A 57671-nucleotide genomic window follows, 5' to 3' on the forward strand; every position below is an offset into this window, starting at 1 on the left:
CTTACGTGATCCCAACAAACCGTTGTTTTCAGCCTTAACAACCAATTCCTTGTTTGCTTCGTCCTTTTCAGTGACAGTAGTAGCTAACAAACCATCATCAAAGAGCACTTGTCCGCCAACCTTAACGTCGTCAAACAATCCAGGATAAGTAACTGCAATCTTTTCCTTTGTTCCTTCGATGCTGTCGTCCATTGAGATACGGAATACATCGCCAGTTGAGAATTGAATCTTACCGTCAGCTTGCTTAGTAGTACGGATTTCCGCACCCTTTGTATCAAGCAAACGACCAACAGTCTTACCAGTAATCTTTTCGGCTTCTGCAACTGCTTGCATACGGCCCAAATGTTCTTCGTGATCACCGTGTGAGAAGTTGAAACGGAATACGTTAGCACCTGCTTCAATTAACTTCACAATTGTGTCTACATCAGTTGATGATGGACCAAGTGTTGAGACGATCTTCGTCTTTTTCATGGGTAAATAGCTCCTTTGATATCTTGGTGAGTTGCCTACAAACAACTTCCTTTTCATATTGTAATACACTCTATAACCAATTCACAAGACACAATTTAGTCTTTTTGTCGGAAAACAACATTTTTACTAGATAAAACCTGTTCTAATGCCCGTTTTAACTGGTCTGGTCCGGCTAAATTGTAAGATTGTGGTAACATTCGCCTGATTTTTGTCTTCGGCCAATACAAAATCACCGGGTATTCACCTGGATTTTGCTGCATCACTCGCCAAAGCTGATTTTTAATTGGCTCCTGATCATGGTCTTCATCTAAACGTAAAAACCAAGTGCCTGACTGAGTAGCCTTTAATGTTGATGCCGCCTCTTGATGAACCGGATGCTTTTTATCCAAATCAGCTTGGCAGCTTTGGCTTTGACTCGCAGCCACAGCGTCGACAAAGTTTCCAATAACAGACAGCCCCTGACGAACTTCCGTTTTGCCACCTACCCGCACTAAGCGTCCAACCTTTAAGGTCGATTTTACTTTGTCATAGACTTTAGGGAAGATGGTGACGTCCACACTGCCAGTCATGTCAGTTAAATTAACAAAAGCCATATCGTCACCCCGCTTCGTCTGGATGACTTTGACATTTTTAACGAGGCCTAAAACTTTGACGTTCTGCCCAGCAACTAAATTAACCATGGCCGTCACAGATCCCCGGTCGTAATCGGCCTGAAAAGCCTCAGTTGGATGACCCGATAAATTAAAGCCAAGGGCCTCTTTTTCCGTTTGTAGCCGTTCCACTAATGGTAAATCAGCTAGTTTCTTGATTTTCGTCTCGGATAAGACCAAGTCACCGAAGCTAGCCGCATTAATCAAATCCGGCAAGTTCGCTAAAAGTTCTGCCCGGTTATAGCCAAAATGATCAAGTGACCCAGCATAAGTAAGCTGATTTAAAAACTTTTCGTCTTGAAATTTTTCGGGTAAGGCCTTGACGAGGTCCTGCAGACTGGCAAAGCGTCCCATCTGATGGCGGCTCTCGAGCAGTGCCGTCACAAAGGCCGTCTGTAGACCATTAATATTGCCCAGACCCATAACTAAATTGCCATCTTGAATGGACCAATCCCTGGCGGAGGTATTGACATCTGGTGGCAATACCTTCAAACCAAGTTTCTTGACCTCTGCCAAATAGGCTTGTGCCTTTTCAACACCGCCTTGGTGAGCGTTCAAAATCGCTGTATAAAAGGCCAATGGGTAATGGGCCTTCATGTAGGCTAACTGAAACGATAGCTGACTATAGGCGACCGCATGCGACTTATTAAAACCATAATTGGCAAACTGATCGATATAGGCGAACAGTTTTTCTGCTTCGTCAAGCCGGTGGCCCTTTTTCTTTGCTCCCGTCATAAAAGCAGTCTTGGCCGATGCCATCTGATCAAGCTTTTTCTTGGACATTGCCGACCGCAGAAAATCGGCCTGCGCCAATGAAAAGCCGGCATAAACCGCCGCCACCTGCATCACTTGCTCCTGGTAAACCAGGATGCCATAGGTCGGTGCCAAAATTTGATCAACAACAGGGTCAACGGTCGGTACAGGTTCTTGCTTCAAACGCCGCTTAATAAAGGGATCGATGTGTTGACTAGGGCCCGGTCGATAAAGGGCCGTGGCCGCTACAATCAAATGAAAGTCATCAACCTTCAGCCGCCTTAAAACATTTTTCATACCAGCCGATTCAAACTGGAAAATGCCCGTCGTATTCCCATCGGCAAAGAGCTGCAACGTTTCTTTGTCCTGAAAGTCAATTTTTTTAATATCAAAATCAGCTGGCAAACCATCTTGAGCCAAGGCAATCGTTTGCGCCAAAATTTTCAAGTTTGTCAGGCCCAAAATATCAATCTTTAATAGGCCAAGTTCTTCAACTGGCCCCTTTTCAACCTGGGTCAGCAAGTAGCCATCGTTACCAACTTGAACTGGTAACGTATCGACTAACGGTTGGTCTGAAAGAACCACACCGGCAGCATGGGTTGAATAATTGCGGGGTAAGTTTTCAATGGCCAAAGCCGTTTTCATCAACAATTGGCCAAAGTCCAAGTCATAAATCGCTTGCTTAAGCTTTTGGTCAGGCGCCTCCCAGGCTTCTTTCAACGGTACCTTACGGCCGTTCTTACCGGCTGGCACTCCTTCTGAAAGTCGTTTTTGCGCCTTGGCATCGAGGCCGAAGACACGGGCGGTATCACGCAAGGCCTGTTTAGCAGCCAGAGTACCAAAGGTAATAATCTGCGCAAAGGATTCCTGACCGTACTTATCATGGAGATAGGCCAGAATTTCATCACGACGGTCATCCGGCCAATCGATATCAATATCGGGCATCGACGCTCGCTCAGGATTTAAGAACCGCTCGAATAGCAATCCTTCGGCTAGAGGATCAACATTTGTAATTCCTAATGTATAGGCCACCAACGAACCCGCAGCCGAACCACGGCCGGACCCCGTTTGGACATGATGGTCTCTGGCGTACTTAACAATGTCCCAAACGATCAAGAAATAATCAGCAAAACCCAGCCGCGCGATAACATCCAACTCATGGTTCAGCCGGTCCTGATAATTTTGAAAGTGGTCCTCATGACCCGTTAACCGCCTCTTCAAGCCTGCATTGGCCAACTGGGTCAGGTAAGTTTTGGAATCCAAACCAGAATCTTGCTGAAAAACAGGCAAGGCCGGCGACTTAAACGCCAAATCAACGTTAGCCTCTTCAATCAGGGCCTCATTATTTTGATAAGCGCCACGCAAGGCCGCATTCTTTTGATACGATTCAGCGATATCTACCTGTGGCCGTAAGTAGTAGGCCCCTTTTTCGCGCGCTAACAGCTCTAAGTCTTCTAGCTGGGTCCCCTGATCGATTGCCCGCAAAACCTGGGCAAAGAAGGCATCATCCTCGTTTAAGTAGTCGACCTGGTCCCAAGCCATTAAACGGATTTGATGGGCTGTGGCATAGGCAACTAAGAGATCTTGGTGGTGGCTCGACATTAAGGGATTAATGCCCAAGTAAAAATCAGCACCATCAACCTTTTCGGCTAATTGGTCTAGATAATTTTTAGCCCCTGAATCTTCGGCAACAATCAACTGCCCCAATTCTGATTTTGGTGACAAAGTCAAAGAAAGCCCATCAAGGTGACCAGCCAAGTCAGCAAATTGAAGCGCCTGGTCTGGGTCTGCCATCTTTTTGGAAGACAAATAAACCAAGTTTTGATAGCCAACCTGATTTTTAGCAGTCAGCAAAACCGGAAAGGCTGTGGCCACATTCACCAAGCCATTTACCTGCAAAACAAGCGAAAAAACCGGTTTGATGCCAGCCTTTTTTGCTGCCTTGTAAAAGGCAACCACGCTGTAAAGCACGTTTTCTTCCGCCAAAGAGACCGCTTGATAACCCCGGTCTTTGGCGACTTGAATGATTTCTTCTACTGAGTTAGGACTTTGCAAAAGCGAATAAGCGCTTTTTTGTTGTAATGGTGCGTACATAAAGTCCTCCTCAATGGTGTCAATAGTCTAAAAACATTATACCGAAAATTTGTTTGCCTAGCTGAAAAATTCCAAGGATAGCCCCCTTCCCCTTTTGATTACTTTGCTTTTTTAACCAACACTTATCCGAAATTGTCGCCCTTAAATTAGACAAATTCTCTTGCGAATTTATAAGAGGGGCGTATCATAGTGGGTAAATAATAAAGGAAGTGGAAACATGCGCTATATTACTGCCGCCTTCTGGTGTGCACTGTTTGGTGAAGTTCTTGGTTACTTGGTCGGACAAATGACCGGCGTAACTTTCAACCCAGGTGTGACAGCTCTCGTAACGATTATCGTTGGTGAAGCTGCCCTCATCTTGGTCCCTGCCTTGTCAGATTCTGCAGAAGCAGAAAAGGCAGACAGCCAAGCCTAAAACACCAACAGCTTGCTTTAAAAAAAGACTAGGAAAATTCCTAGTCTTTTTTGTTGTCATTAATTTTGATATTAGCAGGCTAAATTAAGTATCTTACTTTGACCCTGCTGCCTTTGTCAGGATACCCAACAAAACGTCAGTTGCCTGTTCCATCACCTGCTTGGACACGAATTCGTAGCGACCGTGCATGTTTTCACCACCGGCAAAAAGATTTGGCGTTGGCAAACCTAAGAAGGTAATCTTTGAGCCATCCGTTCCGCCTCGAGCTGGTTGTGTATCCGGCTCGATACCCAAATCCGTCATAGCTTCATTGGCATATTCAACAACTTCTTGGTGATCCTTCAAAACATCACCCATGTTGTAATATTGGTCTTTCAGGGTCAAGGCCACACGGTCTTTTTGCAAGTCTTGATTGAGTTGGTCAGCGATTTGGACCATCGTTTTCTTACGATTTTCAAACTTTTCCCGATCGTGATCACGGATAATGTAAGTTAACGTAGCTTCTTCTGGTGTTCCTGCCATATCAATCAAATGATAGAAACCTTCACGCCCCTCTGTCTTTTCAGGCCGGTCATGCTCAGGCAATGCGTTATGAAAATCAATCCCAACTTGGATGGCATTAACCATCGCACCCTTGGCGGTACCAGGGTGAACGTTTTGGCCGGTAATCACAATCTCAGCCTGGGCAGCGTTGAAGGTTTCCCACTCCAGTTCGCCCAATGGACCACCATCAACCGTGTAGGCAAAATCAGCATCAAAGGCAGCGACATCAAAATGATTAGCGCCAATACCGATTTCCTCATCCGGACCAAAGGCAAAACGAACGGGACCGTGCTTTACTTCTGGGTGGGCCAACAAATACTCGGCCAATGCGATGATTTCAGCCACGCCTGATTTGTCATCAGAACCAAGCAAGGTGGTTCCATCCGTTGTAATTAAATCATGGCCTTGATAGTTCTTAAGATGTGGGAAAACTGCTGGGTCCAACTTATAGCCAGACGTTCCCAATTCCAAAACAGAGTGCCCGTCGTAGTTATCAACCTCTTGTGGGTTCACATGCTCGCTTTCAAAATCAGCCGTATCGACGTGAGAAATAAAGCCAATTTTGGTTCCCTGACCATCTGGCAAATTTGAAGGCAATTCAGCAAAGAGATAACCATCCTTCATCGTGCGGACATTTTCCAAGCCGATTTCCTTTAACTCAACGGCCAAATCCTTTAAAAACTGAACTTCTTTCGGTGATGACGGAATCGTCTGACTCTCTTCATCAGACCGAGTATCAACTTTGACATAACGTAAGAAACGAGACACTAACTGTGGGTACTTCTCAGACATGCAAAACCTCCTGCTTGCAAACAGACCTAAAAATAGGTGTAGGGATCAGTATTCTTCTGGCTAGCCGTCACCGGCAGTTGCCCAGCAAACCATTCTTGAACTTTTTTGGCCATTGGTTCTTTGGCCAAGGCTTCCATATGGTGGTCCGGGTCTAACACGGCAAAATCAGCAGCCAGTATATCATGACCAACATGGTAGTACAAATCAGCGGTCAAGTAAAGGTCAGCGCCAGCTTCTTGCGCCTTTTTCCAAAACTTACCACCATCGCCACCTAGAACTGCCACCCGTTTGACGACTTTATTCGCATCGTTAGCGATTAAACGCACAGCATCGACCTGGCAAACGGCTTTGACCTGTTTAGCAAAATCAGCCATGGTCATAGCAATCTTTAACTCACCAATCCGCCCCATCCCGGGTTGGTCCCCTTCACCCGGTAGTAGCGGTATCTGATTTTCAATACCAAATGCCTGGCACAACCAATCATTCAGACCGCCAGCAACGGCATCCAAGTTGGTATGAGAGGCATAAATCACAATATTATTTTTAATCGCAAGTGCGTACATCGCATTTTGCGGGTCCGACAAGTCAAGGTTCTTTGCAGGCCGAAACATGGCTTCATGATGAGCCCAGATAAAATCAGCCCCTAAATCGATAGCCTCTTGGACGACTTCTGGTCGCACATCCAACGTGGTCAGAACGCGATGGATTTCTTGCTCCGGTTGGCCAATTTGTAACCCGGTTGGGTCGCCCGGTTCGGCTAGCGACTTTGGGGCAAAGGCCTCAATTTGTTCAATCAATTCACTTGCTTTGACCATCAAAAACCTCCTGATTAATAAAGTTCAGCTTTTCTTGTAAGTTCACGTACTTTTCGCTGCCCTTTTGTTGGGCACTTTCCAATCGTGACAAGACTTCAGCTGCTCGATTACGTTCCTGTTCCCACTTGGCCAAGAAAACTGGGTCTTTTGCCTGAAGGAGCTTTGGACCAAAGGTCCACTCAGCCCGGGTCAGCTCCTGTTGACCAGGAACGGCCACAATGATTTCATAGCGGTGGTGCCCTTCTTGCACAATTTTTTCTTGATCAATTCGGTACCCATTTTGACTTAGCCAAAGTCGAACCGCCGCTTGATCGGTGTTTGGCTGCAAAATTAACTGGTTAAACGGCCCTTTATTTTGACCAGCAGTCAAAATTTTCTCAATCAACAAACCACCCATTCCGGCAATGACAACCGTTTCAATTTGGTCATCTGGTTCAATCGCTGCTAGACCATCCGCTAACCGACAAGTCACCCGGTCGGACAAACCATAAGTCGCCACCGTATGGATGGCGTTCTCGAGTGGCCCCTGGGCAACCTCGCCCACCAAGGCAAACGCACTCTTTTTTTCCAATAGCAGGGCTGCTGCTAAATAAGCATGGTCTGACCCAATATCAGCCACGCGCGCCTGATCATTCACCAAATCTTTTACTGCGGCTAACCGCGGGCTCAGTTTAATTGCTGTCATAAGCAATTCCTTTCTCAATTAAACAATTATTTCTTGTGTCAGCACAAGCTAACTAGCAAAAAGGAGCCACAAAATTTTTGCGCTCCATAAAAAATCATGATAAAAGCTTTTTCACCGGCTCAAAAGTCCGCCGATGAATCGGCGTTGGACCTAATTTGGCTAGACCCGAAAGGTGCTTAGCCGTCCCATAACCAGCATTATGAGCAAAGTCATAGCCAGGATATTCTCGGTCATAGTCAGCCATCATTTGGTCACGGGTAACCTTAGCCAAAATACTGGCAGCACCAATCGAGTTTGAACGAGCATCCCCCTTAATCAGCGACTGCTGTGGCAGATTTGTATCAATCGTCATGGCATCCACCAGTAAATAGTCAGCTTTTGGCTGCAGCTGCTCCACTGCTTCCTTCATTGCTAACCGACTGGCTTGATAGATGTTAACCTCATCAATCACCTGCGCACTGACCACGCCAATGCCATAAGCAATGGCCTCGTCCTTAATCGCCTGAACATATTCCAATCGGTGTTTTTCACTCACCTGTTTTGAATCAATCACACCGTACTGATCAAAGTCCTTCGGTAAGATGACTGCCGCCGCCACAACCGGACCCGCTAATGGGCCCCGGCCGACCTCATCAACACCGGCAATATTTTGGTAACCTGCTGCCCAAAGTGGTTCTTCTAAGGCAAAGCGCGACAAAAAAGCCGCCTTTTGCTCGGCTAATTTTTCCTGCCGTCGGTCAAAAGCCAAAATGGCTGCCTGAACCCCTTTTCGGTCATCCAACCGCCAAGTTGCCAAGCGTGAATCATCTGATGCGGCTTCTTTTAAAGCCGCTTTAATGCTCGCAATCGTTTCACTCATGAATTAAATCTAGGGTATACGTACCCAACTTTCCTTGACGTAGATCATTTAAAACACGGACCGCCGCCTTATCGTAATCGTCCTTGAAGCCCAACTTGGCCGTAATAGCTAAGAGAATATCGACATCAGACATTGTTGTAAAGGCATCATCAGCCAAGTGATAGCGGTCAATGATGGCTTGTGGCCGGTAGTCCCGGAAGAAAGCAATCAAAGACAGCACAGCGTCATCTTTGGCGAAAAGCGTATCCTTCACCGCACCACTCAAAGCCAAGCGGAGACCGATTTGTTGATCTTCAAACTTAGGCCACAAGACCCCTGGGGAATCCAAAATTTCCAAACCTGCTGGCGTCTTGAGCCAAGCAATCTTCTTCGTGACGCCCGGCTTATTAGCCGTTGGTGCCACATTCTTTTGAACCAGGTGGTTGAGTAAAGTTGACTTACCAACGTTTGGAATCCCTGCGAGCATTGCTCGAATGGGACGGTTCTCAATTCCACGCTTTTCCTGAGCCTTGATTTTATCAGCCAAAACAGACTTAGCCGCCTTCGTCATCGTCTGGGGGGTCTTCGGACTCCGTGTATCCAAGACGACCACACTCAGGCCTTCTTTTTCAAAGTGTTCCTTCCAAGCCTTGGTCTGTTTTGGATCGGCTAAATCAGCCTTGGTTAAAACTAACAGTCTTGGCTTATCACCAATCAATTTATCCACTTCTGGATTACGTGATGACGCCGGTAAGCGGGCATCGACCAGTTCAAAAACGATGTCTACCAAGTTTAAGTTTTCGCGCATCAAGCGAAAGGCCTTGGCCATGTGGCCAGGGTACCATTGTATTAATTGTCCCATGGACTTTCCTTCCTATCTTTCTCTTAGCGCGAAGCTTGGTATTCGGACCAAGCCTCATCAAAAATGGTCATCGACATTAAATAGCTCGCTGAACCTTCCAAGTAATTTGAAAGCTCGTCAAAGTCCGTCGACTGTTTTGGAAAACTTTGGTCTAAAAAGGCGTTGTTAGCAAATTGTTGAATCTCGGTTGCTGCAACCGGGTTGCGGTTGGTCATTAACCAACCATAAAAAGTTCGTGACTTACTGGGCACTAGTATCTACCTCTGCAAATTTAAAAATTCCATTCTGGACATCAATCTGCTTAGCTTGATAAGCTGTTTGACCGTCCTGAGTTAATTGTGACAAATCCAAAGTAATTTGACCCTGACTTGGTTGAATGGCCACGCCAGCTGGTGCCACATTTTGCTTCAGTAGGTAACCAAGAGCTGCCTTCGCTGGGACATCCAGTGAATTAACCTTGGCCTTCTTAACGGTCAAGACAACGTTCCCATCACTGGTAACCTTCGGTGTCATCGTCAGTTGTCCCTTTAAACTCGAACTCGTGCTGGTTGCAACAATGTTTTGACCATCCAGGCTAACCTGATATTGACTATTTTGTAGTTTAGATTGAATCATATCGTTGACTTCGTCTTTTGTAAACGACTTAGTTGCTAATACTTTTTTTGAACTAGTCGACTGGTCACTGTCTGATTTTTTAGTGCTAACCGTTGGACCCGTTTGGTTGGCCAGGTTGCTGTAAGCAACGCCTGCCCCTGCTCCCAAAACAACCACAATCCCGGCAATTGTTAAAATAACTATCTTACCCTTTTTCACTTAGTATCAACTCTTTCTTTATTCTGCTTCATAGAGAATGGCCAAAGCGCCCATCCCCGTATGGGTCGAGATAATTGGTGTTGCCACTGACAAAAGAATGTCAATGTCTGGCCAAATGGCATTTAAGCGTTGGACCATTTCTTCGGCCTCATCCTTGATGCCGGTATAAGTTACCCCAATCGCCTTCATCTGCTTATAGCCCTTCATTTGCTCGATCACGTTCTCGTTGAAGGCTTTAATAGTCTTTAATCCGCGGCCCTTCACCACGACATCCACTTTGCCTTCCTCATCAACCTTAGCACCGACCTTAATATTCAAGAGATTACCAATCAAGCCCTGTGTCTTTGATAGGCGACCACCAGCAACCATATTGTCAAGTGAGCGGAATGACAAGAAGATGTATGTTTGGTCTCGCGCAGTTTCCGCCACCTTCAAAACCTCTTCCAGGCTCTGACCAGCTTGTGCTGCTTTGGCTGCTGCCAAGACAACAAACGCTTCAGAGCGGTCAGCACTCAACGTATCGAACGCATGGACATCAGCTTTTGTTAAGGCGTTTGCCTGAGCGGCCGCATTTACCGTACCGGATAAGCCAGATGACAGGTGCAAAGATAAGACGGCTGCATCGGGATCTTCTTGATAGCATTGATCGTAAACTTCTTTAAAGGCCCCAATTGAAGGCTGTGAAGTCTGTGGCAATTGGTCGCTTTCTTGCATCTTTTCCAAGAATTCTTCAGCTGAAATGGTCACCCCATCTTGATAAATTGTGCCATCAATCTGCACGGTCAATGGGACAACTTTAATTTGGTACTGGTCAATTTCTGCTTGGGTTAACTTAGCGGCTGAATCCGTTACAATCTGTACTTTAGCCATGGAATCGTCTCCTACTTACTTCCGTTTATATGTTAAAAAGGTTAATTGATAGTCGCCATCAACGGCCTCTTGTTGCGCTGTTAACGTGAACTGAGTCAAATCAACTGGGTCGACAAAGGTATCGCCATCAAAGTCACCGGCAACCTTTGTGACAATTAAGTCTGTCGCCATTGGCATTAATGCTGTAAAGACTTGAGCACCACCGGCAACCGTCACGACGTGTCCCTGGCTGATTTCATCATCAATCAAGGCTTGTAAATCTGCTAGAGAATGAACCACGGCAACCTCTTCAAAGCCGGGATCAAAATCAACTTGCCGAGTTAAAACAACCGTTTTCCGTTTTGGTAATGGACGACCAATGGCTGCCCATGTCGCACGGCCCATTACCATGGTCGAACCGACTGTTTCTTTTTTAAAGTGTTTTAAGTCCGATGGAATCGACCATGGTAAATCGCCATCTTTACCAATTGCATGGCGATCATCTTCCGCCCAAACCATTTTAACTGTTGCCATGTGTCTGCTCCTCTACAAGGGTGGTCAAGGCCTCTTTGGTATTGTCTACCTGACCTAAGACGACTGCCTGTTCCATCTTCTTTAATGCCACACCCAAATCAGGACCCGGCTGCGCCAAGCCGGCTGTAATCAAGTCCCCACCGCTTAAGGCAAGGTCCTTCATTGAATAAATTGGCAGGCTATCATATGTCTTTTGAATGCGCTCCGTCACACTTTGGTCAACTCCCATGATTGTCAGCGTTTCCAGCAACGTTTTCACGTGGGCATTGTGCTCATAAATGGCCCACCGGTCAATTTGGTTGACATTGGCTAACAGTGGTCCAACCGCCAGCACGGCCTGCATCACTTCTTTTGATAACTTCCATTGCCGCAGTTGTGCTTGCAGAGTGGGACCATCAAATCCTTGCTGACCTAAGTACAAAGCCCAGACAACTTGTTCACTTTGCGGTTGTTTTCTTTCCAGCTGATTCGCAACCCTTAAAACATCGGCTTCCGTCATCAAGCCGGTTTCCCCTGGTAAGTAAGGTAAGAGTCCAGCTTCAACTAAGATTTTCAAAGCTGACCCAGCGGCCAACCCTTGCAACATTTTCTCAAATTCAACTCGAATGCGCTCAACGGCGATTTTAGCTAAATTCGGTCCTAATTCCACCAAGGCAGCTAAAGTTTGATCTTCAATTTGAAAATCCAATTGCGCAGCAAAACGCAGGGCACGCATCATTCGCAAAGCGTCCTCTGTAAAACGTTCTTTTGCTAAACCGACCGCCCTGATTTGTCGGTTGGCCAAATCAGTCAGACCGTCAAAATAATCAATCACTTGACCGTCTTCATCAAGGGCAAACGCATTAATGGTAAAGTCTCGGCGCTTCAAGTCCTCACTCAATGACCGCACAAACGTAACTTGATCAGGTCGACGAAAATCTGTATAAGTGGATTCCGTGCGGAAGGTCGTAATTTCATACCCTTCACCGTGATCTAAGACCATAACGGTACCGTGTTGAATACCGGTATCGACCGTCTTTTTAAAAATCTTTTTAATTTCTTCTGGGTAGGCAGAAGAAGCAATATCCACGTCGTGAATTGGTTTTTCTAAAATAATGTCGCGAACACAACCGCCAACAAAATAAGCCTGAAAGCCGGCTTGATTAATCTGCTTTAGAATCGGCTTGGCAGCCGTCAATTCACTTGGTAACAGTTCAAGCTTCATCGCCACCTCCTTCTAATCATTTACTATTCATCTAATCTTAGCAAGATTTTACCCTGAATGCACGAAACAAAGGGATTTCCATTCATTTTTTTAATCAAGCGATAAGTCAGCTAAGCGGTCGGCTAATTCAAAGTTGTCTGGATCGAGATCAACAGCCTTTTCTAAGGCAGTCAGTTCCTCTTTTCGTCGACCAACTTCGTGATACCAATCAGCGAGGTCGTGCCAAAAATCAGGATCCGCCGGGTAATCAACCTGCGCGGCCTGCCATTGTTCCTCTGCCTTGTCTTCTTCTTCCTTGGCATGGTAAGCCCGCGCCAAGTCCCAGCTAAAGCGTGGGTCAACTAAGTCTAATTCTTGGGCTGCACCAATGGTTTCGATGACGGCATCGTAGTCGTGACGAGTCAAATAGAGGTCAGCTAAAGCACTATAAGTTGCTAAGTCTTGGTCATCTAGGGCAAGCGCTTGATTGAAATCTTCTTTCGCCTGGTCGTACTGACCCAATTTAAAGGCTAAGAGCCCGGCTTGGCGATACAAAACCGGGTTAGTTTGATCATACGACAGCCCCAAACGATAAGTCTTTTCCGCTTGGTCAAGGTCATTAATCCGTTCATAGAGTTGTCCAAGAAGTGGGTAAACAGAAGTGTACTGTGGGTCTGCAGCCAAAATATCTTCAAAGAGTGGTAAGGCATCCTCGTCAGCCTTCTTCTCGACATACAAGAAAGCCAGTTGGAACTTGGTGTCAATCGTCAAGTCAATCGGCTTAATCTGTTCGAGGTAGGCAATGGCGTTATCCACGTTTCCAATTGCTGCATAGGCCGTTCCAATTCGAGCAGCCATATCAACCTTGGCAATCCGGCGCTGACCGGCTAACAAGAGTTGGCGATAACCGCGAATAGCCTGGTGGTACTGACCGGTCGTAAAGTAAAATTCAGCCAAGGCAAAGGTTACCACCGGCTCATCGGGTGCCAGCTGTGACGCCTTTTCTAAGGCATGTTCTGCCGACTCACTTAAACCTTCTGATTGGTACAAGTCCGCTTTAACCAGCAAGGCTTGCAAATAGGCCGGCGAATCCTCTGAAATTTGGGCTAAGTAGTCCTGCGCCAAATCCAAGTCGTTTTCTTCAATCGCTAATTCCGCCAAAGCTGTCTTCAAGTCACCCTCATCAGGGTATTTGGCCAGAAGGTGTAAATAAGCTTTCTTGGACTCTTCGACAAAACCAATGGCATAGAGATCTTCAGCCAGTGAATAAACCAAATCATCTTCATCTTCGGCTAGTGATTTTTGAAAGGCTTTCTGTGCTTGGTCCATTTGTCCCAAGCGAATAGCAGCCATCATTTCTTCTGCATAATTAGTCAATTTTTTAATCGCCTTTCCAAACGCTTTTTGCGTGAATGTTTTCTTCTATTTTACTAAATCAGCCTTTGAAACACAAAAAGCCTTCTTTGTAAAATAATAGTAATACTCAAATAGACCAATTTGTGTTATTATTGTCTGGAGCTTTTTCATAAGCAATTTCTGGGAACTAGATAAATTCTAAAAGGAGGTCTTCAGGATGTACTCATTAACAAAAAAACGTTGGCAAGCAATTCACAATCGAGATGCAGACTATAACGGTAGCTTTATCTACGGTGTCACAACCGATAAGCGGGTTTGTTGTCCCTCATGCGTCCATGGTAGTGACACCCACCCTGAAGATATTCAAATTTTCAAAACAAATGACGAGGCATTGTTCGAGGGTTTCCGTCCCTGCTCTGATTGTCAGCCATTTGGCGAACTATCCGATAAGGCTGATTTAGTCTTCCGAGTGAAAGAATACCTGTCAGCCAACTATAAGAATCGAATTACACTCGAGTCCTTGAGCGAAGACTTTTCTGTCTCATCCGGTATCCTACACCGAGCCTTTATGACCGTAGCAGAAGAAAGCCCACAAAGCTATCTGTTACGAGTACGGATGTTCCATGCTAAGAAGCTACTCAAAGATGGCAAAGACTCCGTCGCACTCGTTGGCCTCAAAGTTGGCATCCCCAACCTCTCATACTTCAACACCGTCTTCAAGCAAGAAGCCGGTGTGACGGCCGTTCAGTACCGCAAGCAAAACAAATAAACTTGCCAATCCAAGCTCATTAAGATAAAGTAGACAGCGAAACCAACTTTCGCTGTTTTTTTGTACAAGGAGGAACTAGATGTTTAACGATTTGAACAAAAAGGTTGCCGTGATTACCGGTGGCTCAAAGGGTATTGGTAACGCAATCGCGTTGCGCTTTGCTCAAGAAAAGATGAACGTTGTGATTAACTACCATTCTGACGAAGCCGGGGCGCAAGCCGCCGTCGACGAGATTCGAGAAAATGGTGGCGATGCTGTTGCCGTCAAGGCCGACGTTTCAACTGAAACCGGCGTCAAGGCCCTTTTACAGGCTGCGATTGATAACTTTGGCGGTTTGGATGTTTGGGTCAACAATGCCGGAATGGAAATTCAAACACCAACCCACAAAATCACACTTGAGGAATGGAATAAAGTCATTGGCATTAACATGACCGGTGTCTTCCTTGGGGCAAAAGAAGCCCTCAACTACTGGTTGGACAATGACCGGACTGGTAACATCATCAATATGTCTTCCGTCCACCAACAAATTCCTTGGCCAACCTTTGCTTCCTATGCAACTGCTAAGGGTGGCGTCAAGCTCTTTACCGAAACGATTGCCATGGAGTATGCGCCAAAGGGTATTCGCGTCAACAATATCGCTCCCGGTGCCATTAACACACCAATTAATGCGGAAAAGTTTGCTGATAAGGCCCAATATGAAGAAACGCAATCGATGATTCCAATGCAAAAAATTGGTGATCCTGAAGACGTGGCCGATGCTGCCGTTTGGCTAGCATCCGATCAAGCCAAGTACGTGACTGGTACGACCCTCTTTGTTGATGGGGGGATGACCCTTTACGCCGCCTTCCAAGATGGCAAGGGCTAATTTTTAAAAAGCATGCTAAAAGGAGTTCTTCTACTAGGAGAACTCCTTTTTTATTTATCAAAAAATAGGTAGTCGTTTTACTCGATCACTTTATTTCGACCACTTGGCACCAATCTGAAAAACGTTGCCATCCGTTCGACTGGTATTCAGGCGATACCCCTGCTGAATGCTTTGATGAACAAAAAACTGACTTTGCTCAACCGCTTGTTGCAAGTTCTCGCCCAAGGCTAATTTGGCCGTAATTGCTGCCGCTAAGGTACAACCGGCGCCATTAACAAAGGCATCCTCGCCTAAGGCTGGTTGTGCCAAATAACTAATTTGGCCTGACACTGCCAGCACATCCAGGGCTTTTTCATCCACAAATCCCTGACCACCCTTTAGGAATACGGCAGTTTGAGCTCGCTCACTGATTTCTTGTGCTAATTTTGCCAAATCACTCGACGTTTTCGCCAAGGCGCTAGCCCGCTCTGCCAAAGCTAACCCCTCATTTAAATTCGGTGTCGTGACCGTTGCCAGCGGCAATAGGCGGTCCAAGTATTCTTGGACCAACGCTTTGTTTTCGGCCAGGTGGCCTTCCTTTAAGGCCAAAACTGGATCAACCACGATTGGACCGGCATAGTCTTGTAAAAAGGCAACCACCCGGTCCAATTGCTTGACCGACGTTAACATCCCCACCTTAATGGCGGCAAAGTCTTCGACCTGGAATAAAGAATTCAGTTGCTGGTCAAAGACCTCATCTGGCACAGGAAAAACCGCCACATTACTAGGCTGAATACTGACAATACTCGTAATCGCCGAAAAGCCAGCCAAACCAGCCTCGGCAAAGGTGGCCAAATCAGCCTGCAGACCTCCACCGGCTAGCGAGTCCGATCCCGCAATGGTTAAAACTTTCTTACTTGCAGCCATACAGCCACCTTTCCTACTTATTTCTCAAAAAAAGCCGTCCTTAGTGATATGAACCCCAACATTCGGACATATCATTAGTAGCGGCTTTTCAAAAATTCTTTTACTTCGCTTCACTCGTTTTTTTCTTCGCGGGTGCTTTTTTCTTAGTCTTAATAGCGACTGTGCCATTGGCCTCCTGATCTTCACCAGTTGCGCTAGCAGCCTGTTCGTCTACTTGATTTGGATCCTTTGGCTTGTCCCATGAGACAAAGTCACAGTCAGGATAGCGAGAGCAGCCATAAAACTTCCGACCACGCTTGGTTTTGCGTTCCACAACCTGTCCCTTACCACACTTTGGACAAGTGATACCGATTTCTTGCACAATTGCCTTTGTATTACGACAATCTGGGAAACGAGAGCAGGCATAAAACTTACCATAGCGGCCCATCTTAATCACCATTGGTGCGCCACAGACTTCACAGTCCATACCAGCCAATTCATCGTGCATCGTAATTTTTTCCAAGGTCTCCTCAGCGGACTGAACTTCCTTAGAGAATGGCTTGTAAAATTCATCGACGACCGGTACCCACTTCTTATCACCGACTTCAATCTCATCTAGTGAATGCTCAACCTGGGCCGTAAACTTGGTATCGGTAATATCGGGGAACTTATCCTCAACAATTGTCTGGACAATTTCACCTAATTCAGTGGGCACGAATTTCCGTGCATCCACCCGCACATAGTTCCGTCGCTGAATCGTATCCAATGTTGGCGCATAAGTTGAAGGACGACCAACACCGTTTTCTTCCAAGGCCTTAATCAAAGCCGCTTCAGTATAGCGGGCTGGTGGCATCGTAAAGTGCTGTTCTGGATTTGTCTTCGACAAGTCGACTTCATCCCCCTCTGCCAAATCAGGCAAAAGATTATCTTTTTCTTTAGCAGCCGGATAAGCCTTGGTAAATCCAGCAAACTTGGTCTTTGATCCATTGGCATGGAACAGGACACCATTTTGCTCAACCGTTACGGCTAAGGTATCCAAAATTTCGGGCGTCATCAAAGATGCGACAAAGCGCGACCAAATCAAGGAATACAACTTGAATTGGTCAGGGGTCAACTTATCTTTAATTGATGCTGGTGTCTTCGTGACGTCCGTTGGACGAATTGCTTCGTGGGCATCTTGAGCCCCTTCTTGCGGTGTCCCGGCAACAGGCTTATGGCTTGAATATTCCTCGCCCCACTCGTCATGAATATACTGAGCAGCGGCATTCTTCGCCACAGCTGAAAGTCGGGTCGAATCCGTACGCATATAGGTAATTAACCCAACTTGACCGAGGCCACGCCCTAAGTTAATTCCTTCATACAGTTGCTGAGCCGTCATCATCGTCTTCCGTGTTCTAAACTTCAACTGGGTGTTGGCTGCTTGTTGCATCGTTGACGTTGTAAACGGTGGCTGTGGTTGCCGCTTTCTTTCCTTGGCCTTGACTTCTGATACCTGGAAGGGCTTTTTCAAGTCCAAATCAGCCATGACTGATTGGATGGCTGCATTATCAGGCAGTGGCTGCTTCTTACCAGCAAAGCCATAGAAGTTCGCCTTAAACTTCGACTTTCCCTTCTTGAATTCGGAATCCAGCGTCCAGTATTCTTCTGGTTGGAAAGCCTGAATTTGGCGCTCTCTGGCAATAATCAAACCGAGGGCAACGGATTGTACTCGGCCGGCTGACAAGCCACGCTTGACAGTCTTCCACAATACTGGTGAAATCGAATAACCCACCAACCGGTCAATAATTCGTCGAGCCTGCTGAGCATCAACCAAATCCTGGTTAATGGTCCGTGGTTCCTTGAAGGCATTTTTAATCGTATCCTTCGTGATTTCGTTAAAGACCACTCGGTTTTTTTGTTCTGGATCAAGGTCCAAAATATGCTGTAAATGCCAGGCAATCGCCTCTCCTTCGCGATCCGGATCGGATGCGAGATAGACTTGCTTGGCAGCCTTAGCAGCTTTTTTCAGGTCCTTAATCACCGGACCCTTACCGCGAATATTAATGTACTTTGGTTCGTAATCCTGGTCAACATCAACACCCAATGTTGACTTAGGGAGGTCGCGGACATGGCCAATCGAGGCAACAACTTGATAAGTCGAGCCAAGATATTTTTCAATTGTCTTGGCCTTTGACGGACTCTCGACAATCACTAATTTTTTACTTGTTTTCTTCTTACTCTTTTTCTTTGGAGCAGTTGTTTTCTTGGTCTTTGCTTCTACCAACGTGTGATTCCCCATTTTTCTAAAGCTACTTGATTAGCGACAAAGGTGATTGTTTTGAATCAATAATCACGTTTATCAACCAAAAGCAAGCTTTCCTTTTGGTTTAACTCTCCCATCATACCAGTCAAAGCTACGCTTTGGCAAGACGGGTGGAATCATTTTCCTACTATATAAGGCAAATTTTTAAGTCAAACATGAAACCGCTTTAATGATATCACTGCTCGTTAAGACTGGCAACGCACCTGCCTGAATTAATTCATTTGGGCCGACCGACAGGGGCGCATTAATCGGACCAGGAACCGCTAAAACCTGTCGATTTTCTTGTAACGCTAAATTAGCAGTAATCAGCGACCCGGAATGGTGCTTGGCCTCAATCACTAACGTGGCACTCGAAAGGCCCGCAATAATTCGATTGCGGTCTGGAAAGTGGCTTCTCAATGGCAAGGACCCTACTGGGTATTCCGACAACAATAACCCCTGCTGACCAACCTGGTCTTGCAGTAAACGGTGATTTGCTGGATATGCCCGGTCCAACCCTGTGCCAATGACCGCCACCGGAACACCCCCATGATGAAAGGTCATCTGATGAGCCATCACATCAATCCCCTTCGCCAACCCCGAAACAACGCTAATCCCTGTCTTGACCACATCCGGCAACAATTGCCGTAGGGCCGCTAGCCCATAAGGACTGGCAGCCCTCGCCCCAACTACTGCCAGTGACGGCAGAGTCAGCGCCCGAAAATCCCCCTGGTAAAAGAGGACTAATGGCGGCTGATAAATCTCTTTCAATCTCTTCGGATAGTCAGCATCAAAGTAGGTCAACCAGCCTCCTTGGTATGCTAAAGCTTTGTCCAATGACCATTCATAGCTCGCCTGAATCTGCCGATATGGTTGTGATCCAGGTTCCAATCCTAGAACAAGGGCCAACGTTAAAAAGGGCCAGGGATAGGGCCCCTGCTCTGGGTTGCCCTGCTGATTCAAAGCGGCAATGACCTTTGCTTCTTTAGCCTTACCTAATCCAGGCGTCAGGTGAAGAGCTAGCAAAAATTGATTCAAATTCATCGGTTTCTCCTTTTTTCAGCATCATTAGACGGAAACAAGGAGGACAATGGTCATTCAAAGCCCCAAAATAATCTTAGCCACCTCAATAAAAAAACAGGGTTTTAGCCCTGTCCTTCAACAATTTCACTTAATTCAGCCCAGCGTTCCATTTTCGCATCAAGGGCATCAGAGACCTCTTGCAATTGGCTTTGAATTTCAGCGACCTTTTGGTAATCGGCACCATTGGCGGCCATTTGGTCATTAAAATCCTCTACTTGCGCTTCCAAATCAGCAATCTCATCCTCAATCGTTTCCCATTCACGCTTTTCCATGTAGGTTAACTTACGCTCTTTAGGCTTTTGTGCTGGTACTGATGGCTTTTCAGTTGCTGATTTTTCTTTTTTATCCAGACGACCTGTCCCAGCACTCTTTTCACCGGGTAAGACAACCTCATCCAAGTAAATTGAAAACTCGCCATTATATCGGTCAACTTGACCATTACCAGACAAGTAGTAACTATAGTCGGCCACCTTGTCCAAAAAGTAACGATCGTGGGAAACCGTCACGACAGTTCCTGCAAAGCGGGCCAGGAAATTTTCCAAAACAGTTAAGGTGCCGATATCCAAATCGTTAGTTGGCTCATCCAGTAACAAAACGTTTGGTTCCTGCAAAAGAATCTTTAGTAGGTACAACCGGCGCTTTTCACCACCAGATAACTTACGCACCAAAGTTCCATGCATAAAGCTTGGGAAGAGAAACTGCTCTAGCAGGTCCTTGGCGGAAATAACGTTTCCATCGCGGTCCTTCACACTCGAAGCAACATCCGTTAGGTATTCGATCATCCGCTTATCGGCCGGGATTTCCTCCGTTACCTGCGTGTAATAGCCGATTCGCACCGTTTCCCCGATTTCTAATACCCCATCAGTCAATGGCAACCGACCGGCCAAAACATTCAAAAGAGAAGATTTTCCAACCCCATTCGGTCCGGTAATACCAATTCGGTCGCGCTGACCAAAACGCAATGACAGGTCCTTAAAAATCACCTGATTGCCAAAAGCCAAAGAGGCATGATCTAAGGCAATTACTTTCTTACCCAGACGCTGCTGGCCCAATGACACCTCAACGTCTTGGTCCGTACGCACATTCCCTAGCGAGTCCTCTAACTCCGCGAAGGCCTTTTCTCGGCCCTTTTGCTTCGTTGTCCGGGCTCGGGCTGATTTTTTCATCCAAACCAGTTCTTTTTCATAAAGCTTTTCGCGCTTATGTTCAGCAGCCGCCTCGTTTTCCTGGCGAATAGCCTTGCCCTCGACGTAATCTTGGTAGTTTCCTGGGTATTCATAGAGTTTCCCAAAGGAAAGCTCAAAAATTCGATTCGTTACTCGATCCAAGAAATAACGGTCGTGCGTAACCGTCAATAAGGCACCCTTATACTTGGCCAAATACTGCTCTAACCAGGCAATGGAATCAAAATCCAAGTGGTTGGTCGGCTCATCTAAAATCAGGAGATCCGGCTCTTGAATCAAAACCTGCGCTAAACCAACACGCTTTTTTTGACCACCCGACAGGCTAGCCACTTCTTGATTTAAATTCGTTAAATGTAACTGCGTTAAAATAGTCTTAATCTGGGCCTCGATGGTCCAGGCATCATCCCGATCCATGGCAGCCTGGGCCTTTTCAAAGCGGCTGGCTGCCTTTGGATTTTCAGGATCTTGCGCCAGAAAATCTAAGGACTCCTGGTAAGCCCGAATTGTTTGAAAAACAGGCTGGTCCCCAGCATAAATCGCATCTAGGACCTGCATGTGTCCAGCCAAATCAGGATCTTGTTCCAAGTGTCCAACGCGATAATCATTTTGGGTCGAAATTGTTCCATGATCAGCCGGTTGTTTACCGGAAAGGGCATTTAACAGGGTCGTTTTCCCAGAACCATTGACCCCTACTAGACCAACACGATCACCCTGGGTAATCAAAAAGGAAAGGTCATCAAAGAGGACCTTTTCGCCGTATACAGACGTTAAGTTTTCTACTCTAAATTGTTTCATGTCTTCTATTATACTCGAATCAAGAACCCTTTTTCTGGAATATTCGTGATAAAATAAACAGAAGTATATGAAGAATAGGCCGGATTGATGTTTCATTTAATAAATTGGATTAAACAAAATAAAATCGGAGCCATCATCGTTGGCGTCTTCACCTTCGCGACCATGATTCTCATCATCTCGCTGGCGCAACAAAACCAACTGACGACTCGTCCAGACCAAGTTCCCTTACGAACGGGTCCGGGACTGAACTACAAACAAATCACCAAGTTGAAGGCCGGCACCAAACTGACTGTCGTTGCTAAAAACAATGGTTGGTGGCAGGTTAAGCGTGATAATAATCAAAAAGTGGGTTGGGTTGCTTCTTGGGTTGCTAATAACACTAAATTGAAAACTGCTACCCAGTTGTCTGAAGCAACCATCGTCTTAGACCCCGGTCACGGTGGTTCCGATACCGGTGCGATTTCAACGGATGGCAAGCATTATGAAAAGACCTACACCCTGAAAACAGCGTTGGCGACCGAAAAAGTTCTGACCGATGCCGGTGCGCGGGTCATCATGGTCCGCACCAAGGATGTCGTTGTTCCCTTACTTTACATCCCCCGCAAGGCCGAAAAGTATAACGCCGATGCCCAGATTTCCTTCCACTTCGACTCCTCAGAGTCGAACAACAGTGCTTCTGGCGTTTCCCAGTATTATTATAATGACAATTCACAATCACTCGCCCAAGCTTTAAACGGCTCACTGAATAACCTCCCACTTGAAAATCGCGGTTACGAAACGATGCCTTACCTCGTGATTAAAGACGTCACCAGACCCGCCGTCTTACTCGAGAATGGTTTCATTAATTCAGACCATGACTTCTCTTACATTCGTCAAAGTTCCTATCAGCAAAAGATTGCTCGCGATGTCAAATCAGGTTTCGTTGCCTATCTAAACAACCTATACCCAAACAATAATGGACAATAAAGCAAAGACTCCGCTCTCCCTATCAACCGATAAGGAAAACGGAGTCTTTTTTCTGCCGATAATACTGTCGAACGGCTAGTCAGTAAAGCTAAGTTTTGAGCATAAAAAAAACAGCACTCCGAAGAGTGCCGGGTAGGTAGATAGATAAACTACCTCAGTTGGTTAACAATAGTATAACATCACTAACTTTGTTAGGCAAGCTCCTATCTCTTAAACGAGTTTTTCTAATCCATGCAGATTTATTTTATATCATAGGCAATCGAGCACTTCTGCATTCAACGTTTGCTGTTCAATGCATTCTGATTCCCAAAATTATCGACAAGTAGCATCGCACAATTCGCACAAATTGTTGAAAAAATCTAAACAAACATCAGTTCATAGATACAGTAACAATTACGCCCAACCTAATTCACTAATCGTACTTTTAATCAACGGTGTCTGCCAATTTTCCCCTAAGGCTAAGGTGACGAGGGCAGATTGAAAAACAAGCCAAGATTCAATTTGATCCTTCGAAAGGATACCGGTAACCGTTAACACAAGAGCAGTTTCGCCGGCTCGATCAGCCAAACCGGCTAAAATTAATTCAAAATCAGCTAAGTCAATTTCAGCTAGTCGATCAGCTGCAACCTGCAAATTCACCACATCCGGATTCTTGGTCAACAAAGCAGAGAAAGCCGCTCGAATTGTTTCTGGCGTCAAATCATCAATTATTCCCGTTCGAATAACCGGAACAGCCACTTTCTCGGCGACGGCTATGACCTTTTCCTGCAAATTTTCATCCAGTTCCTCTGGCAAGTAGACTCCGGCAAAACGGTCTGCTCCGGCTTGCAATGCCGTGGCTAAGAAATAAGCCTGGTCAGCCGGCGCTAGTTCTCCCTGACCACCGGCCTCTTTCGTCGTATAAGCCAGCAAAACCAAGTGATCTCCTGCTGTTTGAAGAGCGTTGTCCACTAATTCCTTGACAATTTGCTGGTGCATAGCCGGCCAATTAGATAGAAATTCTTGGTGAGCCTGGTCCAATTCTGCCTTCATTGCGGCTTTTTTCATCGCGGAAGCGTCTCTTTCTTCAACCGCCTGCGCACCACCGGCCTTAACCTGGTCCCAAATGACTTCTTTGGAAAACTCATCCACAATGGCATCAGCTTGCCAGATAACAGCATCTGGATTCTTCTGGTCTAACGCCTGCTTGAAGGGGGTAAATTTATCGGCCGGCCCCAATGCCATCGGAACGGCTAAGGCTGACTGGGCAATTGGCTTTTTCTGTTCAAATAATTCTGTAATTTTCATAGTCTAATAATCCGAAAGCCAGCTGGATGAGCAGCTGGCTTTTTTCTTTCATTGATTGATTTAAAATATTTTGCTTAAAAGAAATTCATCGAGTAGGAACCGTTAAAGGTATCACCCGCTGCAAGGACGTTCACACCAAACTTTTCCTTAAAGTTACCGGTGGCATCAACCGTATCGGCAATCCCCCACCAAGGTTCAACGGCAATAAACGGCGCATCCTTCCCGGCTGGTGTCCAAACACCAACAAACTGGGCATTATCAATCGTCATTTCCATGCCATGCTGGTTCGCTAGCCGAGCCAACAAGAAGGTTGTCTTCTGGCGATCGAGCTTCAAAATAATGGCATCATCATGATAGTCTTCTTGACGCAGACGCAATGGAATATTGGAAGAGAATGGCGTTGGCACATTTGGATTCGAATAAGGTCCAACCAAGCGAATTCGATCGTAAACCTTTTCGGGGGTCACAGACAAATAGTAATCCGAAAATTTACCACCATCAAGTGGGAGGTTAAAGGCCGGATGCCCTCCAACGGAGAAGAACAGTGAATCATGACTCGCTGGATTTTTAACCTCGTACTCAACTTTCAATGATGAACCATTCAGGGTAAAGATAACATCAAAAATAAAGGCGAACGGATAAATTCGCCGTGTCGATTCGGAATCCTCCAACCGCAAACGAACAGCGTCATCCTGCTCACTGACAATCAAAAAATCCATATTTCGAGCAAAACCATGCTGGTTCATATAATAAGTTTGACCAGCCAGTTCATACTGATCACCTTGAAGGCGACCAACAATAGGAAAAAGGTTAGGCGCATGCCGACCCCAATACATGGGATCCCCATACCAGATATACTCTAGTTCCGCTTCCTTATTCCACGCTGAAATCAGCTCCGCACCATGCTCGCTGATTTGTACCTTTAATTTGTCATTCTCCAGAATTATCATAACTTTATTTTACTATCTATTCTTAAGAATGACAATTTAATTGGCCCGCACTTTAAAAAAACTGTTGGATAAAAATCATCCCCCTCTTTTTGTGTGTCCTTCACCCGCTTTTTTGGCCCGTGGAAAGAAATTTTGATACGAATCCTGGAGCATCGCTTTCGAAACATGAGTATAGATTTGAGTCGTTGAAAGATTTGCGTGTCCCAATAGTTCCTGAACAGTCCGCATATCTGCTCCTCGGTTTAACAAAGCAGTCGCAAAGCTATGCCGTAGCATGTGCGGATGAATCTTACCCGTTAGGGTCGTTTTTTGCATCAACTGGTTGAGAATATAAGTCACACCGGCAGTAGTGATTGGGCCACCATTGGCATTTAAGAAGACGACATCTTTTTGATCTAAACGGTGACTTTTAGCCATTAACATCGGCCGGCAATTGTCTAAATAGTCTTCCAAGGCTTTCTTGGCATATGAACCAAAAGGCACAAAACGGTCCTTATTCCCTTTTCCGTGAATCAGCACCAGACGCTGATTTAAATCAATTTGGTCCAATGTCAGTCCCGCAAATTCAGAAACTCGGGTTCCTGTGGCGAATAAGAATTCCAACAAAGAGGCATCTCGGCGCCAGAGGGGATGGTCATTTTGGTCATAGGCAACCTGAAAGAGTTCCAGCATCTCATTATCATAAAAAAATTCCGGTAAATGTGCCTGGTGCTTCCGCAGCGCCACCCCATCAAAGGGATTATCAACGGCTAAATTCTCACTCACCAAATAAGCATAGAAATTTTTCAGACTCGAAACCTTACGGGCAATCGTTGTTCGCGCGAGCATTTGATCATAAAGACTGGCTAAGTAAACTCGAACATCTAAGCTTTTAATGCTGGTAAAGCCAGTGAAGCCCCCATTATCGGTCAAATAGTTCACAAATTCGTCAATATCGGTTCGATACGCTTTCACAGTTTGAAGCGAATAACCACGTTCTGCCCGCAAGTATTGTTGGTATTGTTGTACAGCATTGATTTCCATATTTCCATTATACAAAGACAAATATTAAGAAGAACTTAAGATAGTTAGGATTCCACTAACCTTGACCTATGTGACAGTAATTAGACGAATGGCATTGTATAGTAATACTAATTACAGAAACGATACGGAGGATTTCGTCATGAATCTACCAGTTAATTCGACCAGAAGTTATTTACGCCACATTTTTGGGTTGAAGCGGGTCAAGGTCAATGCCTTCTTCTTGAGCATCCGTGATAACATTTTAAATCACCGTGACCAACGAGAAGCATGGAAAAACGGGACGGCCTTCACACCAACCCATCATGAGGCCAAAGATTTACTCAATAAGCGGGTTGTTGCTGAAAACGACCGCTACTCTTATGGTCGACGCGCTCACCGTCAACACAATGATTTTAACTAATACGCATGAAAGGCCCACTGCAAAGTGGGCCTTTTTCTTATCATCATTTACCATGCCAAATATCAACGCCAACAAAAAATGAGCCCAAACCAAACCTGGTCGAGGACTCATTTTTTCTTTTTTAATTCTTAAAGGAATGAATTGGTGCAGGCACGTGCCCACCACGATTAATAAAATCAGCAGAAGACTTATCAACCACTGGCATCACTGGGGCAGTTCCCAACAAACCACCATAGTCGACCATGTCGCCAACCTTTGTACCATTCGTTGGCAAAATTCGCACAGCCGTCGTCTTATTGTTTTGCACACCAATCGCCGCTTCATCAGCAATCATTGCTGAAATGGTTGTCGCTGGTGTATCACCTGGGATGGCAATCATATCCAACCCAACAGAACAAACAGATGTCATCGCCTCTAACTTGGCCAATGACAACGTTCCGGCCTGGACGGCATCAATCATGCCTGCATCTTCTGAAACAGGGATAAAGGCACCTGACAAACCACCAACACCTTGTGAGGCCATCACGCCACCCTTTTTAACGGCATCGTTCAAGAGCATCAAAGCAGCAGTCGTTCCATGCGTCCCAACTTGTTCCAAACCGATTTCTTCCAAGACTTCGGCCACAGAATCACCACGAGCTGGTGTTGGTGCTAAGGACAAATCAACAATTCCAAACGGTACGCCAAGGCGTTCCGCTGCAATCGTTCCAACTAACTGACCAACACGGGTAATCTTGAAGGCCGTCTTCTTGATGGTTTCGGCAACCACCGTAATCGACTCACCCTTCACCTGTTCCAAGGCGCGCTTAACAACACCAGGGCCTGAAACACCGACGTTAATCACAACGTCTGGTTCTGAAACACCGTGGAAGGCGCCAGCCATAAAGGGATTATCTTCAACGGCATTGGCAAAGACCACCATCTTTGAATTTGCTGTATCAGACTTGTCCGTAATGGCCTTAATCGTTTCACCCATCAACTTGACAGCATCAAGGTTGATCCCAGCCTTTGATGAACCAACGTTAATGGATGACATCACAACGTCCGTTTCCGTCAAAGCATTTGGCAATGACTTAATCAACGCCAAATCACCATGTGAAAAGCCCTTTTGGACCAAAGCGGAATAACCACCAATAAAATCAACGCCAACTTCTTTGGCAGCATCATCTAAGGCATGCGCCAAAACAAGGATTTCCTTTTCATCGGCATTACCAGCAATCAAAGAAACCGGCGTGACCGAAATCCGCTTATTCGTAATGGGTACACCATATTCACGTTCAATTTGTTGACCAACCGCCACCAAGTTCTTGGCATAGGTTGTCACCTTTTGATAAACGTTCTTCGCCGTTTCTTCAACTGAACCACCAACAGTGTCCAGCAAAGAAATGCCCATCGTAATCGTCCGGATGTCAAAGTTATCTTCTTTGACCATCTGAATTGTTTCTCGAATTTGTGTTGTATCCATTATTTGCTTCTTTTCTTCGTCTTTGTTCGCACTAATTTTTTCAAAATTAGATGTGGGACATCGTATCAAAAATTTCTTCTCGTTGGACGTGTACAGTCACGCCTAAGCGAGCGCCTTCCTCTTTAACAGAGGCATAGACTTCATCAAAATCAGCAGCAGCATCGATTGCTACTAACATTGACATGGTAAAAGTCTTCGACATAATGGTCTGAGACATATCCAAAATGTTGACCCCATGTTCTGACAAGGTAGTGGCAATTCCTGCAACGATTCCTGTTTGGTCTTGGCCAACAACGGTGACAACTGCTTTAATCATGATTTTCTCCTCTAATTAATGGTTCAAAGCCTGCAATTTTTGTCAGGCTTGGCTTTGCTGATTTTTAGATGACCTCGCCATCATATGGCTTTGCTGGCAAAGCTTCTAAATCATACGAAGCGACATCTTCAATCTTGTCGAAGTATACCGTTAATGACATAGCAATCATTAAGTTCAACGTAATATCCGCTTCCTCTTTGATGACGACAACGGGAATTCCCTTGGCCTTCGCATAACCGATTTCCCAAGCAGTACCTGAATCGGTATCAGCCCGGTCAAAATCAGCCAACGCTACCATCACATCACAATTGTCGATGGCTTCAACATCAGACCCGTAGGCGGCGTGACGCCATGGCTCTGAAAAAAGTTCATACTCAGCATGCTGATGCTTTCGGGGTGAAAAAACATGACCAACTTGGTCGTGTTCTTCTAAGACCTTTTCGAGGCGCTCAGCCTTCTTAATCTGTGTTTCTGAAAAAAATGGTCCAGCCAAATAAATCCGCTTTGCCATGGGTAATTCTCCTTTACTTACCTGTTTACCTATTCTCTTAGTTTACCAAAAGCAAGTTGCAACGGGATAACATTCTAAATTAAAAATAGGACAAAAATAGAACGTTTAGCACGCTTTGTCTCAAATGTTTGTCTTTAGCTCATCTTGTATTGACGGTGACCATTTTGCCAACCAACAAATTGGCACAAGCCCGCGTTCTCAGGACCCGCCGTCGTCACATCAACTCGATAGTCAAACAACTGCGAATTGAAGACGTCCTCGTACTCACTGACTGAAAGCTGACGACGGTCGGCCAACATGCCATCAACATCCTGGCTAGCAATAGCAGACTGGAAGTTTTCTTGGACCTTTAGTGAAAAGAGCTCGGCCTCCGCACCTGAACCATATGAAAAGACAGCCAACCGTTGACCAGCAGCGATTTGTCCCCTCTGCAATAGGGAAAGTAGTGCGAGATAGACTGACCCCGTGTAGAGGTTTCCAACCTGACGGTTATAAACCTGTGAGGCCGCCAGTTGTTCTTGGAGGAATTGCTGCTGCTCAGGCGTGGCTTGGTCCAAGATTTGATCCAACGCCTTCTTGCCCATCTTTGTGTATGGCAGATGGAAGGCAAAACCAGCAAAGTCGGCCAATGACAACTTTTGCTGTTCTGTATACCGAGTCCAAAGTGTCAAAAACATTTCCTTGTAAATATCCGTTGACAGATGGCCATCGACCAAGGCAGTTGTGGAAGCCACTGGTCGCCAAAAATCAGGAACGTCCTGGCTCATATAGACGGAATCATCTTCGATTTCAGCAATGGCCGGATTAGCGCTCACCACCATCGCAATCGCACCGGCTCCTTGTGTGACCTCTCCAGCTGTCTTCAACCCATAGCGAGCGATATCAGCCGCAATCACCAGAACTTTTTTGTCAGGGTGAACGTTCACGTAGTCCTTAGCTTGCATCAGACCAAAGGTTCCGGCATAACAAGCCTGCTTCATTTCAATTGTCCGAATATAAGGCGATAGGCCCAACAACTTCTGCGCAAAAACGGCTGCTGATTTGGAATTATCAACCCCGGACTCGGTAGCAAAAATCAGCATATCAATCGCCGCAATATCATCAGCGGTCAAGATTTTCTTGGCGGCATTAACCCCCATCGTCACCACGTCTTCATAGTTCGGCACGACAGATTGAACCGACTGGCCAATCCCAATCGTATACTTGTCAGGTTCATCGCCTCTGGCTTTTGCTAATTCGACCATATCAAGTGCTAGTCCTGGCGTGTAGAAAGCTAATTTATCAATACCTGCAGCCATTAAAAAATCTCCTTTTTACTTAAGCAAAAAAGCGCTCGAAAGCGCTCCTTGATAGTTCTCACCATCAGCTCATGAATTAATCGTACAAAGCCTTCACCTTGGCTTGAATACTGTCCGTGTTAATAAAGTCATCATAAGTGGTATCCAAACGGTCAACCACGCCCTTGGCTGAAACTTCAACGATATGATTTGCCGTTGTTTCCAAGAATTCGTGGTCATGAGAAGTCATGATAACAGAACCCTTAAAGTCTGCAACTGCATCGTTCAATGACTGAATTGATTCCAAATCCAAGTGGTTTGTTGGATCGTCAAGCAACAAAACGTTAGCCTTCAACAGCATCAACTTAGCCAAAACGATTCGAACCTTTTCACCACCGGACAAAACCTTAATCTGCTTCAAGGCGTCATCACCCTTGAAGAGCATTTGACCGAGCATACCACGCAATGACGTGTTGTCCTTCTGTTCTTCTTCGGCAAAATCACGCAACCAATCCAAGATGACCTTTTCCTGGTCATCGAAGTTATCGTTCAAATCCTTAGCCAAGTATGATTGGGTGGTCGTGACCCCCCAAGTGACAGAACCAGTATCGGGTTCCATCGTACCGGCCAGGATTTGCATCAACGTGGTCGTTGCCAAATCAGACCGGGACAAGATGGCAATCTTATCGCCAGGACGGCCAGTAAAGGTAATGTTGTCCAAAACCTTTTCGCCATCAATCGTCTTGGAAACTCCTTCAACGCGAACTAAGTCATTTCCTAATTCACGGTTCAATGGGAAGGAAATGTAAGGGTACTTACGAGATGAAGGCTTGATATCATCCAAAGTAATCTTATCCAACTGCTTCTTACGAGCCGTTGCCTGCTTTGACTTTGAGGCATTGGCTGAGAACCTTGCCACGAATTCTTGCAGCTGCTTAATTTGCTCTTCCTTCTTAGCATTTTGCTGTGAGGCCAAGCGTTGGGCCAATTCAGCTGATTCACGCCAGAAATCGTAGTTTCCAACGAACGGCGTAATCTTACCGTAGTCGACATCCAAGATATTCGTTGAAACAACGTTCAAGAAGTGACGATCGTGCGAAACAACAATCACGAGGTTTTCAAAGTCGGCCAAAAAGTCTTCCAACCAAGCAATCGTTTGCACATCCAATCCGTTAGTCGGCTCATCCAAAACCAAGATATCTGGGTTGCCAAACAAAGCCTGAGCCAACAAGACCTTCACCTTATCGTTTTCAGTCAAGTCGCCCATCATGCTTTGTTGCATTGATTCGTCGATGCCCAACTTAGTCAGCAGTTGTGCTGCTTCAGTTTCGGCGTTCCAACCGTCTAACTCTTCGAATTCGGCAGATAAGTCGCCCACGCGTACCCCGTCTTCATCTGAAAAATCAGGCTTGGCATAGATGGCATCCATTTCGGTCTTAACCTGGTAGAGGCGTTCGTGTCCCTGGATAACCGTATCCATCACCGTAAAGTCATCAAAGGCGAAGTGATCCTGTTGTAGAGATGACATTCGGTCGTTATCGCTAATGCTGATGACACCCTCAGTCGGTTCCAATTCCCCCTGAAGCAATTTCAAAAAGGTTGACTTACCGGCACCATTGGCTCCGATAATGCCGTACGTATGGCCGGGGACCAACTTTAAGTTAACGTCCTGGTAAAGTTTCTTACCAGAAAATGAAAATGACATGTCTGCAACAGTAATCACGAATGCTTCCTCCAAGGGGGTAAAAAGTAAAAAATTATTCTCTTAGTATTTTAACAGAAAAACGCCCCCTTTTGGGGGGCGCTTTCTTCGATTATTTAAAGATCTTCATAACCGCCATCAATTGGCAATAAATCTTCATCAGGGTCAGACCGCGTATCAGACCAAAAAGTAAAAATCGTCAAAACCAGGTACAAACCGGCCAAATAATAACCATATTCAGTATCAACCCAGTCAAAGTACCAGGTAGTCACCACGCCAAAAAGCAGTGGCTGCACAAAAATCCAGTAAAAACGCAGACCGTGCTTGCGAATTTGAGCGCCAAAGTACAAAGCAAAGCCCCCATTTAAGACAAAGCAGAGCCAAAAGACCAGATTAATATCTGACCAGTCAAATTTGTCGGCCACAAATGGCAACAAGACTGCCACGAAAATCATGACCAATAAGTTATAAAACCAAGCTGAGTGGTGTAATTTATTTAAAAAATTACGCATGTAAAAACCTCATTCACAGTGAAATTGTTATAACAAATTATAGGCTGTTTAGCCGATGAGGGCAAGGTTTTTGACAACCCCGGCTCATTTTTCTGTTATTTTTCTAATTCTAATAATGTCGATAAAGCGGCTAATGTATATAGCGGCGCCGTTTCCGCCCGCAAGATTCGTGGGCCCAAACCGCCTGGACGATAGCCGGCCTCTTGCAAGGTATTAATCTCTTCTTCGGTCAAACCACCCTCTGGGCCAAAGACAGCCACAAAGTGTTGGCCGGGCTGGCTGGCCTGCGCTAAATCAACCAAAGCCGCCTTTTCGCCCTGCTTGGCAGATTCTTCCCAAGCGACCAATCCCTGATCCTTTTCCAGTGCCAAAACTTCAGCAAAATCAGCAAAGCGAATTTCCGGCACTTTCAGGCGGTGGGATTGTTCGGCAGCACCAACCGCTTTGGCTCGCAGTCGCTCTAATTGCTTTGCTTCCTGTTTTTCATTCCAGGAAACGACCGACCGTTCCATCGGCACGAAAAGTAAACGACTCGCACCCAATTCGGTTGCCTTCTCAGCCAACCATTCGTTACGGTCTTTTTTAATCGGTGAAACAACCAGCGTAACCTCGACAGGCAATTCAACCTGCTGGTCAATGTCGGCCAGCACCGTAATGGTGGCCTGGTCTTGGCTGATTTCTTCGACTTGGCCAAGCACCAAACGCGATTGACCATCAAAAAATTCCGCTTTCGTCCCAACCTTGGCGCGTAAAACCTTCACCAGGTGCTTAAAAGCTGGCATATCAGCAGTCAAGACGATGTGATTTTGAATGGGTTCTTCTAAAAAGTAACGTTGCATCGATTTCTCTTCCTAAAAAATCAGTCGTTGATTAAGTCATCTGCCTTTTTGGTAATAAAGGCATGCCAGGTTCCTTGGTTTAAGTGCTGGACGATGGTTAGTCCGTGGCTTTCCAAGGCCTCTTCAATCGCGGGTTCCACATCATCATAAATTCCTGAAACCAAGAAGTAACCGTCAGCCGTCAGCATCGGTACTACTTGAGGAATCAGCGGCGTAATCACATCAGCCAAAATGTTCGCCATGATTAAATCAGACTGATTCCACTCTTGTGGCACATCCTGCATCAAATCCGACGCAATCACGGTGACATCACTAGCAACAGGGTTCAATGCCAAATTAGCTTGAGCCGTCGCCACTGCCTCTTCGTCAATATCGGTCGCCAATACCGAACCAACACCCAGATGTTTGGCAGCGACTGCTAAAACACCCGATCCAGTCCCAACGTCAATCGTTTTTTCTCCGCCACGAACAACGGCTTCCAAAGCTTGAATCATCAACGAAGTGGTTGGATGAGTACCAGTACCAAAAGCCTGGTCGGGATCCATCACGATTAATTTTTCCTGGTCCTGAACTTTTTGATAGTCTTCCCAAGCAGGCACCACCGTAAACTGATTGGTCACGCGACTGGCATGGTAGTAGTTCTTCCATTCGTTTTCAAAGGTTGATGAATCCAATCGTTCCTGTGAAATTGGCTGGCTATTAATCGCCAGCCCTCGCTCGGCGAGGGCCGTTAAACCAGCAATGTAGGTCGCAATCTGATTTTCAAAACCTTCTTGATTAACATCCTGGTAAATAGTGACCGTGTCTATCCCCTGCTCGGCACCTTCTGCCCCGAGCGCTACCAAGGTCGCAATCACTACATCCTGATTTTCAGCCGGTACCTGCCAGACAACCTTTTGATACGTAATCATCTTTTTCCTCGTTTATTATTCCTGCAACGACTCAAATAAAAACGAGGACCGCTTGGTCCCCGTCCCAAATCGTGTTAATTATTAGCATCTGCCATTGTTACTTCAACTGGTGCTACATTATTAGCAACCGTCTGTTCAACCTTATTATTGGCCTCTTCTTCGGCCATATAATCGATAACAACTTTCCCCATCGTATGGTGGCTAGTAACATCCTGGTTAGCATGACGCACGTTTTCAACTGATAATCCCTGGTAGACCTTGGTAACGGTTGGGCGAATGACCCCCTGGTCCAAAAGGCTAGCAACATCACGCAAAATTTGGCCTTGCTCAGCAAGGTTAAAGTTTTCATTGCCGCGTGCCAACATAAAGGTCCAAGAAAACGAAGCAGCTTTACTCTTTAAATCACCTAAATCAACTGGTAATGTCGTTTCAACAATCGCTGCAATTTCACCATAGGGCTTAATGACCGCCGCCATCAAATCCCAATAAGCCGTCGTATCCTGCAAGTTGGCAATATAGTCAACTTGAGGGAAATGAATCGCTGCCAACTGTTTTTGCAAGTCTTCATGATAATCAAGGACAAAATCAGCCCCTAACTCTCGGACCCAATTTTTGGATTCGGTCGTTCCCGCCGTGGCAATCACTGTCAATCCAAGATACTTGGCCATCTGAACCAAGACCGAACCAACACCACCAGCACCATTGATAATGAGTACTGATTTTCCCTGGGCACTATTCTGCGCCACCGGCAAATGAAAACCATGGTGCAAAACATCGTGAGCCGTGATGGATGTCAAGGGCATGGCTGCCGCATCGACATTATCCAAATTCTTTGGTGCCAACGCAATCATGTCGGCCTCAATCACTTGAAACTCGGTATCGGCACCAAAGGCGTGTTGCTTACCAGCATAAAAGACGCGGTCGCCAACAGAAAAGTCAGTCACGTCCTTACCGACCTCTTCAATCACACCAACAACATCAAGCCCAAAAACGCGAAAAACACCGTCCTGGCGATAACCAGCCCGCATCTTCGTGTCGACAGGGTTAACCGCCGTTGCCAAAATCCGAACCAAAACCTCACGGTCGTCCGGCGTTGGTTTGCGCACTTGCCGTTCAACAAAAGCATCTGCTGCTTCTAAAGACCCATTATGAGTAATACCAATTGCAATCATTTTAGGTTGAAAGTAGTTGGTTACTTTTTGAAATACAGTTTTTAAAGACATTCAGCTACGCTCTCCTTCGAATCGCTTGTACCGTCATTTTAAACTGGATTTCTGATTTTTTCAAACAAGACCACTCAGAAGGTACCAGAAATTAATTACCGCGGGCATACTTTTCATCATCGTCCGTCTGCAAAACAGCCATGAATGCCTCTTGAGGAACAGTAACCGTTCCCACAGCTTTCATCCGGGCCTTACCACGCTTTTGCTTATCCAAAAGCTTGGCTCGACGATCAGGATCACCCGTATGAATCTTTGAGGTAACATCCTTGCGGTAAGCCTTAATGTTTGTTCGGGCCAAAATCTTGTTTCCAATTGCGGCTTGGACTGGAATTTCAAAGTTTTGTCGTGGAATGATTTCCTTCAATTTCGAAGTAATCACGCGACCACGTTCTGCCGCAAAATCACGGTGAACAATAAAGGACAAGGCATCGACCTTTTCTGAATTCAAAAGAATATCAATCTTGACCAAATCAGCTGGGCGATAGCCATCGATTTCATAATCCAAGGAAGCATAGCCACGCGTGGATGATTTCAGCTTATCAAAGAAATTAAAGATAATTTCAGACAATGGCAAGTAATACTTAACGTTGACCCGGTTTTCATCCAGGTACTCCATCGTATCGAATTCCCCACGCTTGCGTTGGGCTAGTTCCATCACCGCCCCAACATATTCGTTTGGCACCATGATATTGCCATGAATAAATGGTTCTTCAATCATTTTGATTTGTTGACTTTCGGGTAATTCAGATGGGTTTTCAATCATCAAGACTTCACCGTCAACCGTTGTCACCCGGTAGGTAACGGATGGTGCCGTTGTCACCAAGTCCAAATCAAACTCACGTTCCAATCGTTCTTGGATAACGTCCATGTGCAAGAGACCAAGGAAACCAACTCGGTACCCAAAGCCCAAGGCTTGGGACGTTTCGGGTTCAAAAGTCAACGCAGCATCGTTTAACTGCAACTTTTCCAACGCCTCTCGTAAATCACCGTACTTGGCATTATCCGAAGGATATAATCCCGAATAAACCATGGGTGTCATTGGCTGATAACCAGGGAGTGGCTCATCAGCCGGATTGTCGACCAACGTCACCGTATCTCCTGAATGCGTGGTCTGAATGTCCTTAATGGATGCCGTCAAATAGCCAACATCACCAGCCATCAAGTAATCACGCTTTTGAGCATTTGGTGACATGACACCGACTTCCGTCACTTCGTATTCCGCCCCAGTGTTCATCATCTTCACTCGATCACCAGGCTTGACAACCCCTTCACGAACTCGCAAATTGACCACAACGCCACGATAAGCATCGTACTGTGAGTCAAAAATCAAAGCCCGTAATGGCGCTTCAAGGTCACCATCCGGTGCTGGAAAATCAGAAACAATCCGTTCCAAGAGTTCAGGAATGCCGATTCCCTGCTTAGCCGAAACTAAAACGGCATCAGAGGCATCGAGACCAATCACATCTTCAATTTCGCCCTTGACCTTTTCTGGGTCAGCAGCAGGCAAATCGATTTTATTGATAACCGGTAAAATCTCAAGATCGTTATCAATCGCCAAATAAACGTTCGCTAATGTTTGAGCTTCCACTCCCTGGGCCGCATCGACCACTAAGATGGCCCCTTCCGCCGCCGCCAAAGACCGTGAAACTTCATAAGAGAAGTCCACGTGCCCCGGTGTATCAATCAAATGAAAGATATAAGTTTCGCCATCATTGGCCTTGTAATGAACCTCGACCGCATTTAACTTGATGGTAATCCCGCGCTCCCGTTCCAAATCCATGGTATCCAGCAGCTGGTTTTGCATATCACGTTCGGCCACCGTTTGGGTTTGTTCCAAAATTCGGTCAGCAATCGTCGACTTTCCGTGGTCGATATGGGCCACAATGGAAAAGTTTCGAATACGCTTTTGCCGTTCTTTTAATTCTTCTAAAGTAAAATCTGCCATGAATATCCTGCTTTTTTAGAGTCTGTACTTACCATTCATTTTACAGGAAAACCCTGATGAAACAAAGAGTTATTCTGGTTTTAGCCCATTCGAACAGATTCCGCAATCATATTTTTGCTACAGAATATAAAAGGAAGGCCCGCAAAATCGCCGTGTGCCTCCCTTTTGTATTATGATTCTGTAATATTACTTTTGGCGTCGCTTCCGAGAGGCCAACAGGAAGAATCCTGAAATAGCGGCGATAACACCGCCCGCTAATTCTTGATCAAACAGTTCGACACGAGTTGTAGCAGTACGAGGTAATACAACATCACCACTATCAGCATCTGTTCTCGAACCATACTGATTTGCAGTCACCGCTGGAGTCACCAAATTTTGCGGACCATTGGCAACGCTTCGTCCAGTCAAAACAGTGCTACCACTACTCTCATTTGTTGAATTGCTACTTGTTGGTATCGTACTAGTACTCGTCGAACCACTTTGTGCAGACTGATCACTCGTTGACGCAGATTCACTACCATTGTTGGTTGTACTTTCACTCGTGGAATTGCTATTCGCTGGTGTCGTACTAGTTGTAGCGGAACCGCTTTGTGCTGAGTGGTTACTCGTTGATGTTACCGAACTACTATTGTTTGTAGCACTTTCACTCGTAGAATTGTCATTCGTTGGTGTTGTGCTGGTTGTAGTTGAACCACTTTGTGCTGAGTGATCACTCGTCGATACAGATTCACTACCATTGTTTGTAGCACTTTCGCTCGTGGAATTGCTATTCGTTGGTGTCGTACTGGTTGTAGTTGAACCACTTTGTGCTGAGTGATCACTCGTTGACGCAGATTCACTGCCATTGTTGGTTGTACTTTCACTCGTGGAATTGCTATTCGTTGGTGTCGTACTGGTCGTAGTTGAACCACTTTGTGCTGAGTGATCATTCGTTGACGCAGATTCACTGCCATTGTTGGTTGTACTTTCACTCGTGGAATTGCTATTCGTTGGTGTCGTACTGGTTGTAGTTGAACCGCTTTGTGCTGAATGATCACTCGTTGATGCTGCCGAACTACTATTGTTTGTAGCACTCTCGCTAGTAGAATTGCTATTCGTTGGTGTCGTGCTGGTTGTAGTTGAACCGCTTTGTGCTGAGTGATTACTCGTTGATGTTGCCGAACTACTATTGTTTGTAGCACTCTCGCTAGTAGAATTGCTATTTGTTGGTGTTGTGCTGGTTGTAGCGGAACCACTTTGTGCTGAGTGATCACTCGTCGATACAGATTCACTACCATGGTTAGTGGCACTTTCACTCGTAGAATTGGTATTCGTTGGTGTCGTACTGGTTGTAGTTGAACCGCTTTGTGCTGAATGATCACTCGTTGATGTTGCCGAACTACTATTGTTTGTAGCGCTCTCGCTAGTAGAATTGCTATTCGTTGGTGTTGTGCTCGTGCTACTTGGCTCAACAGCCAATGCAGCATCTAAGGCTGGCTGTACCTGGTTACTAATGTTAAGATAGTCATCCGCAGAAAAGACTTGATTAATCTTTTGCTTATAGGTAACACCAACATTTTTAATGGCATCCACCTTGACCTGAACTTCGGCAGGGCTAAGCGCCGTATTAGCACTAACTTTAGCCAAATACGTTTGAACCTGTTGATCAATAGTGACGTCCTCGATATATTTATATTCCAATTGGATTGGCAATATAAAAGATTGGTCATATAGTTTATCAAACATCTGTTTTAAATCGTTGGCATAATCTTGAACAATTTTCTTTGCATTATCAATACCGTTCGTAGTTGCAGTAATCATGTCTGCTTTTGCATTACTGTCAAAAACATTACTATCATTCGTCACTTCAGACCACATTTTGAACGACAAATCCATAGACTGATCAAGCAGTGTTTGTAATTGATTATACGGTTCATCTGGTGTTGCTCCCGTCACTGCTTTTTTGACATCATCATAAAAAGGCATTGTACTCACAACCTGGTCAACACCAGAACGATTTTGTGCTCCATCAATTAAGTAGCACAAATAATTGAATTCAACTTCGAGAAACATAGTGCGTAAACGTTGGGCACTCGAGTATTGGGAGGCAAAATCAGGTAATGAATTCTCATAATTATTAATTGCACTCCTGATATTATTTTCTGCTGTTTGCTTATATACCGATAAACCCTGTAAGTTAGCAACCGCACTGGCGTAAGCAGCATTAGCATCCCCAACTGAATCAGCAGCGTTCACCTTTGCCGTTTGCGCATTAATTTCATTAATGATGACAGCCTGCTGAACAGCAGTTGAATAATCGCCAACACCTCTCGCCTGACTATATTCTTGCTGCTTTAGTGTCTGCAATTTTTGTAACAAATCAGTTTTAGTGGATGCCAATGAATTCTGATTCGAAACGTCGTCAGCTACCGCTGTCAGTGGTGATAGTAAACCACTGCCGTGGCTCAAATCATTGTTCGATACTCCTCCAAAAATCGCAAAACTGGTAATGGCTGAAAAAAGCCAAAATTTACCACTTTTAAACATTTTGATGTGTTGCTTTTCATTAACCATACTCTTCATAGCGACTCCCTCGTAAAGTAAATTGTATCTTTGTAATTAATATTACAATATATGGCGCATCATAGCAATGATGCAGAAATATAATTAATCAATTAGAAAAAATAACGAGGTTTCTGTGCTTAAATATTTTAATTGCTATGATTACTAATTTTTTCACTAAAACTAATCTTAAAATAAACTTCATCTTTTACAATCAAATAAAAAGGAACCCCATTAGGGTTCCTTTTTATTTGTAAAGTAAACTTATAAGTTTACTTATTTAATCACAATTTGTTCAATATCACCCAGACCAGCAATCAACTTGTCCAAGGCATTCAACTGGGCATAACGGTTGTTCTTAATTGCCTTTTTCTTATCGTTAACCAATGTGTTTTCAAAGTAAGCAGCGATTGGTTCTTGCAATGTAGCCAACGCTTGATACAATGCTTCCGCACCCTGATTTTCCAATTCAGCCAAGTTCAAATCCTTGCTTACTTCGTACAAAGCCTTTTCTTGGTCGTTCTCAAGCAAGTCAGGCTTAACGGCAGCCTCAATTCGTTCCTTACTTGCCAAGCGACTTACCCGAGACAAGGCTTCCATCACATCGCGGAAGTTAGCATCCTTTGCGTGCTTTGCCAAGACCTCTGTTCGATCAGCCACGTAAACCAAATCACCAGTGACCACGTTGGCCGTTCCAGCAGAAACAATGTCCGAACGAACGCCGGCATCGGCGGCCTGCTTCTTGACACGGTCCGTCAAGAAGGTAATGACCTGTGCCAAATCAGCATCGGCTACGTCCTTGTTTTGGTCCTTGAAGTTGGTCAAGACGGACAAAAGATCTAAGTGCCAATCATGCGCTTCAAGTGTCCGCACCACCCCAGTTGCTGCTCGACGCAAACCATAAGGGTCGTTGGCACCAGATGGAATCAAATCGGCCGCAAAGAAGGTCACGATAGAATCGAGCTTATCGGCAACGGCTAATACCGCTCCAATTTTTGAATCAGCGACTTCACCAGTAGCTGAAGTTGGCAAATAATGCTCCAAAATCGCATGGGCAACAACATCATTTTCACCAAAGAGCTTGGCGTAATGTTCACCCATCACACCCTGCAATTCGTCAAATTCGCCGACCATGCCAGTCATCAAATCGAACTTATAAATTTCAGTAGCCCGGTTCAAATCAGACAACTCTTCGTACGACAGCCCCAGCGCCTGGCCTAATTGGCCAGCCAAAGCCCGTACGCGAACCATGTGTTCGTAGACAGTACCAATCTTCTCATGGAAGACCAGCTTCTTCACGCGGTCCATGTAATCGTCAATCGACTTTTGTTGGTCTTCTTGGTAGAAGAAGACGGCGTCTTCCAAACGAGCAACCAAGACCTTTTCGTTTCCGGCCACAACGTTAGCCAAGTTTTCTTCGTTTCCATTGCGGACAGAAAGAAAGTGTGGCAACAAGTCACCCTGATCATCCGTCACAAAGAAGAAGCGTTGATGGTCACGCATCGAGGTTACCAAGACTTCCTTTGGCAAATCCAAGTACTTTTGGTCAAAGTTACCGGCAAAGGCCGTTGGCCATTCAACGATGTTGTTAACTTCTTCCAAAAGGTCTTGTGCCTGATCAGTCGTCAAATCCAAGTGCCAGTTTTGGTCCTGGGCAATCTTTTCCAACTGTGCTTGAATGGTTGCCTTACGCTTAGCTGCATCAGCCATAACAAAGGCATCTTGCAACGTCTGCTCGTAATCAGTGGCACTCGCAATCGTCACGTTTTCCGTTGATAGGAAACGGTGACCACGAGTTGTTTGACCTGTTTGAACGTCCAAAACAGAAAAATCAACTACATCCTGGTCCAAAAGAGCCACTAACCAGCGGATTGGACGGATGTAAGAGAAGCTATGGTTACCCCACTTCATATAAGTTGAGAAGGTCATTTTTTCAACAACCTCAGCGCCCAACTTTGCCAAAATTTCAGCAGCTGGCACACCAGCAATTTCAGTTTTGGCCCACAAGTAGCCGTCTTTTTCAATCAAGGCTTCTGGTGTGGTCTTCTGTCCACGAGCAAATCCTTGAGCAGCCTTTGACCAGTCACCGTTTTCGTCCTTAGCACGATCAACGGCTGGTCCACGCTTCTCTTCTTCAACAGCCTTTGAACCGGCTGCCAAACCAGTCAATTCAACAGCCAAACGCCGTGGCGTTGAGAATGGCTTCATTGCTTCATAATCGAGTCGGTGTTCGTCTAAGAAATCAGAAACTCGGTCGACCAGCTGCTTTTCAGAGCTCGTTACCAAGTGGGCTGGCATTTCTTCCAAACCAATTTCTAAAATAAAATCTGCCATTAGTCCTGATCCTCCTTCTTGGCGTACTTTCCCTTAGCGCCCAAGTACTTTTCACGTAATGCCTCATCCTTCAACAATGGGAAGCCAAGCTTAGCTCGTTCTTCGATAAAGACCTTTGAAACCTTTCGAGCCATTGTCCGAATTCGGTGCAAATAACCAGCTCGTTCCGTAACGGAAACCGTTCCCCGCGCATCCAACAGGTTAAAGGTATGAGAAGACTTCAAAATATAGTCATAGGCTGGGTGAACCAAGCCTAATTCCAAATTATGCTGTGCTTCCTTTTCATAATCATCAAAGTGTTGGAGCAACATTTCCTGATTTGACTCCTCAAAGGCATACTTTGAGTGTTCGTATTCTGGCTCTTTGAAAATATCACCATACAAAACGCCGTGACCCCATTCCAAATCATAAACCGTTGGCACGTCTTGAATGTAAGAAGCTAATCGTTCCAAACCATAGGTGATTTCAGCAGTAACAGAATCAACTTCGATTCCACCAACCTGTTGGAAATAAGTGAACTGAGTCACTTCCATCCCATCCAACCAAACTTCCCAACCAATTCCGGCAGCACCCATCGAAGGGTTTTCCCAGTTATCTTCAACGAAACGAATGTCGTGTTCCAAGGGCTTAATGCCCAAGGCTTCCAAAGAAGCGAGGTATAATTCCTGAATGTTATCAGGTGAAGGCTTCATTACCACCTGGAATTGGTGGTGTTGGAACAGACGGTTAGGGTTGTCACCATAGCGACCATCGGCTGGTCGCCGTGAAGGCTGAACATAGGCTGCTCGCCAAGGTTCTGGACCGTTAGCGCGCAGGAAGGTGTAAGGACTTTGAGTTCCTGCCCCAACCTCGTTGTCATAAGCCTGCATCAAGTTGGCACCCTTTTCGGCCCAAAACTCTTGCAGTGTCAAAATAATGTCTTGTACTGATAATTTTTCACTGGACATAAGTCTTTCCTTTATTCTTTCATCATTAAAATTTTAAAACGCTGTGACGAATTTACGGCTTTCCTTCACCGTCTTGGTCCGCTTTTAAATCAGCAAACTTCGTCGTCATGGTTGGATTATTCTTGGTCAATTTTTTGACGGTCAAATCCTCCAACTTATTGTTAGCAAGACGAATCTGATTTTCAGAAGTCGTCAGACTCTTTTTCACGTTTTCCATCTGGCTAATCGCTCGGTCAATCTGTTCGATTGCCTTTTGGAAGTTATTCGCGTAAGAATTATAATTTTTAGCAAAGCGGTCTTTGAAAGCCGTGATATTGTCTTCAAAGTTCGTAATATCAATGTTTTGATTTCGTTCTTCAATCAGCGCTCGCCGATATTGGAGGGAATCCAAAGCCGCGTTGCGCAAGAGACCGATAAAATGGACAAAGAATTGTGGACGGATAACGTACATTTTCTCGTAGTCCGGCACCTGAACAATTCCGGTGTTATAGTACTCGTTATCGGCTTCCAGCATCGAAACCAAAACGGCATATTCCGTTTTCTTTTCTCTGCGGTCCTTATCCAGTTCTTTAAAGAAATCAGCGTTCTTATGCTTCTGCTCAGTCGCATCCGCCTCATTTTTCATATCAAACATGATGGAAATAAATTCAACATCATCTTGATAATCACGAAAGATAAAATCACCCTTCGAGCCGGATTGTTTTGAAACCTCGTTGTCCTTCTCAAAGTAAGCATTGGGAAAGGCGTAAGGGCGAATTTTATTAAATTCCTGGTGAGCGTAAACTTCCAGGCTTTCGCCAATCTCCTTGGTTGACTGCCGAGCCTTAAAGTCCTTATAGAACTCGACCTGCTCCTGAGCCGCCTGCAATTGCGCATCGTAGTCCGATTTCACCTTCGCCAAGGCTAGTTCTTGGTCGCGACCCTGATTTTCAACCTGATTTTTCAAATCAGCCAGTTGCTTTTCTAGCTCCTGTCGATTCTGACCGGCCTGGTCCTTCTCAGCCTGGTAGGTGCTCTGCAGGTTTTCCTTTTGTTCAGCCAGCGCCAGTGCCTTGTTAGCAGCTTCTTGGTCCTTAAACGCATCCAGCTGTGAACGTAACTGCGTCAGTTGCTCTTGCAGCTCCGTCTTTTCTTTTTGGGCCGCATCCTTCTCGGCTTGCTTAGCTTTTTCCAGCGCTAAATCAGATTTTTGCTTTTCCTGGTCCAACTGTGCCTGTAGCTGTAATAATTGGTCATGCAGCTGATTTTGTTCCTTCTGTGCCGCATCCTTTTCAGCCTGCTTGGCCTTTTCCAGTGTAAAATCAGCCTTCTGTTTTTCCTGGTCCAACTGCGCTTGCAGCTGGGTCAATTGATCATGCAGTTGGTTTTGTTCCTTTTGGGCCGCGTCTTTTTCAGCCTGCTTGGCCTTCTCCAGTGCTAAATCAGCCTTCTGCTTTTCCTGGTCAATTTGTGCTTTGACCAGGTCTTGCTGACTCTTTTCCCAATCGACCTTTTCCTGAGCTAATTTTTCATCAATGGCCGTTTGCACAGCCACTCCCAGTTGACTCGTATCAACTTGGAGTTCGTCTTTCAAATCCAGGGTATCACCGGCATGGCCGTCCTCGTTTAAAACCAAAACCGTGTCCGACTCCAAATGATACTTCAGCTTTGCCATAAAGTCCTCCTTATCCGACAAAAAAACCGCGGTTAACAGCCCCAATGTCAAAATTTGACATCAGGACGCTAACGCGCGGTTCCACCTGATTTCCAACGGCCAATTGCTCAGTCGTTGACACTTTCACGGTTCTCAGCTCACCGGGTGCCAAACCGGGTCAAAGCCTTAAACTAATCTATCCATATTATGCCGATTTTTCTGAAAAAGGTCAAGAAAAAACTCGTTAAAAACAGAAAAAGCCCACCAGCCAAATGACTTGCAAGCCTTTACAGCAATCATCTTTGACCTAACAGTCCTTAGATCTTCAACAATTCTTTTTCTTTTTCCGCAGCAATTTCATCGATTGCCTTGGTGTTTTCGTCCGTTAACTTTTGAGCCTGGTCTTCGGCATCGTGAACTTGATCTTCGGTCATGTCCTTGTCCTTCTTGATGGCATCCATGGCATCACGACGAACGTTACGAACGGCAACCTTCGCCTTTTCGGCTTCGGCCTTCACGTCCTTAGCCAATTCCTTACGACGTTCTTCCGTCATCTGTGGAATGGCCAAACGGACAATATTACCGTCAGAAGCTGGGTTCAAGCCTAAATCAGAAACGTTAATCGCCGTCACGATGGCTTCCAAGGCATTCTTGTCAAATGGTGTGATCAAAAGCAAGCGTGCTTCTGGCACTGAAATTGAAGCAACTTGGTTCAACGGTACCATCGCACCGTAATATTCTACTTCTACTCGGTCCAAAATTCGGGGATTTGCCCGGCCCGTCCGAATTTCTGCTAATTCACGACGCAAAGCTTCTTGAGCGCCCTGCATCCGTTCTTTTGTACTTGTAAAATCAAAAGCCATTATTTTTCTCCAGTCACTGTGGTTCCGATTGCCTCACCCTTGATGACCCGTTCGATGTTACCAGGTTGGTTCAAGTTAAAGACAACAAGTGGCATGTTGTTTTCCATTGAGAGGGATGAAGCGGTTGAATCCATAACCTTCAAGCCCTTTTGAATGATATCCAAGTGCGTCAAAGTTGTAAACTTCTGGGCATCTGGGTTTGTATTTGGATCTGAATCATAGACACCATCAACACCGTTCTTTGCCATCAAAATTGCATCGGCATTAATTTCGTTTGCCCGTAAAGCAGCCGTTGTGTCCGTTGAGAAGTATGGTGAACCAGTTCCTGCAGCAAAGATCACAATCCGCCCCTTTTCAAGGTGACGAATGGCGCGGCCACGGATGTAAGGTTCCGCAATCTGTTGCATCGTAATCGCCGTTTGAACGCGAGTGTCAACACCGGCACGTTCCAAGGCATCTTGAAGGACCAAAGCATTCATGGTCGTTCCAAGCATTCCGGTATAATCGGCGCGTGACCGCTCCATCCCAACACGGGCAGCGGGTTCGCCACGCCATAGGTTACCGCCACCAACAACGATGGCAATTTGAGTGCCCATATCATGGACTGCCTTGATTTCCTTGGCAATTTGGGCGACTGTCTCCAGGTCAATCCCCTGACCCTTAGCACCAGCCAAGGCTTCGCCTGACAGCTTCATTAAAACTCTTTTATACTTTGTATCCGTCATGGTTTTCCTCTTTCTTATCGCTATCTATTATAGCAAAAATGTAGTCATCAATTCCAAAAAAAAAGCACCCAAATCTTGGGATACTTTTTGGAAGAACTTAGTTGTTGATTTGCTTAGCAACTTCTTCAGCCAAGTTTGTTGTTTGCTTTTCGATACCTTCACCAACTTGGTAGCGAACGAATGACTTAACCGTCATGTCGTTTTGCTTAACGAAATCAGCAACCTTTTGGTCACCATTCTTAACAAAGTCTTGATCCAACAAAGTGATGTCAGCCAAGAACTTCTTGATCCGTCCTTCAACCATCTTTTCCTTGATGTTGTCAGGCTTGCCATTCAAGTCTTCAGAAGCCAATTGAACTTCCTTTTCCTTAGCAACAACATCTGCAGGAACTTGGTCATCAGAAACGTACTGTGGAGCAATAGCGGCGATGTGCATGGCTACGTCACGGGCTGCTTCTTCGTTTGAACCAGTCAAAACGGCCAAAGCAGAGATTGAACCACCCATGTGTGAGTAAGCACCGAAGACTTCACCGTCAGTCTTTTCAGCAGTAGCGAAACGACGCAAAGTAATCTTTTCACCAGTAATCTGAGAAACGTTGATGATCTTGTCGTTAACAGTCCGGTCTTCTTCACCAGCAACTGGCAAAGCCAAAGCAGCTTCAACGTCTGCAGGTTGCTTTTCCAAGATTGTCTTAGTAACAGCAACTAACAAGTCATTAAATTCCTTGTTACCAGCAACGAAATCAGTTTCTGAGTTCAATTCGATGATGGCAGCCTTGTTGCCTTCAGTCATCACGTAAGTCATACCTTCGGCAGCAACACGGTCACCCTTCTTAGCGGCCTTTGCCATTCCCTTTTCACGCAACAAGTCGATTGCCTTTTCGATGTCGCCTTCAGCTTCAACCAAAGCCTTCTTGGCATCCATCATTCCAACAGATGTCTTATCACGTAATTCCTTCACTAACTTTGCAGTAACAGCCATGCAAATGCTCCTTTAGCTTCTTTATTGTCTTTTAACAGTCTCTAGTATAGCATAAAAAAAGCCGTTCAGCGTCCCAAGCAGGTCCACCGGAACGGCAAATCAATAAACTAATTTCAACTTAGTTGTCTTTTTCAACGATTGTTGTGATTTCTTCGATTGATTCCGTGTTTTCGTCACCTTCGATGAAAGCATCTTCAGCAGCGTTGTCTTGACCTTGACGGCCTTCGATAACGGCATCAGCCATCTTAGCAGTGATCAAACGGATGGCACGGATAGCGTCATCGTTTGCAGGAATCTTAACATCAACATCGTCAGGATCGGCGTTTGTGTCAATCATAGCAACAACAGGAATGTTGAGCATGTTGGCTTCCTTAACGGCGATTTCTTCCTTCTTAGGATCAACAACAAACAAAACATCTGGCAAGTCTTGCATGTCTTCGATTCCACCCAAGAACTTTTCCAACTTTTCACGTTGCTTGTTCAACAAGACAACTTCCTTCTTAGGAAGTTGTTCGAAAGTACCGTCTTCGGCCATTGCCTTCAAGTCCTTCAAACGTTGAACACGTGTCTTGATTGTGTTCCAGTTAGTCAAAGTTCCACCCAACCAACGGTGGTTGATGTAGAATTGACCCGCACGCGTTGCTTCTTCAGCGATTGCATCAGATGCTTGCTTCTTAGTACCAACAAACAAGATGTTAGCGCCATCAGCTGAAGCGTTACGAATAAAGTTGTAAGCTTCGTCAATCAACTTAACAGTCTTTTGCAAGTCGATGATGTGAATGCCGTTACGTTCCGTAAAGATGTATGGTGCCATCTTTGGGTTCCAACGACGAGTTTGGTGTCCAAAGTGAACCCCTGCTTCGAGGAGTTCCTTCATTGTAATAACTGCCATAGTGGCCTCCTAGGTTTAACCTCCGGTAAATTCTTGGTCCGTGCTGACAAATGATGAATCACTTGCACCTGCACGTTCTCGTTTACCGTGTGTATTTTCGTTGTATTCACAACAGATATTAGTTTACTAAGGTTTTGACCGAAAAGCAAGGATTTTTCTGATTTTTAACTAGTGAAAATCAGTCCAAAGAAAAAGCCAGCCATAACTGGCTGGCAAATATTCTTAATCTTGTTCTTTAGCTAATTCTTGACCCAAAGTTTTGGCCAAAACAGCACTTTGCCCAGTTTGGTCCAAATCCGCACCATTCGTGACAATCAAGTTGGCATCTGACTTAGCCAAAGTCTCGAAAGCATTAATCGACTGGTTATTGAAATAGTTTTGGTCCGCGTTCTTCAAAGCGGCCTGAACTTTATCAATCCGGTAACTTTCGGCATCCGCCTTTGTTCGCATCGCCTCGGCGTTGGCCTTAGCAGTGGCAATCAAAGCCTCGTTATTAGCCTTTGCGCGCAGTTCGATGGACTTGGCCTCACCTTCCGCTTGCGAAATAGCTGCCACTCGTTCTCGATCTGCCTTCAGTTGCGTATCCATTGAAGACTGGATAGCTGCACTGGGCTTCAATTCATCAATATTAATCCGATCAACGTTAATACCATAGGTATTCGTTAAATCACCGATTGCCTCGGCCAAATCCTTATTGATTTGACTCGTTGACCCCAGGGCCTCATTCAATTCCATCCGGCCAATGATGTCGCGCAAGTGGCCTCGAACCAATTGTTGCATCGATTCAATCGAATTCGTGTTTTCATATGAATATTTCACAGGGTCTGTGATATGGAAGTTCAGCGTCACCGTAGCCCCAATATCAGCGTTATCCTTGGTAATAACTGAATAACCAGCCAACTTCAATGGCTGCAAGGCCAAGGAAACAGTCCTGATTTTTTGTACCAAAGGCAAACGGAAATTCAAACCTGTCTGCCTTGTCGAAGAATACTTACCCAACGTTTCCAAAAGGCCAACACTATTTTGTGGCACAATCTTAAAGGAAACCAGGGCCAAAACGATCACAACAATGATGACAATCACCAAAATCGACATAAATACCGTCCTTACTTTTTCTGGAGGATTAAGACGTTCCCCTCGGCACGCTTAATCACATAGGTTTCTTCTGGGACCACATTAGTCCCTGAAGCTAAATCATAGTGATAAAAATTGCCAATAACCTTCACTAACTTCTCTCTTGGGTCACAGTCTTTAAAAGACACTTGGCGCCCAATAATATTGTTTAATTCAAAAGTAGTAATCATTATTTGCCACCTTCAATTCAAATGATTTATCCCATTTTATCATGAATTAAGGGTCTCATAAAGTCCCTCTACCTATTTTTGCCAAATTGTCGAATCTACTTCTCGTTCTATTAGAAAGGCTTCTTTTTGTGGGCGGCTCAGGTGCTTAAATTTAGCCTCGGCCGAAAGGGCATCGTGCTTATTAGCAAATGTTTCTTGGTAAATCAGCTGTAATGGATGTCTGGACTTCACTCGAGTAAATTTAGCTCCCTTCCCCGCCTGATGGACTAAAAAACGGCGGTGGGCATCATCGGAAAAGCCACCATAGAAATAGCCGTCTGCCGTGTAGAGCACATAAAAATCATAAGTTTTGTCATGAACATCCGTCATGATTCCCATCTCCCTCCTCGAAGGTTATCAAAATCCCCTCCTCGCGTAACCACCAATAATTGGCTTACAACTGCCAAGGTTGCCCGTACAAAATTTCTTGGACCTGGGGCGTGTATTCGTCGTTTGCTGTATAGGCAATAATTGGTGGCAAAATCCGAACACCACCCGGCTTACCCGCCTTAATCGCTTCTACCAAGACCATGTTTGCCTCGCGGTCGGCCTTGCCATATACAAACTGAATCCGTTTGACCGCTAATTTTCGGGCAGAAAGGGCAGACATAATGTCCTCCAACCGGTCTGGTCGATGAACCAAATAAAATTTACCGTTATTCTTTAACAACTTATTGGCAACTTGCGCTAAACGAGGCAAATCGATGGCGATTTCATGCCGGGCCAGCTGGTAGTGCTCATCAAGGTTTTGCTTTGTCTTTTCATTCACGGAAAAATAAGGTGGATTGGACAAAACAGTGTCCACTGAACCAGGCTTAATATCCGCAAAAATTTCCTGCATATCGGACTGAATCACACTCACGCGGTCTTCCAAGTGGTTTAAAACAACCGAGCGTTGTGCCATTTCCGCTAAGTCTTGCTGCAGCTCGACTAGTTTTACCTGGCCAGTGACCTTGGCGGCATAAAAGAGGCCAATCGCTCCCGTTCCTGCCCCTAAGTCGACCGATAGTCCTCGCCCCTTTTGTTTGGGTTTAGCAAAATATGCCAACAATACTGCATCCAACGAGTAAGAGAACATATCTGGATTTTGGATAATTTGAATCTGTTGTGATGGCAAGCCGTCGAGTCGCTCACCTGCTCGTAATTCTTCTGCTTCCATAGTCTGTTGCAATCTTTCTTTAAAGTAAGTAAAATTATTCTGTTAAGTCAATTAGAAAGGGACAAGCAGATGTTATTCTATCGCTTTATCCGGGTCTTTACAGTGACCTTTGTGGCCATTATTAATGGTCGCGTTACCTATCTTCACAAGGAGCGCCTACCAAAAAACGAAAACTACGTTTTGGTCGGACCACACCGTTCTTGGTGGGATCCCGTTTGGTATGCCATGGCGGCCTATCCAAAGCGCTTCATCTTTATGGCCAAGAAGGAGCTTTTCAAAAATCCTGCTTTGCGCGCCTTGATTACCACTTTGGGGGCCTTTCCAGTTGATCGGCGCAATGTCGGTACCGATACTATCAAATATCCCGTCAACGAGTTAAAGAACGGCAATCGCTCACTCATCATGTTTCCAACTGGATCACGACATTCTCAAAAGTTAAAATCAGGATCAATCCTGATTGCCAAGCTTTCAAAGAAGCCGATTGTTCCAGCAGTTTATCAAGGTCCCGTGAAGTTTTCACACCTATTTAAACGCAATAATACCACAATTAATTTTGGTGAACCAATTGTGATTGACCCTAAGGCCCGCTTGACGGACGAAAAAATTGCCGAATACAATCAGAAGATTCAAGAATCCTTTGATGCCTTGGACAAAGAAATCGATCCCAACTGGGTTTACATCGATCCAAAAGCACAAAAAAAATAAGCCGCTTGGCTTATTTTTTTTGTGCTTTGGCGTTTTGTGCCTTCATTTGAGCCATCATCTGATTCAACTTCTTTTGTGATGGCTTCTGGCCCATTGACATCATCATGGACTTCATCATTTCTTCTGAAATGGGTGGGTTCTTTGCCAAGTATGACTTCATCGTAAAGCGGGCCAAGAAAAATCCCCCAACCAAACCAACGACCAAAGCCAAAATTCCAACTAATACAACCATTATTGGTCTCCTTTAACTACGAAAATCTATAAGATATTATAGCATAAAGGCAAGCAAGACAGTATCTTTTTACAAAAACAGTGGAAAACAGGTCGATAACTTGAACAAAATGTTTCTTTATCCACTATTTTAAATTTAATCCCCATTTTGTAATAAAATTTAATATTTCTTAAGGTTTTTTCGCGAACATTTGTTTGCTTTTCAGGTTAAAATTCGCTAAGATAAACGTAGTAAATACAGGTAGGAAAGTACATATGGCAAGTTCTGATTCAAAACAAATTCAAGTCTTGAGATTTATTCATGACTATCAAGGTAAAAACGGTTTCCCACCCACCATTCGGGAAATTGGTGAAGCAGTCGGCCTATCTTCTTCTTCAACCATCCACGGTCACATTGCCCGTTTGATTAAAAATGGCTACCTCGAGAAAAAAGGAGAAGGGACCAAGGCACGTGCTATTGAAGTAACACCAGCCGGCTTTGAAATCCTTGGCATTTCGGCCACTTCCGGTAAGATTCCGGTCTTAGGACTGGTAACAGCCGGTCAACCGATTTTAGCCGTCGAACAAGAAGCAACCGAGTTCTTCCCCATTCCAGAAAATCTGATTCCCTATGATGGTGACCTCTTTATGCTGAATGTTCGTGGTGAATCCATGATTAACATCGGTATTTTGGATGGCGACAAAGTAATCGTCCGTCGTCAACAAAATGCCGACAACGGCGATATCGTTGTGGCCATGAACGAGGACAACGAAGCCACGGTTAAGCGTTTCTTCCAAGAAGGTGGTCACTACCGCCTTCAGCCAGAAAACGATACAATGGCTCCCATCATCTTGGAATCTGTTTCCATTTTGGGAAAAGTTGTTTCCCTTTACCGCGACGCGATTTACTAAAAACAAACTTGCCTAAAGGCCCTACTACATTTTTGTAGTAGGGCCTTTTTTATTAGCAAAATAAGAACACTAAAAAAGCCACCAATTCGTTCGTTGGTGGCTTTTTCAAAACTATTTATGCAAAAGTTGAGTCAGCTGGTACGCGAACCAAGTCCATTTCAACCAGTGTTTGGGCAATTTCAACCGTGTTCCAGGCAGCACCCTTCAGCAAGTTGTCTGAAACAACCCACAAGTGGAAGGCACCCGGATTTTCCAAATCAGGACGAATGCGGCCCACAAATGTTTCACGCTTACCTTCAGCCAAAAGAGGTTGTGGGTAAGTTTGTGTAGCTGGGTCATCCTCAATAATCACATTATCAACGGCACCGATTGCCTGACGAATCTGATCAGTTGTGACCTTCTCATCGCCAGTATCGATATAAACACTTTCACCGTGACCAATCATGACTGGCACACGAACAGCCGTACCAGTCACTTTGATGGCCTTAGCATTCTTGTCACCCAAGATAATCTTCTTCGTTTCGTGGATCATCTTGTATTCTTCGTGTGTGTAACCTTCTTCTTCGAAGACATCAATCTGTGGCAACAAGTTAAAGGCTAATGGAAAATGCTTTTTATCACCCTTCACCGGCAGGACATGGGCCAATTCTGCCATGTCGTCACCCAACAAACGCGCCTGAGCTTCAGCCAAAACTTCGTCCATCGCTGCCTTTCCAGCACCAGAAGCCGCTTGATAAGTGGAAATAATCACCTGGTTCAAGCCGAATTCTCGGTAAACTGGGTCAAGCGCCATCACCAATTGCGTCGTTGAGCAATTAGGATTGGCAATGATTCCTTGATGATCCTTTAGAGCAGCGGCGTTAACTTCAGGCACAACCAATGGCACCTGATCGTTCATTCGCCAGTATGAAGAGTTATCGACCACAACAGCACCAGCCTTAACGGCAGCCGGAGCCAAAGCCTTTGAGGTAGATCCACCGGCTGAGGCCAAAACAATATCAACACCTGCAAAGGAATCTTCAGTTGCTTCTTCGACCGTTAATTCTTGGTCCTTAAAGCTGATTTTTTGACCGGCTGAACGAGCAGAAGCTAAGGCCTTGACTTCACCAACCGGAATTGTTGACTGGGCCAACTGGTCCAAAATTCGACGTCCAACAGCACCCGTTGCACCGAGCACTGCTACATTATAGGCTGTCTTTGCTACCATAAAAAAATTCTCTCTTTCTTTTTAAATGACATAATAAACAACAGAAGAAAATCAGTCTGTCTTCAAGGCGCTTTCAATCTGCTTTTGAATATCAGCTGCCTGGATAAACGTCCGATGACGAACAGGTCGCTGGAACAAATCCTTCACTTGGTCAGGAACTTGTGTTTTGGTTGCTACTGCCAAAGCAGTCAAGCCCCCTTCACCACCAACAACTTCTTCGCCAAGTGCCTCAAGAACCGTTTGTGGGAACTTATAGGGGCTAGCAGTTGCGGCCAAAAGGGTTTGATGACCATCGTCGTTGTATTGATAAACGGCTACAGCCGTATGAGGATCAATCAAATAACCAGAAGAAAGGAACGTCTTTCGTATCGTTTCTTCTACCTGTTCTTGATTGGTCCAACCAGCAGAAAACTTCGCTAAACCAGATCTCGTTTTTTCTGCCAATTGATACTGGCCTTGACTTCGCAAGTCTGCCATATCTTTTTTGATCAAATCAGCATCCTGCCCGCCAGCAAAGTACAACAGGCGCTCTAAGTTTGACGACACCAAAATATCCATAGCCGGTGCGTTCGTCACCTTGAAGTCACGGTTTTTATTATATACCCCTGTTTGGAATAATTCTGTTAAAACATGATTTTCGTTCGAAGCGACCGTAAAATCAGCCACCGGCAAACCAATTTGACTAGCATAATAAGCTGCTAACATGTTCCCGAAGTTACCAGTTGGGACAAGCACGTCAATTTCTTCACCAGGCTTAATCTGACCTTTTTCAACCAATTGGCCATAACCGTAAAAATAATAGACGATTTGTGGAACCAAACGACCGATATTAATTGAGTTCGCTGAAGAAATTTGAATATCTTCTTCCTTTAAGAAAGCAGCAAAATCTAAATCACCCAAAAGGCGCTTAACCGCCTGCTGAGCATCATCAAAATTGCCCTCTATCCCGTAAACATAAGTGTTCTTTCCAGGTTCAGAAACCATCTGCTGACGCTGAATGTCCGAAACTCCGACTTGTGGGTACAAAACTGCAATTTTTGTACCAGGTACATCTGCAAATCCAGCCATCGCTGCCGTACCAGTATCACCGGAGGTCGCCGTTAAGATGGCAATCTCCTTATCAAGGCCTTCCTTCTTAGCCGCCGCAATCACTAAGTGAGGCAGGGCCTGAAGGGCAATATCTTTGAAGGCCAATGTCGGACCATGAAAAAGCTCCAAATAGTGCAAATTGTTCCCAGCATCTTTGACCGGCACAATTTTATCGGTATCCCATTGGCTACCATAAGCTGCCTGTACAACGGCTTGAATCTCTGCTTTTGTAAAATCTGGCAAAAAAGCAGCAAAAATTTCAGTCGCCAAATCCTGGTAGGATTGTTGACCAATGGTCTTTAAATCCAAGTTCAAAGTCGGCCACTGATTTGGCACGTACAAACCACCATCCGGTGCTAAGCCCTGGAGGATGGCCTGGGCGGCAGAAACAGCAGGGGCTTCTCCCCGGGTCGAGACATATTCCATGACGTACTCCTTCAATCTCATTGATTTCTAATGATATTATAACAAAAACATTCCTTTTTAGGCGGGAAAATGGTAAAGTTAATAGGAAATTATCCTTACTTGACAGTAAAAAACGATAGAAGGAGTCATCATGGAAGTTAAGATTGGCCTTTTTGGCTTAGGAACAGTTGGGATGGGCTTGTTAACCATCTTAGAGGAACAAAAAGAAAAAATCAGTGAAAATACTGGTTTAGACCTGACCGTAAAAACCGCGATGGTCTCTTCTTTAACCAAGGACCGCCCTGGTTTAAGCTCCACCATCCAACTGACCACCGACCCAAAGGACATCTTAGATGATCCAGAAATTGATTTGGTTGTCGAAGTTGCCGGTGGTACTGGCTCCGCTAAAAACTGGATTAAGTCCGCTTTGGCAAGTAAAAAGCCGGTTATTACGGCCAATAAGGACCTGATTGCGACCGCTGGAGAAGAGCTCCTTGACTTAGCAAACAAAGCGCAGGTGCCCCTCTTATATGAAGCAGCCGTTGCCGGTGGAATTCCAATTATCGGTACGCTACGCGAATATTTCCGTACCGATACCATTCGCTCATTAGCGGGGATTGTGAATGGTACAACCAACTACATGTTAACTCAAATGGCCGATAATGATCTATCCTACGAAAAGGCCTTAAAGCAAGCACAAGACCTTGGCTTTGCCGAAGCGGATCCCACAAATGATGTCGCTGGCTACGATGCCGCTTACAAGGCCATTATCTTGGCCCGTCTGGTCTTTGGATTGGAGGCCGGATTAAAGGACATTCAAATTACCGGTATTCAAAAGATTACGGATGAGGACATCGCTGCCGTTAAAACACTTGGTGGCCAACTCAAGCTTCTTTTCCGCATCGATCAAATCAGTGCCGATTCAGTGGCCGTTATCGTTGCTCCCCAGGTTGTACTACCACAATCGCCTCTGTCACAGGTCCACAATGAGAATAATGCTATTGCAGTGAACAGTGATAACCTCGGTCAAACGCTTTTCTATGGCCCTGGGGCTGGTGCACGCCCAACGGCCCAAGCCGTCTTAGCCGATATTTTGGCTGCCGCAACGGCACCAAAGGACGCTAAGCAACCGTTGCCAGAAAGGGAAATGACATTAGCTGGCGAACGAGCTCAAGCCTATTGCTGGATTCTGAATACAACTGGTGCAAACAATGTTAGCCAAGACACCAAGGACGAACTCCGTTCATTGATTGTTCGTCAAGCCAGCCACGAAAATAACCGGCTTGGTTCTCAGCTCGTCCTTTATACCAAAGAAATGTCCAAAGATCAGCATGACGCCCTTCTTGACGCCTTAACAACTAATCGGACATTAGCAAAGGAGTTTGTGATTTATCCATGCTAACCATCACTGTACCCGCAAGTTCTGCCAATCTTGGTCTTGGCTTTGATTGTCTTGGACTTGCATTAAACCTTAATTTAACCGTAACCGTTGGTCCAAAAACTGATACTTGGCAAGTGGATCACCCATTTGGCGCAGATATTCCAAACGATGAAACCAATCTCATTGTTCAAACTGCTCGACTCGTTGATCCAGATATTACACCTCACCAACTAATCGTTAAAAGTGACATTCCACTGGCTCGTGGTCTTGGATCTTCCTCATCAGCATTAGTGGCCGGCCTTTTCTTGGGGCACTACTTAGTCGATCAAACGATTGATCGCAATCAGATTCTGCAAGAAGCAGCAGCCCTTGAAGGCCACCCTGATAATGTAGCGCCAACTATTTTAGGTAGCCTACAATTAACGGACGATGAGCAAGCCGGTGTAAATGCCACTGCCCTTCCACTGCCCAAAAACTTAGTAGCGGTAACCTTCATCCCAGACTACCCATTAAAAACGGCAGAAGCAAGAGCAGCTTTGCCTGCGACCTTACCACTCAAAACAGCTGTTCACCAAAGCCAACACCTGGCGAACTTGGTTGCTGCTTGCTACTTAGGTGACCAAAAGCGGTTGATGAATTTGGTAGAAGAAGATCAAATGCATGAGCCCTACCGGGCTGATTTGGCACCGGAATTTTTACAAATTCGTGCTTTAGCACACAGCCTTGGCTTAGCGGGAACATACCTGTCGGGAGCTGGACCGACAGTTGTCTCACTTGTTGAGCAAGAAAACGCTGACCAGTTACTTGAAGCCATTAATGGTCTCAAGCTGAATGGCACAGCAACCATTTTAGCTGTCCAACACACCGGTGCCACCCTCACAGGTTCATTGGACTAAAGGCACACATTCTGTTTTGATTTATGAAAGGAGTGCCGGTTTCTTACCGGCAGTATTATGAAAGTAACAAAATTCGGCGGTTCCTCTTTAGCAACTGGAGCCCAGTTTGAACGCGTCATCGATATTTTAAATCAGGATGAAGGCCGTCAGGTCGTTGTGACCTCCGCCCCTGGTAAGGCAAAAGAATTTCCAATCAAGGTTACCGACCTCTTGATTCGCTATGCCAACGAAACTATCAACGATGAGGATGCTACTGAAACGGTCTTAGCGTTAACGGAACGCTATCAGACCATTGCCGACCACTTTAACCTCGACCAGGAGGTTTTCCAAACGATTCCTGACCAACTTGATCAATTGGCAAATCATCATTATCGCTCCTACTCTTATTTGCGAGCTGCCTTTGCCGCCCATGGCGAGTATTTAAACGCGCAATTACTAGCCTTGATTCTGCAAGCTAAAGGTGAAAAGGCAGTCTTCGTCGATCCAAAACAGCTTCATATGGAAACCGATGCGACAACCGCAACTCTAAATGAAGAAGCCACTTATCGAGACCTTGGTGCCTTTGAAATCAAAGATGATACCCGTTATATTTTCCCCGGTTTCTT

General features: G+C 45.3%; 55 protein-coding genes (2 of these 55 cut by a window edge). 10 read left to right on the forward strand and 45 right to left on the reverse strand.

The genetic code is table 11. The features are described 5' to 3' along the window. On the reverse strand, positions 1–471 hold the 5' end (the start) of the coding sequence (pyk, locus tag FT12353_RS00550) for a pyruvate kinase (RefSeq protein ID WP_203617012.1). Its footprint begins 948 nt before the window's first position; 471 of the gene's 1419 nt are visible here — the first part of the coding sequence; it begins with the start codon at positions 469–471; its stop codon lies off the left edge, out of view. A 95-nt stretch (positions 472–566) separates the two neighbouring features. After that, the gene (locus FT12353_RS00555; RefSeq protein WP_203617014.1) at positions 567–3968 is read right to left on the reverse strand and encodes a DNA polymerase III subunit alpha; all 3402 of its coding nucleotides are present in this window, start codon (positions 3966–3968) and stop codon (positions 567–569) included. A 217-nt stretch (positions 3969–4185) separates the two neighbouring features. On the opposite strand from FT12353_RS00555, the gene FT12353_RS00560 reads away from it, so the two are divergent. Further along, positions 4186–4383 (forward strand): YjzD family protein, encoded by a 198-nt coding sequence (locus FT12353_RS00560; protein WP_203617017.1) that lies wholly within the window; start codon positions 4186–4188, stop codon positions 4381–4383. A 93-nt stretch (positions 4384–4476) separates the two neighbouring features. Here FT12353_RS00560 and pepT read toward each other — a convergent pair whose 3' ends face one another. The 11 genes from pepT to FT12353_RS00615 form a co-directional block, all read right to left on the reverse strand. After that, on the reverse strand, positions 4477–5718 hold the full coding sequence (gene pepT, locus FT12353_RS00565) for a peptidase T (RefSeq protein ID WP_203617020.1): 1242 nt from the start codon (positions 5716–5718) through the stop codon (positions 4477–4479). 26 nt (positions 5719–5744) lie between these two features. After that, positions 5745–6533, reverse strand: a complete 789-nt coding sequence (locus FT12353_RS00570) for a Nif3-like dinuclear metal center hexameric protein (protein ID WP_203617027.1) — start codon at positions 6531–6533, stop codon at positions 5745–5747. Then, complete coding sequence (locus FT12353_RS00575; protein WP_203617029.1) at positions 6517–7218, reverse strand: tRNA (adenine(22)-N(1))-methyltransferase; 702 nt, start codon at positions 7216–7218, stop codon at positions 6517–6519. The genes FT12353_RS00570 and FT12353_RS00575 overlap by 17 nt, the downstream gene beginning before the upstream one ends. A gap of 94 nt (positions 7219–7312) precedes the next feature. Then, the gene (gene rnhB / locus FT12353_RS00580) at positions 7313–8077 is read right to left on the reverse strand and encodes a ribonuclease HII (protein ID WP_203617032.1); all 765 of its coding nucleotides are present in this window, start codon (positions 8075–8077) and stop codon (positions 7313–7315) included. Continuing rightward, on the reverse strand, positions 8070–8918 hold the full coding sequence (ylqF, locus tag FT12353_RS00585; RefSeq protein WP_203617034.1) for a ribosome biogenesis GTPase YlqF: 849 nt from the start codon (positions 8916–8918) through the stop codon (positions 8070–8072). The genes rnhB and ylqF overlap by 8 nt, the downstream gene beginning before the upstream one ends. 23 nt (positions 8919–8941) lie before the next feature. Further along, positions 8942–9169, reverse strand: a complete 228-nt coding sequence (locus FT12353_RS00590; RefSeq protein ID WP_083994348.1) for a YozE family protein — start codon at positions 9167–9169, stop codon at positions 8942–8944. Continuing rightward, positions 9159–9731 carry a DUF2140 family protein gene (locus FT12353_RS00595; protein WP_203617036.1) on the reverse strand — a complete coding sequence of 191 codons (573 nt, stop codon included), beginning with the start codon at positions 9729–9731 and terminating at the stop codon, positions 9159–9161. The genes FT12353_RS00590 and FT12353_RS00595 overlap by 11 nt, the downstream gene beginning before the upstream one ends. Positions 9732–9749: 18 nt before the next feature. Continuing rightward, positions 9750–10601 carry a DegV family protein gene (fakB, locus tag FT12353_RS00600; protein WP_203617038.1) on the reverse strand — a complete coding sequence of 284 codons (852 nt, stop codon included), beginning with the start codon at positions 10599–10601 and terminating at the stop codon, positions 9750–9752. A gap of 15 nt (positions 10602–10616) precedes the next feature. Continuing rightward, complete coding sequence (locus FT12353_RS00605; protein ID WP_059393382.1) at positions 10617–11114, reverse strand: dihydrofolate reductase; 498 nt, start codon at positions 11112–11114, stop codon at positions 10617–10619. Continuing rightward, positions 11101–12318 (reverse strand): CCA tRNA nucleotidyltransferase, encoded by a 1218-nt coding sequence (locus tag FT12353_RS00610; RefSeq protein WP_203617040.1) that lies wholly within the window; start codon positions 12316–12318, stop codon positions 11101–11103. Before FT12353_RS00610 ends, FT12353_RS00605 begins: the two co-directional genes overlap by 14 nt. 90 nt (positions 12319–12408) lie before the next feature. Beyond that, positions 12409–13674, reverse strand: a complete 1266-nt coding sequence (locus tag FT12353_RS00615) for a tetratricopeptide repeat protein (protein WP_239061147.1) — start codon at positions 13672–13674, stop codon at positions 12409–12411. A 196-nt stretch (positions 13675–13870) separates the two neighbouring features. On the opposite strand from FT12353_RS00615, the gene FT12353_RS00620 reads away from it, so the two are divergent. Both FT12353_RS00620 and FT12353_RS00625 read left to right on the forward strand, forming a co-directional pair. Then, entirely contained in the window at positions 13871–14422 is a 552-nt protein-coding gene (locus FT12353_RS00620; RefSeq protein ID WP_059393384.1) for an Ada metal-binding domain-containing protein, read from the forward strand. A 79-nt stretch (positions 14423–14501) separates the two neighbouring features. Further along, entirely contained in the window at positions 14502–15287 is a 786-nt protein-coding gene (locus tag FT12353_RS00625) for a glucose-1-dehydrogenase (protein WP_168778267.1), read from the forward strand. 90 nt (positions 15288–15377) lie between these two features. Here the strand turns inward: FT12353_RS00625 and FT12353_RS00630 are convergent, their stop codons facing one another. The 4 genes from FT12353_RS00630 to abc-f all read right to left on the reverse strand — a co-directional run bounded on the left by FT12353_RS00630 (position 15378) and on the right by abc-f (position 21515). After that, positions 15378–16193, reverse strand: a complete 816-nt coding sequence (locus FT12353_RS00630; protein WP_203617042.1) for a hydroxymethylpyrimidine/phosphomethylpyrimidine kinase — start codon at positions 16191–16193, stop codon at positions 15378–15380. A 100-nt stretch (positions 16194–16293) separates the two neighbouring features. Beyond that, positions 16294–18435: a type I DNA topoisomerase gene (gene topA, locus FT12353_RS00635; protein WP_373299293.1), complete on the reverse strand. Its 2142-nt coding sequence runs from the start codon at positions 18433–18435 to the stop codon at positions 16294–16296. Between the two features lie 183 nt (positions 18436–18618). Further along, positions 18619–19497, reverse strand: coding sequence for a DNA-processing protein DprA (gene dprA / locus FT12353_RS00640; protein ID WP_203617048.1), 879 nt, complete (start codon positions 19495–19497; stop codon positions 18619–18621). 101 nt (positions 19498–19598) lie between these two features. Next, positions 19599–21515 (reverse strand): ribosomal protection-like ABC-F family protein, encoded by a 1917-nt coding sequence (gene abc-f, locus FT12353_RS00645; RefSeq protein ID WP_203617051.1) that lies wholly within the window; start codon positions 21513–21515, stop codon positions 19599–19601. 87 nt (positions 21516–21602) lie between these two features. Between abc-f and FT12353_RS00650 the strand changes: the two genes are divergently transcribed. Further along, positions 21603–22481, forward strand: coding sequence for an N-acetylmuramoyl-L-alanine amidase (locus tag FT12353_RS00650; RefSeq protein ID WP_203617054.1), 879 nt, complete (start codon positions 21603–21605; stop codon positions 22479–22481). A 393-nt stretch (positions 22482–22874) separates the two neighbouring features. On the opposite strand, the gene FT12353_RS00655 is transcribed toward FT12353_RS00650, so the two are convergent. The 3 genes from FT12353_RS00655 to xerC all read right to left on the reverse strand — a co-directional run bounded on the left by FT12353_RS00655 (position 22875) and on the right by xerC (position 25741). Next, a complete protein-coding gene (locus FT12353_RS00655) occupies positions 22875–23768 on the reverse strand; it encodes a type I 3-dehydroquinate dehydratase (RefSeq protein WP_203617056.1) in 894 nt (297 codons plus the stop codon). Positions 23769–23842: 74 nt separating this feature from the next. After that, positions 23843–24718, reverse strand: a complete 876-nt coding sequence (locus tag FT12353_RS00660) for an aldose 1-epimerase family protein (protein ID WP_047974458.1) — start codon at positions 24716–24718, stop codon at positions 23843–23845. A gap of 75 nt (positions 24719–24793) precedes the next feature. Next, positions 24794–25741: a tyrosine recombinase XerC gene (gene xerC, locus FT12353_RS00665; RefSeq protein WP_059393391.1), complete on the reverse strand. Its 948-nt coding sequence runs from the start codon at positions 25739–25741 to the stop codon at positions 24794–24796. Between the two features lie 139 nt (positions 25742–25880). Here xerC and FT12353_RS00670 point away from each other — a divergent pair, with 139 nt between their 5' ends. After that, entirely contained in the window at positions 25881–26141 is a 261-nt protein-coding gene (locus tag FT12353_RS00670) for a hypothetical protein (RefSeq protein ID WP_059393392.1), read from the forward strand. Positions 26142–26262: 121 nt separating this feature from the next. Here FT12353_RS00670 and FT12353_RS00675 read toward each other — a convergent pair whose 3' ends face one another. The 22 genes from FT12353_RS00675 to FT12353_RS00780 all read right to left on the reverse strand — a co-directional run bounded on the left by FT12353_RS00675 (position 26263) and on the right by FT12353_RS00780 (position 50261). Next, a complete protein-coding gene (locus tag FT12353_RS00675; protein ID WP_168778259.1) occupies positions 26263–27606 on the reverse strand; it encodes a PFL family protein in 1344 nt (447 codons plus the stop codon). A 46-nt stretch (positions 27607–27652) separates the two neighbouring features. Then, positions 27653–27922, reverse strand: a complete 270-nt coding sequence (locus tag FT12353_RS00680) for an ACT domain-containing protein (protein ID WP_047974462.1) — start codon at positions 27920–27922, stop codon at positions 27653–27655. 64 nt (positions 27923–27986) lie between these two features. Continuing rightward, positions 27987–28433, reverse strand: coding sequence for a nucleoside 2-deoxyribosyltransferase (locus FT12353_RS00685; RefSeq protein WP_059393394.1), 447 nt, complete (start codon positions 28431–28433; stop codon positions 27987–27989). A 134-nt stretch (positions 28434–28567) separates the two neighbouring features. Continuing rightward, positions 28568–29731: a hydroxymethylglutaryl-CoA synthase gene (locus FT12353_RS00690; RefSeq protein ID WP_203617070.1), complete on the reverse strand. Its 1164-nt coding sequence runs from the start codon at positions 29729–29731 to the stop codon at positions 28568–28570. A gap of 76 nt (positions 29732–29807) precedes the next feature. After that, the gene (locus tag FT12353_RS00695; protein WP_047974465.1) at positions 29808–31433 is read right to left on the reverse strand and encodes an ABC-F family ATP-binding cassette domain-containing protein; all 1626 of its coding nucleotides are present in this window, start codon (positions 31431–31433) and stop codon (positions 29808–29810) included. 95 nt (positions 31434–31528) lie between these two features. Beyond that, positions 31529–31924 (reverse strand): hypothetical protein, encoded by a 396-nt coding sequence (locus tag FT12353_RS00700; protein WP_059393396.1) that lies wholly within the window; start codon positions 31922–31924, stop codon positions 31529–31531. A 95-nt stretch (positions 31925–32019) separates the two neighbouring features. Next, positions 32020–32763, reverse strand: coding sequence for an RsmE family RNA methyltransferase (locus FT12353_RS00705; protein ID WP_059393397.1), 744 nt, complete (start codon positions 32761–32763; stop codon positions 32020–32022). Between the two features lie 20 nt (positions 32764–32783). Further along, entirely contained in the window at positions 32784–33674 is an 891-nt protein-coding gene (gene prmA, locus FT12353_RS00710) for a 50S ribosomal protein L11 methyltransferase (protein WP_059393398.1), read from the reverse strand. Positions 33675–33748: 74 nt separating this feature from the next. Then, positions 33749–34897: a zinc-binding alcohol dehydrogenase family protein gene (locus FT12353_RS00715; protein ID WP_083994352.1), complete on the reverse strand. Its 1149-nt coding sequence runs from the start codon at positions 34895–34897 to the stop codon at positions 33749–33751. Between the two features lie 91 nt (positions 34898–34988). After that, entirely contained in the window at positions 34989–36842 is a 1854-nt protein-coding gene (gene lepA, locus FT12353_RS00720) for a translation elongation factor 4 (protein ID WP_059393399.1), read from the reverse strand. 186 nt (positions 36843–37028) lie between these two features. After that, positions 37029–39404, reverse strand: a complete 2376-nt coding sequence (locus FT12353_RS00725) for a KxYKxGKxW signal peptide domain-containing protein (RefSeq protein WP_203617074.1) — start codon at positions 39402–39404, stop codon at positions 37029–37031. A 255-nt stretch (positions 39405–39659) separates the two neighbouring features. Continuing rightward, complete coding sequence (gene glyS, locus FT12353_RS00730; protein WP_203617076.1) at positions 39660–41717, reverse strand: glycine--tRNA ligase subunit beta; 2058 nt, start codon at positions 41715–41717, stop codon at positions 39660–39662. Then, entirely contained in the window at positions 41717–42664 is a 948-nt protein-coding gene (gene glyQ / locus FT12353_RS00735) for a glycine--tRNA ligase subunit alpha (RefSeq protein ID WP_059393402.1), read from the reverse strand. The genes glyS and glyQ overlap by 1 nt, the downstream gene beginning before the upstream one ends. 52 nt (positions 42665–42716) lie before the next feature. Further along, on the reverse strand, positions 42717–44318 hold the full coding sequence (locus FT12353_RS00740) for a DUF2130 domain-containing protein (RefSeq protein ID WP_203617078.1): 1602 nt from the start codon (positions 44316–44318) through the stop codon (positions 42717–42719). Between the two features lie 296 nt (positions 44319–44614). After that, positions 44615–45160: a ribosome recycling factor gene (gene frr / locus FT12353_RS00745; protein WP_059393404.1), complete on the reverse strand. Its 546-nt coding sequence runs from the start codon at positions 45158–45160 to the stop codon at positions 44615–44617. Then, positions 45160–45885, reverse strand: a complete 726-nt coding sequence (pyrH, locus tag FT12353_RS00750; protein WP_047974473.1) for a UMP kinase — start codon at positions 45883–45885, stop codon at positions 45160–45162. Before pyrH ends, frr begins: the two co-directional genes overlap by 1 nt. 97 nt (positions 45886–45982) lie before the next feature. Beyond that, complete coding sequence (gene tsf, locus FT12353_RS00755) at positions 45983–46867, reverse strand: translation elongation factor Ts (protein ID WP_059393405.1); 885 nt, start codon at positions 46865–46867, stop codon at positions 45983–45985. A 118-nt stretch (positions 46868–46985) separates the two neighbouring features. Further along, entirely contained in the window at positions 46986–47759 is a 774-nt protein-coding gene (gene rpsB, locus FT12353_RS00760; protein ID WP_047974475.1) for a 30S ribosomal protein S2, read from the reverse strand. A gap of 222 nt (positions 47760–47981) precedes the next feature. Next, positions 47982–48809 carry an SPFH domain-containing protein gene (locus FT12353_RS00765; RefSeq protein WP_203617822.1) on the reverse strand — a complete coding sequence of 276 codons (828 nt, stop codon included), beginning with the start codon at positions 48807–48809 and terminating at the stop codon, positions 47982–47984. Between the two features lie 56 nt (positions 48810–48865). Next, positions 48866–49063 (reverse strand): hypothetical protein, encoded by a 198-nt coding sequence (locus FT12353_RS00770; protein WP_047974476.1) that lies wholly within the window; start codon positions 49061–49063, stop codon positions 48866–48868. Between the two features lie 72 nt (positions 49064–49135). Further along, positions 49136–49432, reverse strand: coding sequence for a GIY-YIG nuclease family protein (locus FT12353_RS00775; protein ID WP_059393435.1), 297 nt, complete (start codon positions 49430–49432; stop codon positions 49136–49138). Positions 49433–49496: 64 nt separating this feature from the next. Further along, positions 49497–50261, reverse strand: coding sequence for a tRNA1(Val) (adenine(37)-N6)-methyltransferase (locus FT12353_RS00780; RefSeq protein WP_059393406.1), 765 nt, complete (start codon positions 50259–50261; stop codon positions 49497–49499). A 69-nt stretch (positions 50262–50330) separates the two neighbouring features. Between FT12353_RS00780 and FT12353_RS00785 the strand changes: the two genes are divergently transcribed. Further along, complete coding sequence (locus FT12353_RS00785; protein ID WP_059393407.1) at positions 50331–50966, forward strand: lysophospholipid acyltransferase family protein; 636 nt, start codon at positions 50331–50333, stop codon at positions 50964–50966. Between the two features lie 10 nt (positions 50967–50976). Here FT12353_RS00785 and FT12353_RS00790 read toward each other — a convergent pair whose 3' ends face one another. Continuing rightward, a complete protein-coding gene (locus tag FT12353_RS00790) occupies positions 50977–51198 on the reverse strand; it encodes a YneF family protein (RefSeq protein WP_047974479.1) in 222 nt (73 codons plus the stop codon). Between the two features lie 254 nt (positions 51199–51452). Here FT12353_RS00790 and lexA point away from each other — a divergent pair, with 254 nt between their 5' ends. Further along, entirely contained in the window at positions 51453–52088 is a 636-nt protein-coding gene (gene lexA, locus FT12353_RS00795) for a transcriptional repressor LexA (RefSeq protein WP_059393408.1), read from the forward strand. A gap of 115 nt (positions 52089–52203) precedes the next feature. Here the strand turns inward: lexA and FT12353_RS00800 are convergent, their stop codons facing one another. After that, a complete protein-coding gene (locus FT12353_RS00800; protein WP_059393409.1) occupies positions 52204–53295 on the reverse strand; it encodes an aspartate-semialdehyde dehydrogenase in 1092 nt (363 codons plus the stop codon). 51 nt (positions 53296–53346) lie between these two features. Beyond that, the gene (gene thrC / locus FT12353_RS00805) at positions 53347–54810 is read right to left on the reverse strand and encodes a threonine synthase (RefSeq protein WP_059393410.1); all 1464 of its coding nucleotides are present in this window, start codon (positions 54808–54810) and stop codon (positions 53347–53349) included. 130 nt (positions 54811–54940) lie between these two features. Here thrC and FT12353_RS00810 point away from each other — a divergent pair, with 130 nt between their 5' ends. The 3 genes in view from FT12353_RS00810 to FT12353_RS00820 are tightly spaced (at most 57 nt apart) and all read left to right on the forward strand, a layout consistent with a single transcriptional unit that may run on beyond the window. After that, positions 54941–56191 (forward strand): homoserine dehydrogenase, encoded by a 1251-nt coding sequence (locus FT12353_RS00810; protein ID WP_168778244.1) that lies wholly within the window; start codon positions 54941–54943, stop codon positions 56189–56191. After that, positions 56185–57066, forward strand: coding sequence for a homoserine kinase (gene thrB, locus FT12353_RS00815; protein ID WP_059393412.1), 882 nt, complete (start codon positions 56185–56187; stop codon positions 57064–57066). Before FT12353_RS00810 ends, thrB begins: the two co-directional genes overlap by 7 nt. 57 nt (positions 57067–57123) lie before the next feature. After that, positions 57124–57671, forward strand: partial view of an aspartate kinase gene (locus FT12353_RS00820; RefSeq protein WP_203617080.1) — the 5' end (the start) only. It continues 802 nt past the right edge of the window; only the first 548 of its 1350 coding nucleotides appear in the window; the start codon lies at positions 57124–57126; the stop codon falls past the right edge of the window.

This window comes from Fructobacillus tropaeoli, from assembly GCF_016860625.1.
Taxonomy (GTDB): domain Bacteria; phylum Bacillota; class Bacilli; order Lactobacillales; family Lactobacillaceae; genus Fructobacillus; species Fructobacillus tropaeoli.

Excerpts from the sequence above, each read along its gene's own strand:
- FT12353_RS00555 (WP_203617014.1), bottom strand. The coding sequence starts at position 3,968 with ATGTACGCACCATTACAACAAAAAAGCGCTTATTCGCTTTTGCAAAGT.
- FT12353_RS00560 (WP_203617017.1), top strand. The coding sequence starts at position 4,186 with ATGCGCTATATTACTGCCGCCTTCTGGTGTGCACTGTTTGGTGAAGTT.
- pepT (WP_203617020.1), bottom strand. The coding sequence starts at position 5,718 with ATGTCTGAGAAGTACCCACAGTTAGTGTCTCGTTTCTTACGTTATGTC.
- FT12353_RS00570 (WP_203617027.1), bottom strand. The coding sequence starts at position 6,533 with ATGGTCAAAGCAAGTGAATTGATTGAACAAATTGAGGCCTTTGCCCCA.
- FT12353_RS00575 (WP_203617029.1), bottom strand. The coding sequence starts at position 7,218 with ATGACAGCAATTAAACTGAGCCCGCGGTTAGCCGCAGTAAAAGATTTG.
- rnhB (WP_203617032.1), bottom strand. The coding sequence starts at position 8,077 with ATGAGTGAAACGATTGCGAGCATTAAAGCGGCTTTAAAAGAAGCCGCA.
- ylqF (WP_203617034.1), bottom strand. The coding sequence starts at position 8,918 with ATGGGACAATTAATACAATGGTACCCTGGCCACATGGCCAAGGCCTTT.
- fakB (WP_203617038.1), bottom strand. The coding sequence starts at position 10,601 with ATGGCTAAAGTACAGATTGTAACGGATTCAGCCGCTAAGTTAACCCAA.
- FT12353_RS00605 (WP_059393382.1), bottom strand. The coding sequence starts at position 11,114 with ATGGCAACAGTTAAAATGGTTTGGGCGGAAGATGATCGCCATGCAATT.
- FT12353_RS00610 (WP_203617040.1), bottom strand. The coding sequence starts at position 12,318 with ATGAAGCTTGAACTGTTACCAAGTGAATTGACGGCTGCCAAGCCGATT.
- FT12353_RS00620 (WP_059393384.1), top strand. The coding sequence starts at position 13,871 with ATGTACTCATTAACAAAAAAACGTTGGCAAGCAATTCACAATCGAGAT.
- FT12353_RS00625 (WP_168778267.1), top strand. The coding sequence starts at position 14,502 with ATGTTTAACGATTTGAACAAAAAGGTTGCCGTGATTACCGGTGGCTCA.
- FT12353_RS00630 (WP_203617042.1), bottom strand. The coding sequence starts at position 16,193 with ATGGCTGCAAGTAAGAAAGTTTTAACCATTGCGGGATCGGACTCGCTA.
- dprA (WP_203617048.1), bottom strand. The coding sequence starts at position 19,497 with ATGAATTTGAATCAATTTTTGCTAGCTCTTCACCTGACGCCTGGATTA.
- abc-f (WP_203617051.1), bottom strand. The coding sequence starts at position 21,515 with ATGAAACAATTTAGAGTAGAAAACTTAACGTCTGTATACGGCGAAAAG.
- FT12353_RS00650 (WP_203617054.1), top strand. The coding sequence starts at position 21,603 with ATGTTTCATTTAATAAATTGGATTAAACAAAATAAAATCGGAGCCATC.
- FT12353_RS00655 (WP_203617056.1), bottom strand. The coding sequence starts at position 23,768 with ATGAAAATTACAGAATTATTTGAACAGAAAAAGCCAATTGCCCAGTCA.
- FT12353_RS00660 (WP_047974458.1), bottom strand. The coding sequence starts at position 24,718 with ATGATAATTCTGGAGAATGACAAATTAAAGGTACAAATCAGCGAGCAT.
- xerC (WP_059393391.1), bottom strand. The coding sequence starts at position 25,741 with ATGGAAATCAATGCTGTACAACAATACCAACAATACTTGCGGGCAGAA.
- FT12353_RS00670 (WP_059393392.1), top strand. The coding sequence starts at position 25,881 with ATGAATCTACCAGTTAATTCGACCAGAAGTTATTTACGCCACATTTTT.
- FT12353_RS00675 (WP_168778259.1), bottom strand. The coding sequence starts at position 27,606 with ATGGATACAACACAAATTCGAGAAACAATTCAGATGGTCAAAGAAGAT.
- FT12353_RS00680 (WP_047974462.1), bottom strand. The coding sequence starts at position 27,922 with ATGATTAAAGCAGTTGTCACCGTTGTTGGCCAAGACCAAACAGGAATC.
- FT12353_RS00685 (WP_059393394.1), bottom strand. The coding sequence starts at position 28,433 with ATGGCAAAGCGGATTTATTTGGCTGGACCATTTTTTTCAGAAACACAG.
- FT12353_RS00690 (WP_203617070.1), bottom strand. The coding sequence starts at position 29,731 with ATGGCTGCAGGTATTGATAAATTAGCTTTCTACACGCCAGGACTAGCA.
- FT12353_RS00700 (WP_059393396.1), bottom strand. The coding sequence starts at position 31,924 with ATGCGTAATTTTTTAAATAAATTACACCACTCAGCTTGGTTTTATAAC.
- FT12353_RS00705 (WP_059393397.1), bottom strand. The coding sequence starts at position 32,763 with ATGCAACGTTACTTTTTAGAAGAACCCATTCAAAATCACATCGTCTTG.
- prmA (WP_059393398.1), bottom strand. The coding sequence starts at position 33,674 with ATGATTACGTATCAAAAGGTTGTCTGGCAGGTACCGGCTGAAAATCAG.
- FT12353_RS00715 (WP_083994352.1), bottom strand. The coding sequence starts at position 34,897 with ATGTCTTTAAAAACTGTATTTCAAAAAGTAACCAACTACTTTCAACCT.
- lepA (WP_059393399.1), bottom strand. The coding sequence starts at position 36,842 with ATGGCAGATTTTACTTTAGAAGAATTAAAAGAACGGCAAAAGCGTATT.
- FT12353_RS00725 (WP_203617074.1), bottom strand. The coding sequence starts at position 39,404 with ATGAAGAGTATGGTTAATGAAAAGCAACACATCAAAATGTTTAAAAGT.
- glyS (WP_203617076.1), bottom strand. The coding sequence starts at position 41,717 with ATGGCAGATTTTATTTTAGAAATTGGTTTGGAAGAAATGCCAGCCCAC.
- glyQ (WP_059393402.1), bottom strand. The coding sequence starts at position 42,664 with ATGTCCAGTGAAAAATTATCAGTACAAGACATTATTTTGACACTGCAA.
- FT12353_RS00740 (WP_203617078.1), bottom strand. The coding sequence starts at position 44,318 with ATGGCAAAGCTGAAGTATCATTTGGAGTCGGACACGGTTTTGGTTTTA.
- frr (WP_059393404.1), bottom strand. The coding sequence starts at position 45,160 with ATGGCTTTTGATTTTACAAGTACAAAAGAACGGATGCAGGGCGCTCAA.
- pyrH (WP_047974473.1), bottom strand. The coding sequence starts at position 45,885 with ATGACGGATACAAAGTATAAAAGAGTTTTAATGAAGCTGTCAGGCGAA.
- tsf (WP_059393405.1), bottom strand. The coding sequence starts at position 46,867 with ATGGCTGTTACTGCAAAGTTAGTGAAGGAATTACGTGATAAGACATCT.
- rpsB (WP_047974475.1), bottom strand. The coding sequence starts at position 47,759 with ATGGCAGTTATTACAATGAAGGAACTCCTCGAAGCAGGGGTTCACTTT.
- FT12353_RS00770 (WP_047974476.1), bottom strand. The coding sequence starts at position 49,063 with ATGATTACTACTTTTGAATTAAACAATATTATTGGGCGCCAAGTGTCT.
- FT12353_RS00775 (WP_059393435.1), bottom strand. The coding sequence starts at position 49,432 with ATGACGGATGTTCATGACAAAACTTATGATTTTTATGTGCTCTACACG.
- FT12353_RS00780 (WP_059393406.1), bottom strand. The coding sequence starts at position 50,261 with ATGGAAGCAGAAGAATTACGAGCAGGTGAGCGACTCGACGGCTTGCCA.
- FT12353_RS00785 (WP_059393407.1), top strand. The coding sequence starts at position 50,331 with ATGTTATTCTATCGCTTTATCCGGGTCTTTACAGTGACCTTTGTGGCC.
- FT12353_RS00790 (WP_047974479.1), bottom strand. The coding sequence starts at position 51,198 with ATGGTTGTATTAGTTGGAATTTTGGCTTTGGTCGTTGGTTTGGTTGGG.
- lexA (WP_059393408.1), top strand. The coding sequence starts at position 51,453 with ATGGCAAGTTCTGATTCAAAACAAATTCAAGTCTTGAGATTTATTCAT.
- FT12353_RS00800 (WP_059393409.1), bottom strand. The coding sequence starts at position 53,295 with ATGGTAGCAAAGACAGCCTATAATGTAGCAGTGCTCGGTGCAACGGGT.
- thrC (WP_059393410.1), bottom strand. The coding sequence starts at position 54,810 with ATGGAATATGTCTCGACCCGGGGAGAAGCCCCTGCTGTTTCTGCCGCC.
- FT12353_RS00810 (WP_168778244.1), top strand. The coding sequence starts at position 54,941 with ATGGAAGTTAAGATTGGCCTTTTTGGCTTAGGAACAGTTGGGATGGGC.
- thrB (WP_059393412.1), top strand. The coding sequence starts at position 56,185 with ATGCTAACCATCACTGTACCCGCAAGTTCTGCCAATCTTGGTCTTGGC.